General features: G+C 68.5%; 56 protein-coding genes, 1 tRNA gene and 1 pseudogene (2 of these 58 cut by a window edge). 29 read left to right on the top strand and 29 right to left on the bottom strand.

Annotated features, from left to right (window positions below; genetic code table 11):
* The 3 genes from JNB_RS10660 to JNB_RS10670 form a co-directional block, all read left to right on the top strand.
* Window positions 1-1,369 carry the 3' portion of a glycoside hydrolase family 3 protein gene (locus JNB_RS10660; protein ID WP_009776469.1) on the top strand. 200 nt of this gene lie to the left of the window's left edge, so 1,369 of the gene's 1,569 nt are visible here — the last part of the coding sequence; the start codon falls outside the window, past its left edge; it ends in the stop codon at window positions 1,367-1,369.
* A 127-nt stretch (window positions 1,370-1,496) separates the two neighbouring features.
* Window positions 1,497-1,814 (top strand): helix-turn-helix transcriptional regulator, encoded by a 318-nt coding sequence (locus JNB_RS10665; RefSeq protein ID WP_009776470.1) that lies wholly within the window; start codon window positions 1,497-1,499, stop codon window positions 1,812-1,814.
* Window positions 1,811-2,335, top strand: a complete 525-nt coding sequence (locus JNB_RS10670) for an SRPBCC family protein (protein WP_009776471.1) — start codon at window positions 1,811-1,813, stop codon at window positions 2,333-2,335. The genes JNB_RS10665 and JNB_RS10670 overlap by 4 nt, the downstream gene beginning before the upstream one ends.
* Before the next feature lie 341 nt (window positions 2,336-2,676).
* Here JNB_RS10670 and JNB_RS22285 read toward each other — a convergent pair.
* Window positions 2,677-2,790 (bottom strand): annotated as a pseudogene (locus JNB_RS22285) (NUDIX domain-containing protein); the annotation flags it as partial.
* Window positions 2,791-2,940: 150 nt separating this feature from the next.
* Between JNB_RS22285 and JNB_RS10675 the strand changes: the two are divergent.
* The 4 genes from JNB_RS10675 (at window position 2,941) to JNB_RS10690 (ending at window position 5,801) form a co-directional block, all read left to right on the top strand.
* Entirely contained in the window at window positions 2,941-3,735 is a 795-nt protein-coding gene (locus JNB_RS10675; protein WP_009776473.1) for a PIG-L deacetylase family protein, read from the top strand.
* Between the two features lie 93 nt (window positions 3,736-3,828).
* Entirely contained in the window at window positions 3,829-5,058 is a 1,230-nt protein-coding gene (locus JNB_RS10680; RefSeq protein ID WP_009776474.1) for a pyridoxal phosphate-dependent aminotransferase, read from the top strand.
* Window positions 5,059-5,061: 3 nt separating this feature from the next.
* Window positions 5,062-5,454: a CrcB family protein gene (locus JNB_RS10685; protein WP_009776475.1), complete on the top strand. Its 393-nt coding sequence runs from the start codon at window positions 5,062-5,064 to the stop codon at window positions 5,452-5,454.
* The gene (locus JNB_RS10690) at window positions 5,451-5,801 is read left to right on the top strand and encodes a CrcB family protein (protein WP_009776476.1); all 351 of its coding nucleotides are present in this window, start codon (window positions 5,451-5,453) and stop codon (window positions 5,799-5,801) included. Before JNB_RS10685 ends, JNB_RS10690 begins: the two co-directional genes overlap by 4 nt.
* A 73-nt stretch (window positions 5,802-5,874) precedes the next feature.
* On the opposite strand, the gene JNB_RS10695 is transcribed toward JNB_RS10690, so the two are convergent.
* The 4 genes from JNB_RS10695 to JNB_RS10710 form a co-directional block, all read right to left on the bottom strand.
* On the bottom strand, window positions 5,875-6,411 hold the full coding sequence (locus JNB_RS10695; protein WP_009776477.1) for a hypothetical protein: 537 nt from the start codon (window positions 6,409-6,411) through the stop codon (window positions 5,875-5,877).
* A 42-nt stretch (window positions 6,412-6,453) separates the two neighbouring features.
* Window positions 6,454-6,828, bottom strand: coding sequence for an MmcQ/YjbR family DNA-binding protein (locus JNB_RS10700; RefSeq protein WP_009776478.1), 375 nt, complete (start codon window positions 6,826-6,828; stop codon window positions 6,454-6,456).
* A 52-nt stretch (window positions 6,829-6,880) separates the two neighbouring features.
* Window positions 6,881-8,569 (bottom strand): HNH endonuclease signature motif containing protein, encoded by a 1,689-nt coding sequence (locus JNB_RS20470; RefSeq protein WP_009776479.1) that lies wholly within the window; start codon window positions 8,567-8,569, stop codon window positions 6,881-6,883.
* Window positions 8,570-8,821: 252 nt separating this feature from the next.
* Window positions 8,822-10,555: a S8 family serine peptidase gene (locus tag JNB_RS10710; protein WP_148232381.1), complete on the bottom strand. Its 1,734-nt coding sequence runs from the start codon at window positions 10,553-10,555 to the stop codon at window positions 8,822-8,824.
* A gap of 113 nt (window positions 10,556-10,668) precedes the next feature.
* On the opposite strand from JNB_RS10710, the gene JNB_RS10715 reads away from it, so the two are divergent.
* Window positions 10,669-11,025, top strand: a complete 357-nt coding sequence (locus tag JNB_RS10715; RefSeq protein ID WP_148232382.1) for a hypothetical protein — start codon at window positions 10,669-10,671, stop codon at window positions 11,023-11,025.
* 8 nt (window positions 11,026-11,033) lie between these two features.
* Here JNB_RS10715 and JNB_RS10720 read toward each other — a convergent pair whose 3' ends face one another.
* The 3 genes from JNB_RS10720 to JNB_RS10730 form a co-directional block, all read right to left on the bottom strand.
* The gene (locus JNB_RS10720; RefSeq protein WP_009776482.1) at window positions 11,034-12,293 is read right to left on the bottom strand and encodes an acyl-CoA dehydrogenase family protein; all 1,260 of its coding nucleotides are present in this window, start codon (window positions 12,291-12,293) and stop codon (window positions 11,034-11,036) included.
* Between the two features lie 30 nt (window positions 12,294-12,323).
* Window positions 12,324-13,649: an acyl-CoA dehydrogenase family protein gene (locus JNB_RS10725; RefSeq protein WP_009776483.1), complete on the bottom strand. Its 1,326-nt coding sequence runs from the start codon at window positions 13,647-13,649 to the stop codon at window positions 12,324-12,326.
* A gap of 121 nt (window positions 13,650-13,770) precedes the next feature.
* Window positions 13,771-14,451 (bottom strand): hypothetical protein, encoded by a 681-nt coding sequence (locus JNB_RS10730; protein WP_009776484.1) that lies wholly within the window; start codon window positions 14,449-14,451, stop codon window positions 13,771-13,773.
* Window positions 14,452-14,490: 39 nt separating this feature from the next.
* Here JNB_RS10730 and JNB_RS21675 point away from each other — a divergent pair, with 39 nt between their 5' ends.
* A complete protein-coding gene (locus JNB_RS21675) occupies window positions 14,491-14,658 on the top strand; it encodes a hypothetical protein (protein WP_009776485.1) in 168 nt (55 codons plus the stop codon).
* Window positions 14,659-14,734: 76 nt separating this feature from the next.
* Here JNB_RS21675 and JNB_RS10735 read toward each other — a convergent pair whose 3' ends face one another.
* From JNB_RS10735 to JNB_RS10750, 4 genes are all read right to left on the bottom strand, one after another.
* Window positions 14,735-15,604 carry a dimethylarginine dimethylaminohydrolase family protein gene (locus JNB_RS10735; protein ID WP_050766605.1) on the bottom strand — a complete coding sequence of 290 codons (870 nt, stop codon included), beginning with the start codon at window positions 15,602-15,604 and terminating at the stop codon, window positions 14,735-14,737.
* A 105-nt stretch (window positions 15,605-15,709) separates the two neighbouring features.
* Window positions 15,710-16,507, bottom strand: a complete 798-nt coding sequence (locus JNB_RS20475; RefSeq protein ID WP_009776487.1) for a 2-oxo acid dehydrogenase subunit E2 — start codon at window positions 16,505-16,507, stop codon at window positions 15,710-15,712.
* On the bottom strand, window positions 16,504-17,328 hold the full coding sequence (locus JNB_RS20480; protein WP_148232383.1) for an SDR family oxidoreductase: 825 nt from the start codon (window positions 17,326-17,328) through the stop codon (window positions 16,504-16,506). Before JNB_RS20480 ends, JNB_RS20475 begins: the two co-directional genes overlap by 4 nt.
* A gap of 69 nt (window positions 17,329-17,397) precedes the next feature.
* Entirely contained in the window at window positions 17,398-18,408 is a 1,011-nt protein-coding gene (locus tag JNB_RS10750) for an aldo/keto reductase family protein (RefSeq protein ID WP_009776489.1), read from the bottom strand.
* 151 nt (window positions 18,409-18,559) lie between these two features.
* Between JNB_RS10750 and JNB_RS10755 the strand changes: the two genes are divergently transcribed.
* Window positions 18,560-19,003 (top strand): PA2169 family four-helix-bundle protein, encoded by a 444-nt coding sequence (locus JNB_RS10755; RefSeq protein WP_009776490.1) that lies wholly within the window; start codon window positions 18,560-18,562, stop codon window positions 19,001-19,003.
* Between the two features lie 81 nt (window positions 19,004-19,084).
* On the opposite strand, the gene JNB_RS10760 is transcribed toward JNB_RS10755, so the two are convergent.
* Together JNB_RS10760 and JNB_RS10765 are read right to left on the bottom strand one after the other, a co-directional pair.
* On the bottom strand, window positions 19,085-19,255 hold the full coding sequence (locus tag JNB_RS10760; RefSeq protein ID WP_009776491.1) for a CsbD family protein: 171 nt from the start codon (window positions 19,253-19,255) through the stop codon (window positions 19,085-19,087).
* A 44-nt stretch (window positions 19,256-19,299) separates the two neighbouring features.
* Window positions 19,300-19,911: a hypothetical protein gene (locus tag JNB_RS10765; protein WP_009776492.1), complete on the bottom strand. Its 612-nt coding sequence runs from the start codon at window positions 19,909-19,911 to the stop codon at window positions 19,300-19,302.
* A 26-nt stretch (window positions 19,912-19,937) separates the two neighbouring features.
* On the opposite strand from JNB_RS10765, the gene JNB_RS22290 reads away from it, so the two are divergent.
* Complete coding sequence (locus JNB_RS22290) at window positions 19,938-20,465, top strand: sigma-70 family RNA polymerase sigma factor (protein ID WP_083784467.1); 528 nt, start codon at window positions 19,938-19,940, stop codon at window positions 20,463-20,465.
* A 181-nt stretch (window positions 20,466-20,646) separates the two neighbouring features.
* Window positions 20,647-20,958 (top strand): hypothetical protein, encoded by a 312-nt coding sequence (locus JNB_RS10775; protein WP_009776495.1) that lies wholly within the window; start codon window positions 20,647-20,649, stop codon window positions 20,956-20,958.
* Window positions 20,959-21,006: 48 nt separating this feature from the next.
* Here JNB_RS10775 and JNB_RS10780 read toward each other — a convergent pair whose 3' ends face one another.
* From JNB_RS10780 to JNB_RS10825, 10 genes are read right to left on the bottom strand one after another with little or no spacing between them, the layout of a single operon-like run.
* Entirely contained in the window at window positions 21,007-22,071 is a 1,065-nt protein-coding gene (locus JNB_RS10780; RefSeq protein ID WP_009776496.1) for an SIS domain-containing protein, read from the bottom strand.
* Entirely contained in the window at window positions 22,068-23,231 is a 1,164-nt protein-coding gene (locus JNB_RS10785) for a glycerate kinase (RefSeq protein ID WP_009776497.1), read from the bottom strand. The genes JNB_RS10780 and JNB_RS10785 overlap by 4 nt, the downstream gene beginning before the upstream one ends.
* Window positions 23,232-23,234: 3 nt before the next feature.
* Window positions 23,235-24,065: a sugar phosphate isomerase/epimerase gene (locus JNB_RS10790; protein WP_009776498.1), complete on the bottom strand. Its 831-nt coding sequence runs from the start codon at window positions 24,063-24,065 to the stop codon at window positions 23,235-23,237.
* Entirely contained in the window at window positions 24,062-25,222 is a 1,161-nt protein-coding gene (locus JNB_RS10795; protein ID WP_009776499.1) for a dihydrodipicolinate synthase family protein, read from the bottom strand. Before JNB_RS10795 ends, JNB_RS10790 begins: the two co-directional genes overlap by 4 nt.
* Window positions 25,219-26,391: a Gfo/Idh/MocA family protein gene (locus tag JNB_RS10800; protein WP_009776500.1), complete on the bottom strand. Its 1,173-nt coding sequence runs from the start codon at window positions 26,389-26,391 to the stop codon at window positions 25,219-25,221. The genes JNB_RS10795 and JNB_RS10800 overlap by 4 nt, the downstream gene beginning before the upstream one ends.
* A gap of 26 nt (window positions 26,392-26,417) precedes the next feature.
* Window positions 26,418-28,448 carry a PQQ-binding-like beta-propeller repeat protein gene (locus JNB_RS10805; RefSeq protein WP_009776501.1) on the bottom strand — a complete coding sequence of 677 codons (2,031 nt, stop codon included), beginning with the start codon at window positions 28,446-28,448 and terminating at the stop codon, window positions 26,418-26,420.
* 56 nt (window positions 28,449-28,504) lie between these two features.
* Window positions 28,505-29,503, bottom strand: a complete 999-nt coding sequence (locus tag JNB_RS10810) for a hydroxyacid dehydrogenase (protein ID WP_009776502.1) — start codon at window positions 29,501-29,503, stop codon at window positions 28,505-28,507.
* A gap of 11 nt (window positions 29,504-29,514) precedes the next feature.
* The gene (locus JNB_RS10815) at window positions 29,515-30,468 is read right to left on the bottom strand and encodes a carbohydrate ABC transporter permease (RefSeq protein WP_009776503.1); all 954 of its coding nucleotides are present in this window, start codon (window positions 30,466-30,468) and stop codon (window positions 29,515-29,517) included.
* Entirely contained in the window at window positions 30,465-31,355 is an 891-nt protein-coding gene (locus JNB_RS10820) for a carbohydrate ABC transporter permease (protein WP_009776504.1), read from the bottom strand. The genes JNB_RS10815 and JNB_RS10820 overlap by 4 nt, the downstream gene beginning before the upstream one ends.
* A 9-nt stretch (window positions 31,356-31,364) precedes the next feature.
* A complete protein-coding gene (locus JNB_RS10825) occupies window positions 31,365-32,690 on the bottom strand; it encodes an ABC transporter substrate-binding protein (RefSeq protein ID WP_040884644.1) in 1,326 nt (441 codons plus the stop codon).
* Window positions 32,691-32,820: 130 nt separating this feature from the next.
* Here JNB_RS10825 and JNB_RS10830 point away from each other — a divergent pair, with 130 nt between their 5' ends.
* Window positions 32,821-33,999, top strand: a complete 1,179-nt coding sequence (locus JNB_RS10830; RefSeq protein WP_009776506.1) for a substrate-binding domain-containing protein — start codon at window positions 32,821-32,823, stop codon at window positions 33,997-33,999.
* 53 nt (window positions 34,000-34,052) lie between these two features.
* Window positions 34,053-34,778, top strand: a complete 726-nt coding sequence (locus tag JNB_RS10835) for a sugar phosphate isomerase/epimerase (RefSeq protein WP_237700647.1) — start codon at window positions 34,053-34,055, stop codon at window positions 34,776-34,778.
* Between the two features lie 139 nt (window positions 34,779-34,917).
* On the opposite strand, the gene JNB_RS10840 is transcribed toward JNB_RS10835, so the two are convergent.
* Entirely contained in the window at window positions 34,918-36,924 is a 2,007-nt protein-coding gene (locus tag JNB_RS10840; protein WP_040883714.1) for a hypothetical protein, read from the bottom strand.
* 296 nt (window positions 36,925-37,220) lie between these two features.
* Window positions 37,221-37,820, bottom strand: a complete 600-nt coding sequence (locus JNB_RS10845; protein ID WP_009776509.1) for a hypothetical protein — start codon at window positions 37,818-37,820, stop codon at window positions 37,221-37,223.
* A gap of 28 nt (window positions 37,821-37,848) precedes the next feature.
* Here JNB_RS10845 and JNB_RS10850 point away from each other — a divergent pair, with 28 nt between their 5' ends.
* The 4 genes from JNB_RS10850 (at window position 37,849) to JNB_RS10865 (ending at window position 43,790) form a co-directional block, all read left to right on the top strand.
* A complete protein-coding gene (locus JNB_RS10850; protein ID WP_202795226.1) occupies window positions 37,849-38,256 on the top strand; it encodes a helix-turn-helix domain-containing protein in 408 nt (135 codons plus the stop codon).
* Window positions 38,257-38,525: 269 nt separating this feature from the next.
* On the top strand, window positions 38,526-40,943 hold the full coding sequence (locus tag JNB_RS10855; protein ID WP_009776511.1) for a tetratricopeptide repeat protein: 2,418 nt from the start codon (window positions 38,526-38,528) through the stop codon (window positions 40,941-40,943).
* Window positions 40,944-41,059: 116 nt separating this feature from the next.
* On the top strand, window positions 41,060-42,298 hold the full coding sequence (locus JNB_RS10860) for a ThiF family adenylyltransferase (RefSeq protein WP_009776512.1): 1,239 nt from the start codon (window positions 41,060-41,062) through the stop codon (window positions 42,296-42,298).
* Between the two features lie 226 nt (window positions 42,299-42,524).
* On the top strand, window positions 42,525-43,790 hold the full coding sequence (locus JNB_RS10865; RefSeq protein ID WP_009776514.1) for a hypothetical protein: 1,266 nt from the start codon (window positions 42,525-42,527) through the stop codon (window positions 43,788-43,790).
* Between the two features lie 88 nt (window positions 43,791-43,878).
* On the opposite strand, the gene JNB_RS10870 is transcribed toward JNB_RS10865, so the two are convergent.
* A tRNA-Arg gene (locus tag JNB_RS10870) sits at window positions 43,879-43,951 on the bottom strand.
* 130 nt (window positions 43,952-44,081) lie between these two features.
* Between JNB_RS10870 and JNB_RS10875 the strand changes: the two genes are divergently transcribed.
* Complete coding sequence (locus JNB_RS10875; RefSeq protein WP_009776515.1) at window positions 44,082-44,624, top strand: sugar O-acetyltransferase; 543 nt, start codon at window positions 44,082-44,084, stop codon at window positions 44,622-44,624.
* Between the two features lie 43 nt (window positions 44,625-44,667).
* Here JNB_RS10875 and JNB_RS10880 read toward each other — a convergent pair whose 3' ends face one another.
* Window positions 44,668-45,213, bottom strand: a complete 546-nt coding sequence (locus JNB_RS10880) for a cupin domain-containing protein (protein WP_009776516.1) — start codon at window positions 45,211-45,213, stop codon at window positions 44,668-44,670.
* Window positions 45,213-46,109, bottom strand: coding sequence for a LysR family transcriptional regulator (locus JNB_RS10885; RefSeq protein ID WP_009776517.1), 897 nt, complete (start codon window positions 46,107-46,109; stop codon window positions 45,213-45,215). Before JNB_RS10885 ends, JNB_RS10880 begins: the two co-directional genes overlap by 1 nt.
* Before the next feature lie 325 nt (window positions 46,110-46,434).
* Between JNB_RS10885 and JNB_RS10890 the strand changes: the two genes are divergently transcribed.
* The 10 genes from JNB_RS10890 to JNB_RS10935 form a co-directional block, all read left to right on the top strand.
* Complete coding sequence (locus JNB_RS10890; protein ID WP_009776518.1) at window positions 46,435-47,979, top strand: ABC transporter substrate-binding protein; 1,545 nt, start codon at window positions 46,435-46,437, stop codon at window positions 47,977-47,979.
* Window positions 47,979-48,956: an ABC transporter permease gene (locus JNB_RS10895; protein WP_009776519.1), complete on the top strand. Its 978-nt coding sequence runs from the start codon at window positions 47,979-47,981 to the stop codon at window positions 48,954-48,956. Before JNB_RS10890 ends, JNB_RS10895 begins: the two co-directional genes overlap by 1 nt.
* Before the next feature lies 1 nt (window position 48,957).
* Window positions 48,958-49,890 (top strand): ABC transporter permease, encoded by a 933-nt coding sequence (locus JNB_RS10900; protein ID WP_009776520.1) that lies wholly within the window; start codon window positions 48,958-48,960, stop codon window positions 49,888-49,890.
* On the top strand, window positions 49,887-50,759 hold the full coding sequence (locus tag JNB_RS10905) for an ABC transporter ATP-binding protein (RefSeq protein WP_009776521.1): 873 nt from the start codon (window positions 49,887-49,889) through the stop codon (window positions 50,757-50,759). Before JNB_RS10900 ends, JNB_RS10905 begins: the two co-directional genes overlap by 4 nt.
* Window positions 50,756-51,637, top strand: a complete 882-nt coding sequence (locus JNB_RS10910; protein WP_009776522.1) for an ABC transporter ATP-binding protein — start codon at window positions 50,756-50,758, stop codon at window positions 51,635-51,637. The genes JNB_RS10905 and JNB_RS10910 overlap by 4 nt, the downstream gene beginning before the upstream one ends.
* 70 nt (window positions 51,638-51,707) lie before the next feature.
* On the top strand, window positions 51,708-53,084 hold the full coding sequence (locus JNB_RS10915) for an LLM class flavin-dependent oxidoreductase (protein WP_009776523.1): 1,377 nt from the start codon (window positions 51,708-51,710) through the stop codon (window positions 53,082-53,084).
* A complete protein-coding gene (locus JNB_RS10920) occupies window positions 53,081-53,845 on the top strand; it encodes an alpha/beta hydrolase (RefSeq protein WP_009776524.1) in 765 nt (254 codons plus the stop codon). The genes JNB_RS10915 and JNB_RS10920 overlap by 4 nt, the downstream gene beginning before the upstream one ends.
* Entirely contained in the window at window positions 53,839-54,336 is a 498-nt protein-coding gene (locus JNB_RS10925; RefSeq protein ID WP_009776525.1) for an NADPH-dependent FMN reductase, read from the top strand. Before JNB_RS10920 ends, JNB_RS10925 begins: the two co-directional genes overlap by 7 nt.
* Window positions 54,333-54,839, top strand: a complete 507-nt coding sequence (locus JNB_RS10930; RefSeq protein ID WP_009776526.1) for a flavin reductase family protein — start codon at window positions 54,333-54,335, stop codon at window positions 54,837-54,839. Before JNB_RS10925 ends, JNB_RS10930 begins: the two co-directional genes overlap by 4 nt.
* Before the next feature lie 432 nt (window positions 54,840-55,271).
* Window positions 55,272-55,755, top strand: the beginning of a protein-coding gene (locus tag JNB_RS10935) for a phosphoenolpyruvate carboxykinase (GTP) (RefSeq protein WP_009776527.1). It continues 1,337 nt past the right edge of the window; 484 of the gene's 1,821 nt are visible here — the first part of the coding sequence; the start codon lies at window positions 55,272-55,274; the stop codon falls past the right edge of the window.

The following is a 55,755-nucleotide window of genomic DNA, read 5'->3' on the forward strand; positions in this document are numbered from 1 at the left end:
GCAGATCCACACGGCCAACCCGCGCGCGCTCATCGCTGTCGATGAGGAGGCCGGTGACGTCACCCGGCTGGAGCACGCGACCGGATCATCCTGGCCGGGCAACCTCGCTCTGGGTGTCGTGGACGACGTCGCGCTCACCGAAGCAGTGGCACGCGAGATCGGCACGCTCCTCGCCCGCGTCGGCATCGACCTCGACTACGCACCTGACGCCGACGTCAACAACAACCCGGCCAACCCAGTCATCGGTGTCCGGAGCTTCGGGGCGGACCCTGCGCTGGTGGCCAGGCACACCGCAGCCTGGATCACGGGACTCCAGTCGGCCGGCGTCCTGGCCTGCGCCAAGCACTTCCCGGGACATGGCGACACAGCCACCGACAGTCACCTGGCTCTGCCCGTCGTCACTCTCGAGGGGCTGGAACACGTTGCCCTGCAACCATTTCGTGCTGCCATCGAGGCAGGGACGGCGTCGATCATGAGCGCCCACATCGTCGTCCAGGGCCTCGACGACCAGCCGGCCACGCTCTCGCGCAAGGTCCTCGTCGACCTGCTGCGTACCCAGCTCGGGTTCACCGGGTTGGTCCTGTCCGACGGGATGGAGATGGGCGGCATCACCGGCTCCATGAGCCTCGCCGAGGGGTGCGTCCGAGCCATCGGCGCTGGCGTCGACCTGCTCTGCATCGGTGGCGGACTCGCTGACGAACAGACCGTCCTCGAGGTGGCTGAAGCACTCGTCGCGGCAGTGCACGACGGCCGCCTCGAGGAGTCGCGCCTCGTGGACGCTGCGCAGCAGGTGGGCCGGGCCGCCGACGAACGGACCCGACTCCGCGAGGCAGCAGCAGCGGCTTCTGCCAAGACCGCCGCTGCGACTTGGGCGTCCGCGACTGGTGTCCACAACGTGTCCGGGGTCGAGGCCGCAGGGCGGGCGATCGTCGTGCACGGTCCAGCACCGACAGCCGCGACCGACAAGGCACCCACCGTCATCGAACTCGCCGCGCCGAGCAACATCGCCGTCGGCGACGAGACTCTCAGTGGCATCGCGACAGCCGTGGCCGGGCGCTGGCCCGGGGCCCGCACCACAGTGGTGAGCAACGAGCGCGAGCTCCTCGATGCCCTGCCCGGCGCGGACGGTCACAACGTGTGGGTCGGTGTCCGCGACCCACATCGTCACGCCTGGATGGCTCCCGCGCTGGCCACACTGCTCGCGGCGCGACCCGACGCCGTCGTCATCGACACCGGGTGGCCCGGGTGGACGGCCCCCACCGGTACGACCCACGTCGTCACCCACGGAGCCGCGAGAGTCACCGCCGACCAGGTGGTTCAACTCCTCGCCCCCGAGACGCCCTCACCCCGGCCCGGCTTCCACACCTGACAGGTCGCCGAGCGGGCCCCACGGTTTCTGACGTGGTGGTCACGAATGGCGCGGGGTCCGGACCGTCGACGATCAAACCTTCTTTTGTACCCTTGCGGTTACGTACCAGAATGGGTACATTTGATCTATGGACGCAGTGTTGCAGGCCCTCGCCGACCCGAGTCGACGCACGGTTCTGGAGATACTGCGGGAACACCCGGCAACGGCCGGCGAGTTGGCCCAGGCCCTGCCGATCGCGCGACCAGGGGTTTCACGACACCTCCGCGTCCTGAGAGAGGCCGGATTGGTCGACGTCCGCCAGGAGTCCCAGCGCAGGATCTACACCTTGCGACCGGAGGCCCTGGTCGAGGTGGACGACTGGCTGGAGGACTACCGAGCGCTGTGGCAGAACCGTCTCGACGCGCTTCACACCGAGATCGCACGAGGAAAGAAGGCACAGAAATGACCGTCAACGGCACGATGAGAGCGCTAGGCGAAACCCATGGCGCGGTCCGCGTCGAGGATCTCTACGACACCGACATCGCAGACCTGTGGCAGGCGTGCACCACGCCGGAGCGGCTCTCCCGTTGGATCGCCGACGTCTCGGGTGACCTCAAGGTGGGCGCGACCGTCCAGGCCGTCTTCACCAGCACGTGGTCCGGTCCAGCCAGGATCGACGTGTGCGACGCACCGCACCATGTGCTGCTCACGACCGAACCCGGGGCCGAGGGCGAAGGCCAACTCGAGGCATGGCTCACCCAAGAGGGGTCACAGACCCGTCTCGTGGTGGAGGAGCGTGGACTGCCCGTGGACAAGCTGCATTTCTACGGGGCCGGATGGCATGCGCACCTGGAGGACCTTCGACGTTCGCTTGCGCAGGCCGGTCCCATCCATCCCCAAGGTTGGGCGGAGGACCGGCCGGCCCCGGGCTGGAACCAGCGCTGGACCGAACTGACCTCGGAGTACGAGAAGGCTCCCACCGGCTGACACCAGCGCCGCGACTCGCCGATCAGTGAGTCACAGAGTTCGTCAGTCCCAAGGTGAAGCGACAGCCGGCGGTCGACCTCCTCAACTCGCCGGTCCACATCCGTCGCTCGTCGCGAGAGACAAGTCGCCGCGGCCGAAGCCGTCGAGCACGGCACGTTCGTAGTCCGGCATCGGGTCGGGCAGCCGAGCGAGCGGAAACCATTCCAGCCCGGTGCACTTGTGCGGCTCGACGATCCTCGGCTCACCAGACCAGACCCGGTCAACCAGAACCAGTCGACCCGCTGCTCAACAGGATCGTCCGTACCGTCAGTGCGCTGCAAGACGGTCATGAGAGTCAGGTCCTGCGGCCGAATGATGACGCCGATCTCCTCCGCCGCCTCACGCACCCCAGCGCTCACGGCCGTCTCACCCGGATCAACGTGACCCGCGGCTCCGGCCACCCAGAGCCCGTCCATGTAGCCGGTCTGCGCCCGCTGCTGGAGCAACACTTCCTCGCTGGCCCCGTGCGAACCCGGCCTCACGCGCTAGACATAGGCGGCGGGCACGAGGGCGTACGGGGCCGTCATTCCACCCACCCTAGGGAGCCGGGCGCGCGAGAATCGGGCATGGTCACGTTCGCGGGCGTGTTCGCCCATCCCGACGATGACGCCTATGGGATCGCCGGCACCGTGGGGCTGCACGCCGACGACCCCGACTTCAGGTTCGTGCTCATCCACGCGACGGACGGCGGGGCCGGTGACATCCGTCCCGACTTCGACGCGACACCCGAGACGCTGGGCTCCGTCCGACAGGCCGAGGACGAGGCCGGTTGGCGGGCCGTCGGTCGCGAACCCGACCTTCACGAGTGGCTCGGCCATCCCGACGGCGGCGTTGCCGACGTGCCGGCCGAGGACCTTGTTGATGACATCTGGAGAATCTTCCAGCAGGAGCGCCCGGACGTCGTGTGCACCTTCGGGCCGGACGGGATCTTCGGGCATCCCGATCACATCGCGGTCGGTGCCGCCACGGATGCGGCCTTCGCCCGCGGGGTGGCAGACGGCGGCCCGGGCTTTCGGCGCCTCATCCACGGTGTGATCCCCCAGACGGTCTTCGAGCGGTGGAACTCGCAGCGGGCCCTGCGCGGCCTGCCCGTCTTCGACCCCACGGCGATGTATCACATGCGCGGGGTGCCGGACGAGACCATCGACATCACTGTCGACACCACGTCAGTGGCCCACCGGACGGTCGCCGGGCTGCTCCAACACCGCAGCCAGCACCACGTCATCTTCGACCCGCCCATCGACGTCGACCGGTGGCAGCGGGTCGTGACCCGCGAGTGGCACACCATCGCCTGGCCGCCTCGGGACCGTACGTCGGGCCCACTCACCGACGTCCTCGACGGTCTCACCGGCACTCCCTGACGAGGGCCTCGCTCGCCAACCCGACCACAGCGAGAGGCGCGCCCCGACGAAACAGGTGAGCGAACGGCATACGCCGTCTGCGAGCATGCGTGCATGCGCCCGATCGTCCAGAGCAAGAAACTGCAGCACGTCCGCTACGACGTGAGAGGACCGATCCTCGTCGAGGCCCAGCGGCTCGAGGCCGAGGGCCACAAGATCCTCAAGCTCAACATCGGCAACACGGCACCCTTCGGCTTCGAGGCGCCCGAGGCCATCGTGGCCGACATGATCCACAATCTGCCTGACGCGCAGGGCTACTCGGACTCCCGCGGCATCTACAGCGCTCGCACCGCTGTTGCGCAGTACTACCAGGCGCGCGGCCTCACCGACACGGTCGTCGACGACGTCTACATCGGCAACGGTGTCTCCGAGCTGATCTCGATGGTGCTGCAGGCGTTCGTCGATGACGGCAACGAGATCCTCATCCCGGCGCCCGACTACCCGCTGTGGACCGGTGCCGTGTCCCTGTCCGGTGGGACGCCCGTGCACTACCGCTGCGACGAGGAGAACGGGTGGAACCCCGACCTCGACGACATCGAATCCAAGATCACGCCCAACACGCACGCCCTCGTCGTCATCAACCCCAACAACCCGACGGGTGCGGTCTACAGCGAGGACATCGTCAAGGGGCTCGTCGACATCGCGCGCCGCCACAACCTCGTCCTCATGGCCGACGAGATCTACGAGAAGATCCTCTACGCCGACGAGGCCGTCACGCCGATCCACCACCACGTCGCGACGTATGCCGCCGACGACGTCCTCTGCCTCACCTTCAGCGGGCTGTCGAAGGCCTACCGCGTCTGTGGCTACCGCGCCGGCTGGGTCATGGTGTCGGGGCCGAAGCACATGGCCGAGGACTTCCTCGAGGGCCTGACCCTGCTCGCCAACATGCGCATGTGCGCGAATGTGCCTGCGCAGCACGCGATCCAGACCGCACTCGGTGGCTACCAGTCGATCAACGAGCTCATCGTCCCGGGCGGTCGCTTCTTCGAGCAGATCAAGCTCGCGAACCGGCTGCTCAACGAGATCCCGGGTGTCTCGTGCGTGGAGCCGCAGGGAGCGCTCTACTGCTTCCCCAGGCTCGACCCGGAGGCGTACGCGATCGAGGACGACCAGCAGTTCGTCATCGACCTGTTGCGCGCCAAGAAGATCCTCGTGACTCACGGGACGGGCTTCAACTGGTTCGAGCCGGATCACTTCCGGCTGGTGACCCTGCCCGACACCGAGGTGTTGACGGAGGCGATCGGCCGCATCGCGGAGTACCTCGAGACGATCCGCCGCTGATCGATGGCGCTTCGGTCGCGTGACCTCGCGCTGGTCGCCGTGGGTGGTGCCCTCGGTGCGATCAGCCGGTATGCCGTGGGCACTGCCGTTCCGCACTCAGCTGCCGGTTGGCCGTGGGCGACGTTCTCCGTCAACGTGATTGCGTCCTTGGCGATCGGGGTGTTGGCCGGGTGGGCGTACTGGCGTCACGCGGCCCACTGGGTCCGACCGCTGCTCATGTCGGGCTTCCTCGGCGGATTCAGCACCTTCTCGGCGTTCGCAGTCGACACGGTGGCACTGACCGAAAGTGGGCACGGCGGTCTCGCCGCGGCATACGTCGTGGTCACGCTCGTGGCGTGCGTAGGTGCCGTTGGAATGGGAACCGTTGTGGCGCAGACACTTTGGCGGCACCCATGACGACGTGGCTGCTCGTCGCCCTGGGTGCGTCGGTCGGGGCACCCCTTCGGTATGCCGTGACGCAGGGCCTGCGTGATCGCGGCGCCACGACCCACGCCGGAACCCTCGTGGTCAACGTCGTCGGCTCGCTCATCCTCGGGCTGCTCGTCGGTGGAGGTGTCGAAGGCAACGCGCTGGCCCTGATCGGGACGGGCTTCTGCGGTGCGCTCACGACGATGTCGACGCTGGCGCTCGAGGTGTGGGACGCGATCATCGAGCGACGCACGCCGCATGCGGCGGCGACGCTGGTGCTCCACCTCGTCCTCGGCCTCGGCGCCGCTTGGCTCGGTTGGGCCCTGACCTCCTGACAACCCGGCCTCCTGCCGAGCGACCACTGACCACGCCACGACCACTTTCCGCTGATGCGGCAGGAATGGTGGATCAGCTGAACCATTGGTTGAACGCCAGCCAGGCCGCGACGGCGACCGTGAGCGTCATGAGCGCGACGGACAACCCACGAGGCTGGCGTCGCATGCCTGCAACGGTGGAGTACTGCGGAGCCGAACGTCGCGCCGACTCGATCGCGTCGACCAGGGCTGCTGCTGCGTGGGACGCGTCCGAGTTGCCCCAGCGCGACACCGGAGGGTCAAGGTCGATGTCCTTTCCATCGACGAGGGCGAGACGGACACCGTCGCCACGACGTTTCACCTCGGCGACTCCCCCGAGCGGAATGGTGCGGACCGCGTGACCGCCGACTGCGTGGACGGCTTCGCTGGTGACCTCGATTGCCGCGGTCGCACGGCTGAGGACCTCGAGCACCACCAAGAGGTTCACGAGGATTCCGATCATCTCCAAGACACCCGGGTTCGGCTGTCGAACCCGATCCGCCGCGATCGCGAGCCCGACGACGGCGAACCCGACGCCCAGCAGGCGCTCGTTGCGGGTCCAGCTCATCCGGAAGAGGGGCACGGCGTTCACGTCCCGAATGTAGGCGATGGAGCGACCCCGGCTGAGTAGTCGTCAGCCGGGGCGGGGGACCTGATCCGCGAGGGCGCTCGGCGCCTGGATGCAGTACGAGTCGGTCAGCAGCTCGGCCACTTCCTCCCAGTCGGTGTGGTCATCGACGAGGAGGCCCACGACGTTGCCTCCCCAACTCGCCCTGAAGTAGGGAGCGCCCATGTGTTCGAAGGCCACCACCTCATCGGGCTCGGCCCGGAAGGTGATGCGGAACAGCTGGTCCTCGCCGCCGAAGATGTGCGCGATGGTGGCAGCCCGAACCTTCCACGCCATCCCGATCCAGGCGTCGTGCTCCTGGACCTCGGGGAAGGCGCTGAGGATCTCGGAGATCCGCTCGATCCACTCGACCGGGACCAGGGGTCGCTCGACTGACGCCATGCGCCGACTCTAGATCGAGCCCCCGACAGGCCTTGACGTCCGGCTCAACGGCTCAGGACGTGTGGGTGCGTTCTTCGTCGAGCATGGTGGCGAGGGCGTCGTCGAACTGCGCCTCTCGTTGGGCTTCGAGGCGTTCGCGGTCCTGCTCTTCGGCGGTCCACTCCTCGATCCAGGCTTCGATGACGTGGTCGGGTGGTTCGTTGGCCCAGGGGTCGGGGGGTCCGGTGTCGAGGCGGGTGCGTTCCGCCGCGCCCTGATCAGCCGTCGCCTGCTTCTTCGCGCGCTCCCGCCGGATCTTGTTCAGGCGGGCGGGGAGTTCCCGGTCGTACGAGCCCGGGCTGAGGTCCCACGTCACGGATCGGCCGTGTTCATCGGGTGCGTGCACGGTCGCGATGAACCGCTTGTCGTGGACGTGGGTGTGGTGGCGTTGACAGAGCAGGGCCGCGTTGGCCAGGTCCGAATCGCCACCATCGACCCAATGAACCAGGTGGTGCGCCTTGGCCCACCCGGCCGGAACATCACAGCCGGGATAGGTGCAGTGCTTGTCCCTGTGCCACAGGGCGCGGCGCTGAGCCTTGGTGAACAACCTGACCGCGCGCCCCACGTCCAAGATTTCCCCGTTCGAGCCGAACACGACCGGGATGATGTCGGCGTCGCACGCGAGCTGGCGCACGATCGCCGGGGACAGCATCGTGGCCTGAGCCCGCGACACCATCACCCGCCCACACCCCGAACCCTCCGTTTCACGGTCGAGGTCAGGCGCAGTGTCAGTGTCTTCGTGGTCGGGGAAGTGGGCCAGGAGGTCATCGAAGTCAATGTTGACGTGCACCGTCGTCGACGCACCACCCGGTGAATCCTGCGCCGCGGCGTCTTCCCCCGCGACCCGACCACACACCGCAGCCAACGCCTCCGCCCGACGTTGTCCTGCCGGGCGGTGGTCCCGCTCCCCCGTGACCTCGTTGGGGGCGGGCTGGGACAACGGGCCGATCGCGGCCTCCAACATCGCCGCCTGCTCCGGAGTCAAAGCCAACTCGTACGCCGTGACATCCCCATCCTGGATACGAGGACTGGACAGGTACGCCCCGGACCGCAACCGGTCCTGCACGTCATCGAACTCCCCTTCACGCCCGAACCGGGCAATCAGCTCATGACGCAGCTTCGGCACTTCGCCCGCACCCCAGGCCACCCCGAAATCGCACATCGCCTTCGCGACCGTGGGCACCGCCTCCGGCTCCAACATGTCTTCCAACCGGGCAGCCTCCCGCAACACCTTGAGCGCCAGCTTCGCCCCCACCTCACCGGTGAGCACCCGCGCCCACACAATCCCTTCAGGCTTCTCCGGGTCCGCGTACGCCCCCACCCCAGGACCCGCCGTCGACCACAACCCACCCGGCACCGAACACGCCACATCCTGCGCCAACTGCGCAACCTGACCCGCACCATCCTGCTGCAACGACGGTGCATGCTCACGCACCCACGCATGCACCGACCCCACCCCGCGACGAGCGGACGTGAACTCACCCCGATGCGCCGCCTCCGCCGTCACCCTGATCTGACCCGCAGCCGCACGTGCTTTCACGTCATCCATCAACGCCATGAACTCCGCCAGCTCCGGGCCGCTCAGCCGGGTCAACACATCCCCCAACGGACCCGCCCCCGAGCCGTCGGAATCCAACGCGTCACGGGCACCCTCCAACGCTGCGCGCAGTCGCGCAATGTCGGTTGCGGGTGCCTCGTCCATGCCCCCAATTGTCCTAGAACTCACGTTCGACTGTCAAGCATTTTCGACTACGCTCTGGGCTGAATTCCGAACTGGCACAACCGAATTCGCGACTTGGGCAGCACGAACGGACCGGCCGTCAACCCCGAGGCTTCGACGCTACAACTGGGCACCGACAGACCTGTCGAAGAGCGGTGACCCCCAACGCAGGTATGCCGCCCGCTCACGTGAGCGGACGGCATACCTGCTGCGTTTGTCAGGTGACAAACGGTGTTACTGGACCACTCCCAAAGCGTTGACGATGCCGTCGCCGTAGAAGGAGTTAAAGTCCGTGGTGCCGGTGCACGTCGCCGTGAAGGACGCGTCGCGACCCTCCGGGACGTAGGACCGGACGCCACCAGCCGGGCAGGCGTGGTCGGTGGCAGTGCCCATGAGCAGGTCACGCACCGAGTCCGACGCGAGACCGAACCCGGCCTTGCCCTGGACCTTGCCGTGAGCGCTCACCGCGAGAGCGGCGACACCCGCAGCGTGCGGTGACGCCATCGAGGTGCCCTGGAGGTACTGGTAGTACCCGCAGACCGTCGCACCACGAACGACACCACAGTCCTTGATGGTGCCGAGAGCGGCGCCGTCCGGAGTGATGTTGCCGGCCTCGTCGACCTGGCCTTCGGCCTGCATGACGTGGAGCGGAGCCGCCGAGAGGATGAGGTTCTCGTTGGTGCGGTAGGTGTCGGTGCCGATGCCGTCGCGGAACCAACCACCGGGTGCAGCCACCTCGAGCTCACCGGACGTGAGGTCGCTCGCCCAGTTGGAGAAGTCGGCCTTCTCGCCCGACGGGCCGAGTGCCGAGACACCGATGACGTGCGGGCCCTCGGTGGGGAGGTCCCAGCAGTTCGCGTTGTCGATGGTCCGCGAGTGCTCCGTGCCGCCCGGGTAGTCCGGGCTGCTGACGTCGTTGCGCGGGGCGCTGATGTTGTCGTGGTCGTTGCCGAGAGCGGCGACGAGCGTGACGTTCTTGGAGTGGGCGTACTCGAGCGCACGGTTCATCGTGTCGATGATGACGTCCTGCTCGGCGGCCTCTTCCGGGCTGTCCTCGGGAGCGCCACCCGCGCAGTTGTAGAGCCACGGGTCGACGTAGAAGGACATGTTGACGACGTCGATGCCGACGTCACCGGCGTAGGTCAGCGCGTTGGCGACCGGGCCGAGGAAGAAGTAGCCGCTGTCCTGGCCACCGCGGATGTTGACGATGCCCACGTCCGGTGCGACACCACTGACACCGATGCCGTTCATGGCACCGGCGATGGTGCCCGCGACGTGCGTGCCGTGACCGTTGTCGTCGACGTCAGCCGGGTCGACGCAGGACGCGACCTCGCACTCGCCGTCGATGTCGGTCATGTCGGTGGTGAAGTTGCGGGAGAGCTTCGCGTCGAAGTTCGGCGCGATGTCCGGGTGGTCACCCTGGACGCCGGTGTCGAGGATGCCGACGCGGACGCGCTTGTCGCCCATCTCGGTCTGGTGCGCTTCGGGGGCGTTGATCATGTCCATGCCCCACAGGAGACTGTCGAGTGGGTCGGACGTGGACGGAGCGCCCTTGGTGCCGGTGCCGCCCTTGGCACTGCCCTTGGCCTTGGTCGCCGCTGCGAGGGCCGCGTGCTCCTTGAGGACGGCGTCCTTCTTGGTGGTCTGTGGGCTGCGGCCGATCGTGCGGTCGTGGGCCGCACCATCGACGCCCTTCATTCCTCGCGCCTTGGTCAGCAGGGAGCTCGAACCCTTGACGGTGATGAGGCCGATGTCGGTGTTCACCGACGTGACCGTTCCTCCTGCCGCGCGCAGCGCATCGGCCACTGCCCTGGCATTCGTCCCGGCGTCAGCCAGGACGACATAGCTTCCGTTGCCCGTGGACGCTGCTGCTGGCGCGCTGGGAACGGCGGTGGCGGTGGCCGAGCCGGCAATGGCAGCAACGAGTGCAGCCGTCCCGGTCAGAGCCAGCATGCGAGATCGTCGCATGTGTTCCTCCTCTGTGTGTGGCACGCCCCATTGCGCACCAAAACTCAACGTAGTGCGGCGACGCCGCGATGAACACCGTTGGGAATGACCAGATCCGGCCTATGCTTCGCGTCATGCCCAAGCGCCGCCGCTCTGAGCCGATGCCCGACGTCTTCGAGACGTTTGCCCATCGGGTCGACGAGGGCGACGAGTCCGCCGCACCGATCGACGCTGCGCAGATGGCCAAGGGCGCAGGCCTCTCGCTCGGCCTGATGATCCTCGCGGCTCTCGGTTTTGTCCTCGGCTTCTGGACGGGCACGCAGAACGAACCCGACCTTGCCTATGACCACCTCGTGTGGGAGGGCATCATCAAGGTCGGGTTCGCTGCATTGTGCGGAGTGCTCGCGGCGGCCCTGGTGCTCGCCCTCGCGACGCTGGCGATTGGTGTGCCGTGGGTCCAGCGCCAGCGGCAAAGCGACCGCCGCCGCTGACCCGCTGACTACTTGAGCTGGCTCGAGCTCATCCCGAGCAGGCGGCGGGCGATGACGAGCAGCTGGATCTGCTGGGTGCCCTCGAAGATGTCAAGGATCTTGGAGTCGCGCGCCCACTTCTCGAGGAGCTCGCGCTCGCTGTAGCCGGTCGCGCCGGCGAGCTCGACACAGGCCAGGGCGACGTTGACGCAGGTGCGTCCCGCCTTCGCCTTGGCCATCGAGGCCTCCATGGAGTTCGGCTTGCCGTTGTCGGCCATCCACGCGGCCCGCAGGGTGAGTGCGTGGGCAGCCTCGTAGTCGGCTTCCATCTGCAGCAGCTTGGCTGCCGCGGCGGACTGCGTGTATGCCGGCTTGTCCCAGTCGACCGTGACGCCCGCCTTCTCGAGCAGCTCGGTCGTGGTGTCGAGGCAGCCGCGGGTCAGGCCGAGGGCCATGGCCGCCACGAGCGGGCGGGTGTTGTCGAAGGTCTGCATGGCGCCACCGAAGCCGCCCTCAATCTTGATCTCCGGGTCCCCGAGGAGGTCGTCGGCGGGGACGCGGCAGTTGTCGAGGTGGAACGCGGCCGTGTCGGACGCGCGGATGCCGAGCTTGTGCTCGAGCCGCACGAGCTTCATGCCCGGGTTGTCGCGGCGCACGACGAACGACTTGATGGCCTGCTTGCCGAGGCTCTTGTCGAGGGTCGCCCACACGACGACGAGCTCGGCGCGCTCACCGGAGGTGACATAGATCTTCTCGCCGTTGAGGACGTACTCGTCGCCGTCCTTGACCGCGGTCGTGCGGATGGCACCGGAGTCCGAACCGGTCTCGGGCTCGGTGATGGCCATGGCAGCCCACTTGCCGGCATACCTCGCCTTCTGCTCGTCGTTGGCGACGGCCGCGATGGCCGCGTTGCCCAGGCCCTGGCGCGGGAGGGACAGGGTGAGGCCGACGTCGCCGCGGCAGGTCTCGAGGATCGAGAGCACCGAGGACAGGTTGGAGCCGTTCTTGACCTTCTTGTCCTCACGGGTGTTGCGGCCGGAGCCGACGGCCGCGACGACACCTTCCTGGTCGTCGTCCTTGGCGCGGGTGGAGCTGGATGCGCCAGCCCCCTGCCCGGCGCCCGACGAACCCATGCCGTCGATGAGGGCGGAGATGAGGTCGAGCTCCTGCGGGTAGGCGTGCTCGGCCAGGTCGTACTTGCGAGAGATGGGGCGGAAGACCTCTTCGGCCATACCGCGCGCCTGCTCGATGAGCGGGCGGAACTTCTTCGGAACCTCAAGATCGATCATGTCTGTGTCCTTGGATTTTCGGTATGCCGGTCAGACGAGCAGGGTGCCCTCGAGGACACCCGCTCCACGGAGGTCGCGGTACCAACGCTCGTTGTCGAACTCCTTGACGAAGCCGTGACCACCGAGCAGCTGCACTGCGTGCGAGCCGATCTGGGCGGCATACGTCGAGGTGAGCGCGCGGGCCTCGCCGATGACCTGGGCTGCATCGGTGTCGGAGTCGAGGCGAGCGGCCGCCTTGAGAGTGACGAGACGGAGACCGTCGAGCTCGACGGCGATGTCGGAGATCATGAAGGCGACGGCCTGGCGCTGGCCGATGGGTTCGCCGAAGGCCTTGCGCTCCTGCGCGTAGGTGATGACCTGGTCCAGGACGGCCTTGGCCGTGCCACAGGCGGCAGCGGCCCAGGCGACACGGGCGCGGCGCACGGCGTCGCGGTGGTCGTCGGCGGAGCCGAGCAGGTTCGTCGCGGGCACGGTGACGTCGGTGAAGATCGCGCGACCGGTGTGGGCAGCGCGCACGCCCATCGCCGGGTCGTCCTCGATCGTGATGCCGTCGGTCGCTGCCTCGACGACGACGAGGCGGGCTTCGCCGTCAACCATCGCCGAGATGATGAAGATCTCGGCCTTGTCGGCGTTGGCCACGATGGCCTTCGTCCCGTTGATGACGAGCGAATCACCCTGTGCGACAGCGGTGGTCGTCAAGGCGAACGGGTCGAAGAGCGGCTGCGGCTCCTGGAACGCCAGGGCTGCGGCGGCCACGGGCTCGTCACCGGTGAAGTGCGGCAGGTAGGTCGCCTGCTGGTCAGCGTCGCCATAGAGGGCGAGGGCAGTGGCGACGGCGGCGGTGGCCATCTGCGAGACGGCGATGCCCATGTCGCCGCGGGCGAGCTGCTCGAGCACGAGGACGCCGGCGACGGCCGAACGCTCCTCGGCGATGCCACCGAGCTCCTCGGGCACACCGACGAGCGCGAGGCCCATCTCCTGCATGGCCTCACGGACCTCGTCGGGCACGGCGCGCTCGGCGTCGGCGCGGGACCCGGCCGGCCGGATCACCTCGTCGGCGAGATCGCTCGCGGCCTGCTGGAGCATCTGCTGGTCCTCGGTCGGCGTGAGGTCGAAGAGACCGCCGCGCCTGGCCGTTGCCGGGCGGGTCGCACTGCCGGACCCCTTGGACTTCTTGAAGGCACGGCCGACGGCGACCTGTGCCTTGAACCCCGAGTGGGCGCTGCGGTTGAGGAGCTTCTCAACGCGGCCGCGAACCTTGGGGTCGGCCATGACGGGGAGACCGCCGGCCTTGGAGATGAGACGCAGGCCGAGGCGCTGGCCCCGGTCGGCGAGGGTGGGTGGCGTCATCGCCATGGTGGGCTTCCCTTCGAGGAAACGTCGTCGGTCACGCACTGAAGCGGCCGAAACTATCCGATACCGCTAGTGCCTGATACCGAGAGTACCGCAAACTTGTCATCCGGTAACCACCTGTGACTCAGGTTGCATCGCCCGCTCCTTCCGCTCCGCGAGCGACCGCGATCTCGGTCCCCAGCTCCCACCCATGGACGAGCGGCAGCGAGTCCCCGCTCCAGAACCGGCCGGGGTCGTACCAGTTCATCGGCGCATCCGGCGTGAGCAGGCCCATCTCCTCATAGGTCAACGCGACGACTTCGGCGCAGTAGGCCATCTCCGGCCGCATCGCCTTGAGCTCGAGGTCGCGTCGTGAGAGGTGGGCGTCACGACCCTTGAGCCACCGCCAGGCGAGCCGCCCCGTCGACGGGAAGGAGACCCCGTCGAGTCGAGCGACGCAGCGCAACGCCGCATCCTCGTGCTCCTCCCCCACCTCGGGGCTGAGCTGGCGCAGCCAGGCCTGCTGCTCGTAGGTCTCCTGCCACCGCGTCACTGCGGAGCGCAGGTCGTGCAGCTGGACGCCGCGGTGGAAGTCGCCGGTCCACATGTCCTGCAACGACCTCCCGAGCTCGGCGTGCCACATGAGCGGTGGCAGGTCCTCGAGCACGACGGCCATCCCGACATGGTTGACCGGCGAGTTCGTCGCGGTCTGGATGGCCCGGTCGGCCACGGACCGTCCCCGGAAGATCCACACGTCGCCGGTGCGAGTCAGGTCGACGGCCTCATCGAGCGAGAGGCCGGCGGACGTCTCGTGCGCGGAAGGCATGACGGCAGCGTATGCCGCCCAGCGGCATACGCTTCCTGCATGCAGTCGAACTGGTGGAAGGTTCTCGGACTGGCCGGCGTCGCGTCAGTCGTCGCGACCGGTGCGGTCATCGCGCGCAACGAGCGGCAGCGCCGGGCCTACTCCCCCGACGAGATCCGCGAGCGCCTCCACGAGAGGCACGCCCGCGCCGAACAGTCCCGTCCCTGATCTCGACCTATTGCGCAATCCGTCGGGAGGAGCGCAGCGGGGGACGGCGGATTGCGCAACAAGTCGAGGTTGGGCGTCAGATCCAGAGGCTGGTGCAGCGGATGTAGCCGCCGCCCTTGGCGAGCTCGTCGACGTGCGGGGTGATGACCGACAGGCCAGCACTCTCGACGTCGGCCCGCAGCTGCGGTGCGCTGTCGCTCATGACGACGGTCGTCCCGGTCGAGACGAGGTTGCACGCGAACGATGCCCGCGCCTCGGCCTCGGAGATCTCGATCTTGTCGACGATGTCGAGGTTGGCGAGCAGTTCGCGGCTCTCGGGCGTGAAGGCCTCGGGGCAGTAGGCGATGAGGCCCTTGCTCGTCGAATCCGGTTCGCGCAGAACCGAAAGCGTGAGGTCGATGTCGTACCAGTAGCTGTCGGGCCACCCGCTCACCACATTGATGACGGGCTGGCCGGCGTCGTCGAGCTGCGGAAGGGTCTGCAACTGGATGCGCTGGAGACCGAAGTGCTGGGCGGCATACTCCAGGGCTTCTTCGTCCGAGCGGTAGCCGGCGCCGCAGAACACGAGGTCACCACAGATCAGGGCATCGCCCTGCCCGCTGAAGCGCCACGGCTGCGGCAGGTCGTCGATCTGGTAGCCGAGCTCGGTGAGCTGGGTGCGGGCCCACGCCTCCTCGGTCTGGCGGGAGGGGGGCAGCGTCGCCATGAGCGCGCGACCGCCACGAACGAGCGCCCAGTTCGCGGTGTAGACGCCGTCCTGGCTCGTCGGGGGCGCGTCGACGGTGACGATCTCGGCGCCGGCGCGGTGCAACGCGTCCTTGATGCCGTTGTGCTCGATCTCGGCCTTCGCCGTGTCGACGGTTGCGCCGTCCTCGTAATAGGGGTTGAGCTTGTGATCGTTGCCGAAGTAGTGCGCCGATGACATGAGCAGCGTCGAGTTGAGCAACGAATCCTCCTGGTTCAAGCGGCCCCAGCCGTTTGGGGCGCAGCCAGTGTGACACTCGGGCCGGGGCGTTGCCGAATGCTTGTCGAGGGGATGGGTGCACGTGGGTCAGGCGGAGGAGTCGAGACGGTCGGGATGCAGCACGAGGTCGCGCAGGATGGCGGCGAGCTGCCCGGCGTGCGAACCGTCGACGATGCGGTGGTCGGCGGTGGCCACGAGCACGACAACCGGGCGCACGACGACCTCGCCGTCCACGACCACCGCCTTGTCCTGGACCGCCCCGATTGCAAGGTAGACCGGCGTGCGGGCGAAGGGCAGCGGGGCGAGGAACGCCTCGTCGAGGCCCAGCGAACCCACGTTGGAGACGAAGGCTGTGCCGAGCGGGAATCCGGGCTGGCCCAGGACCGGCCGCCCCAGACCGCCGGCGACGATGCTGGCGACAGCCAGCGCGGGGCGCACGGCCCAGCTCGGTGCCCACCGCACGATCCCGGAGGTGCGGCGGTAGGCGACGTCCTCGCCGGCGCGAAGCTGGCTGGCACCCGCGCCCAGCGCTCGGGCGACCTCCAGCGGACTCAGCTGGTCGATGTCGCGCACCTTGACCGGAGCCAGGTCCGACCCGCCCTCGATGTCGACCGCAAAGCCGACGTCGCAGGTGTCGAGGTCGAGGCGCCGACCCAGGAGAATCCGGGCTCTGACCTCGGGCACCTGATGGAGCGCTCGCCCGAGTGCCGCCCCGACGACGTGGGTGATCGTCACCCGCTCCCCCGACTCGGATCGCACCCGATCGACGTAGGCGAGAACCGCGCTCGCATCGAGCTCCATGCGGGTGTAGATCCGCCCGTCGCTCGACGGCCGCCAGCTGGCCACCGCGATCTTGTTGCGGGTCGAGGTGCGTCGCCTGCTCATGGTGCCGACCGCGTCTCGGGTCGTTGCGTGACTGCACGAGCCGGTATGCCGGAGAGTGCGATCCGTGCGAGCGCCCGGGGCGCTCCGGTCATCGCCGCGATCGGCGCGGCTCGCCTGGGCAGGCGCAGGTGGGGGCGACCCTGCTCGATGGCGGTCACGATCCCTCGAGCGACGTCGTCGGGGTCGAGGTGGGTGAGCAGCCGCGCCCCCAACACTCTGGCGAAGGCAGCATCGCTGGGTCCATGACGACCGATGCGGTTCATCATCTCGGAGACGACCGGGCCGATCTCGACCGTCAGGGTCCCGACGGGCGTCCCCCGCAGGTCCGCGCGCAGTCCCGAGGTGGCGTGGGTCAGGCCGGCCTTGCTCCCGCCGTAGACGGCCAGCCCGGGGAAGGTCGCCACCCCCGCCAGCGACGAGATGTTGACGAGGTGTCCGCTGCGCCGGGCGAGCATTCCGGGGAGCACCTGTCGACAGAGCTCGAGTGGCGCGGTGAGGTTGAGGTCGATGGCGCGACGCAGATCCTGGGCCGTGAGGTCTGTCAGGAACCCCGTGGCGTCGACACCGGCGTTGTTGACGAGGACGTCGACGGGGCCGTGCCGTGCCTCCACCCGCCCAACGAGGCCGTGCAGCGTCTCCGGGTCGCAGAGATCCGCGGGGAAGGCCTTGCCACCGGTGGCCTGGCCCAGTGCCTGCAGCGGTTCGAGGGTTCGTGCGACCAGGGTGACCCGGGCTCCCTGGCGAACGAACCGGTGGGCCAGGGCCACGCCGATCGTCCCGGTCGCGCCGGTGAGGAGGACGTGCGCGCCCGTGATCCGCATCTGCACAGTGTCACTCACGGCCGACGGGGGCCCCACCGCCACCGAGGTGGGGCCCGACACCGCCAAGGGTCAGGCGACCCGCTTCTGGGGTGCGGTCTCCGCTGTCTTGCCCGGGTCACGCTCGACGACGTCACCGAGGACATCGTCGATCTGCTTCATGACTGCCGGCTCGAGGCGCACACCCGCAGCCTTGACGTTCTCGTGGACCTGCTCCGGACGCGAGGCCCCGACGAGTGCGGCGGCGACGTTGTCGTTCTGGAGCACCCAGGCGACGGCGAGCTGGGCCATGGTCAGGCCCGCCTCGTCAGCGATCGGCTTGAGTCCTTGGACGCGGGTCAGGACGTCGTCGTTCATGAACCGCTTGATCATGTCGGCGCCACCCTTCTCGTCCGTCGCGCGCGAGCCTTCCGGCGGCGCCTGCCCCGGCTGGTACTTGCCGGTGAGCACGCCCTGAGCGATCGGGCTCCACACGATCTGGCTCACGCCGAGCTCCTGGGACGTGGGCACGACCTCGTCCTCGATGACACGCCACAGCATGGAGTACTGCGGCTGGCTCGAGATGAGCTGGAAGCCGAGCTCCTTGCTCAGGGCGACACCCGCGCGAATCTGGTCCGCGGTCCACTCGCTGACGCCGATGTAGAGCGCCTTGCCCTGACGGACGATGTCGGCAAACGCCTGCATCGTCTCCTCGAGCGGCGTCTCGGTGTCGTAGCGGTGCGCCTGGTACAGGTCGACGTAGTCCGTCTGCAGTCGCTGGAGCGACCCGTTGATGGACTCCATGACGTGCTTGCGGGACAGGCCGGTGTCGTTCTTCCCTCCGGGTCCGGTGGGCCAGTAGACCTTGGTGAAGATCTCGAGGCTCTCGCGGCGTTCGCCCTTGAGCGCCTCGCCGAGGACGGTCTCCGCCTTGGTGTTGGCGTAGACGTCGGCGGTGTCGAACGTGCTGATGCCAGCCTCGAGTGCGGCGCGCACGCATTGCGTTGCCATGTCGTTCTCGACCTGGGAGCCGTGGGTGAGCCAGTTGCCGTAGGTGATCTCTGAGATCTTGAGTCCGCTGTTGCCGAGGTATCGGTAGTCCATGCACCCAACCGTATGCCGGGTGACCACCGACACTGTGCGTCAGGTGACATTTTCGCAGGTCAGGTGCCCTCTTTGACCCTTTGGACGGTCCCGCACGCGTAGCGTCGAGGACGGACCCCACCGGGTCCACCCCCTATGCGAAGGAGCACCCATGTCGGACGACGAGAAGGCCGCCAAGGAACTGGTCGAAACCCTGCGTGACGGCGAGAAAGGCTTCACCGCGGCCGCCGACAAGCTGCGCGACGGCGACCACCCCGAGTGGGCGACCCTGATGCAGCGCCTGTCCGAGGAACGCGCCGGGTTCCGCCAGGAGATCGTTGCGCTCGGTCACGACTACGGCGACGACGTCGACGAGAGCGGAACCGCGGCGGCAGCAGTCCACCGCGGTTGGATCGCCCTCAAGGACGCCCTGACCGGCGATGACGCCGGTGGCGTCCTCGGTGCCGCCGCAACCGGTGAGGACCACGCGGTCTCCGAGTACGAGAAGGCTCTGGAGCAGGACCTCAGCGCTGGCTTCCGTGAGGTCGTCTCGCGCCAGCACCAGGCCGTGGTCGCGGCCCGTGACGAGGTCAAGGCGCTCCAGGCCGCCGACTGACCGCACCCGCCGGCACAACGACCGTGGCCGGTGCCACCCCCCTGTGGGCGGCACCGGCCACGTTCGTTCAACGTGAGGCGGTCAGGACAGCTTGTCCTTGATGTTCTCACCGGTCTTCTTCACGGTGGCCTCGGCCTGGTCGGCCTTGCCCTCCGCAACGAGACGCTCGTTGTTGGTGGCGTCGCCCACGGCCTCCTTGGCCTTGCCGGCGAGGTCCTGAGCGGCGTTCTTCGCCTTGTCTGCGATACCCATGAGGGATCTCCGCCAGTCCGTCCGCGCCAGTCAGCGCGACCCGATCAGCATCCAGTGCCGGGACCAGGTCGAGCGACCAGACGATGGACAGTGCGCCGATCGCGAGCAGGGCGAGGCCCACGAGGGCCGTCACGAAGCGGTCGAAGCGGGTGGTTGCACGAGTCATGACGCACGCCCCAGGGTTGAGACGCGCACGGAGACACGCGGCGTCGGTTCGAGGTTGACGACGGCGTCACGAACCCGGTCACGCACCTCGGCGCGGACGGTCGCAGTGACGGCCGGGGAGCGATCCAGGCGTGGCTGTCGCCTCCCAGGCCAAGGTCACGGCGGGGCCTGCGACCGAACGCTCGCAGCAGGAACCACAGGCCGAGCAGGGCCAGGAGCGCGCCCACGACGATGAGCGGAGTCGACGGCTCGACACCAGTCGACAAGGCCTCAAGGACGTTGGTCGCCCACGGTTCGCCGGCGGCCCACCCGAGAGTGACGACTGCCTCACGGATGGCTGCGACACCCACGGCGATGAGCACGATGCTGATGGCCAGGGCAGGACCTGTCGCGGGGAGGGAGCCGGTGGGACGAGGCACCTCCGGTGTGGCGAGAGTGGTCCCGGCCACGGAGCGCGTGTCCTCGTGCTCCGAGATGGCGACGGTGCTCATGTCATCCTCCTGTCGGTGGGTTCGAGATGGGTCACGGTGACGTCGACGGCCTCGACCGTCATCCCGCTGACACGAGCCACGATCGTCGCCACGTCGTCGCGAACTGCGCGAGCGGTCTCGGCCACTGGCTCGGGCCAGGCGAGCCCGACCGAGACCACCACGCGCAGGCGGTCACCCGAGCGGCGCAGCTCGACGCCGGGCTTGGAGCGACCGGTCAGCCGCTCGACCGAGCCACCCCGACGCACAAGATCGCCAGCGCCCGCCGCCGCCGCACCGCCGTGCCGGTGGAGGACGCGCGCCTGGACCGCGCCGAGACCGGGTGGCGTTCTGACCCCGAACACGTCGCCTCCAACAGCGAGCTGCGCGCCGCACTCGACGCCGCCCTGCGAGGACTGCCCGAACAGCAGCGTCGCGTGTGGGTCCTCATCGAGGTCGAAGGTCTGAGCCAGGCAGAAGTTGCTCAGGTCCTGCACCTGACACCCGATGCCGTTCGCGGACAGCTGTTCCGCGCACGACGTGGACTTGTGGAGAGGATGCGACAGTGGAGGGCATGACCACTCCCCCCGGCCCTGCAGAGCAGGTGCCGGAGCCCGACGTGACGATCGAGGAGGAGACCCTCCTCGCCCGCTCCGCTCGGGCCCTCGCGGCCGAGGACCCGAGGGTTTCATCGACCTCAACGCGCGCATTCGTTCCACGGTCCGTGCGACGACGCGCCGGTCGCGACCGGTCCACGCGGTGTTCCCCAGCGCCGGGAGTGACAGTGCAGACACGCTCGTCGTGCGCGAATGGGTGCTCGTGGGGCAGCTGCGCGAGGTGGTCGTGGGCATTGCGGGCGTCACCCCCACCCAGATCGTCGTGGGGCTGGATGCCAACCAGTGCGTCTCGGCGCGGGTGCACATCACCGCCACGTATGGCGCGGTGCTCGCCGATGCCGCCGGCACGGTGCGCGATGCCGTTGGCGCCACCCTGGTCGACCTCCTCGGGTCGGATGCTCTGCCCGAGGACGGAGTGCCCGTTGACGTCGTGATCGACGACATCACTCCCTGACGGCCCGGCGATCCTCAGGTCGACTCGGCTGCATCGCAGCACGCATCGTCAGAGGGTGGACGTGACTTTGGACAGTCCTCGCGGCCGGTCGGGGTCGAGGCCGCGTGAAAGGGCCAGGCCCAGGGCGAGGCGTTGCAGTGGAACGATCTGGACGATGGGGGTGAGCTCCTCGACAACCGGGGGCACCGGGATGCGCAGGGCCGACTGCGCACCCAACAGGGCGTCTCCCACCACGCAGGCCTCCGCGCCGTGACGGTCGAGGACGTCCAGCACCGGCCGGAGCAGCCGACCGCCGACGCCACCCGGCGACACGACGATGACCGGGGTCATGCCGTCGACATGGGCAACCGGGCCATGGAGCAGGTCGGCGCCCGAGAAGGCCGTGGCCGCAACATGGCACGTCTCCATGAGCTTGAGCGCGGCCTCGCGAGCGGTGGGGTACGAGAAGCCGCGACCCGTCGTGACGATTCGGGCGGCGTAGCGGTAGCGGTTGACGATGTGGCTGACGTCCACGACCGCGGCGCTGGCAACGGCTTCCGGCAGCCCCGCGGCGAGCCGCCCGTCGCGCCCCACCCAGGAGTCGACGAGGAGCCACAGGGCCAGGAGTTCGGCCGTGTAGGTCTTCGTCGCCGCGACCGACCGCTCCACACCGGCGGCGATGTCGAGGTGCAGCTGGGCAACGCCCGCCAGGTCCGAGGCCGGGGCATTGGTCACAGCGAGCGTCAGCGCGCCCGCCTCTCCGGCAGCTGCTGTTGCCGCGACGAGGTCCGGCGAACCACCCGACTGGCTGATCGCCACCCACAGCACGCCGCGCAGGTCAGACCGCGCGCCATACCCGGTCACGGTCGACATCGATGCCAGACCGCAGGACAGTCCGAGGACCGTCTCGACGAGGTACTTCGCATACAGGGCCGCGTGGTCGCTGCTCCCGCGGGCGGCGAGGAGCACATAGCGGATGTCGTGCTGCCTCACCTCGGCCGTGATCGCGTCAACAGCGCGCCGGGCGCCGAGCAGGGACTCGACGATGCTGGCCTGCTCGCTGATCTCGGTGCGCATGAGGGACCCCGGCGCGGTCGGTTCGAGGGCGGGCGTGGAGTGCGTCGTGATGGTCATGCTGCTCCTGAGGTTGATGCTGCATCGGTCGCGTCTCGGTGGGTCCGGGCTCGGGCCAGGCCCTCGCCGGCGAGTTCGAGCCATCGGGCCGGGTCATCGAGGGCGGCGTCCAGTCCGCCGGCGAGGGCGACGAGCTGTTCGCACCGTTCGAGCTGGTCCGCGGTGGCGCGGTCGGCTGTGCCGACACAGGCCTGGACGGGTATGCCGTGTGCTCGCCCTTGGCGCACCACGTTGCCGACGACCTTGCCCCGCAGTGACTGCTCGTCGAGCCGACCCTCGCCAGTGATGACGAGCCCAGCCCCTTCGAGGACCTCGTCAAGGCCGGCGAGGCGAGCCAGCTCGGGCGCGCCCGCGACCAACGTCCCTCCCCAGAGAGCGGCGAGTCCGTAGGCCGTGCCACCGGCAGCGCCCACACCCGGGGTCAAGGCGCTCACAGCGGGAGTCCGCCGGTCTGCGGAAGGTGCGACACGGCATACGCGATCGATGGCCGCCATTGCGGCCTCGAGGTGCGCGATGTCAGCCGGCCCGGCACCCTTCTGCGGACCGAACTGTTGCGCCGCGCCGAGCGGTCCGAGCAGGGGTGCCTCGACGTCGACGAGCAGCCGCACACCGCCGACCGGCGCCCCCACGAGTTCGGACGGGTCGACGCGAACGCATCGACTCAGGTCGCCGCCGCCCGTGAGTTCGCAGCCGTCGGAGTCGAGCCAGCGCGCTCCGAGGGCGGCCAGTGCTCCGGCGCCGCCGTCGGTCGAGGCGGAGCCGCCCAGGGCCACGACGATCCGGTGGGTCGACGGATGTGCGACAACCGCTCGAAGGACCTCACCGAGCCCATACGTGTGCGCCGACAACGGGTCGAGGCGCCGCATGAGTGGGAGCCCACTGGCGCGGGCGAGCTCGACGACGGCAGTTCCGTCGGCCAGGGTCAGCCAGCCGGACTCCACGGGCCGGTCGTCGGGACCTCTCACGGTGAGGTGGTGCTCGACCGCGTCGGGGTGGAGGAGGCGCAGCACGTCCGTCGTGCCCTCACCGCCGTCGGCCAACGGAATGGTGATGACCTCGTCATGAGGCCGAGCGCGCCTCCAACCGGATGCGATCGCATCCGCTGCCCGCACGGCGTCCAGCGAACCCTTGAAGGAGTCGGGTGCGATGACGACGCGCATCGGCTAGCCCGTCACCACGTGCTGCAGGTATCGCTCAGACATCGTTGTGACGACTTCGCTGGGGTCGGCGGCCCACACGTCGGCGTTGAAGATCTCGACCTCGATGTCGCCGTCGTAGCCGGCCGCCTCGACGAGACCGGTGAGCCGCCGGAAGTCGATGTGCCTGTCGCCCATCATCCCGCGGGAGAGCAGGGTGTCGGCAGGCAGCGGGGTGATCCAGTCGCAGACCTGGTAGCTCGCGATGCGCCCGGCCGCACGTTCGATCTGCGCATCGACCTGCGGGTCCCACCACACGTGGAAGGTGTCGACGACGACGCCAACATCCTGTGGGTCAAAGGCTTCTGCGAGGTCGAGGGCCTCACCCAACGTTGCCAGGACTCCACGGTCGGCAGTGAAGATCGGGTGCATCGGCTCGAGGGCCAGCCGGACGCCGTGGTCATGCGCGATCGGGACGAGCTCGGCCAGCCGATCGCGCACTCGGCCCCGGGCGCCAGGCAGGTCGCGCGACCCCTCGGGCAACCCTCCGACGACGAGGACCAGGCACTGGGCCCCGATGCCCGCGGCCTCGAGGATGGCTTCGGTGTTGTCGGCAATCGCGTGGCGCCCGGCCCCGTCACCCTCGGCCGTGAGGAACCCGCCGCGACAGAGGGAGGACACGCGCAGCCCGGCGTCGGCCAGCGCCTTGGCGGCGGCGTCAACACCCATGTCCTGCAGCGGTTCTCGCCACACCCCGATGGAGGACAGCCCGGCCGCGACGCACCCTTCGATGGCCTCACGCAGGGTCCAGGAGTTCGTCGTCTTCTGGTTGAGCGACAGGCGCTCGAGTCCGCTCATGAGGTGACGCCTGCGGTCTCGAGCAGGAGGCGCATGCGGTGTGCGGCCAGGTCGGGGTCGGGCAGCAGGTTCGCCGCATCCACGAGCCGGAACACCTCGGCCAGGTGGGTGATGCTGCGCGCGCTCTGCAGCCCGCCGACCATCGTGAAGCCGGGCTGGAAGCCGGACAGCCACGCGATGAAGGCCACCCCGGTCTTGTAGTAGTACGTCGGTGCCGCGAAGACCTGTCGCGCCAGCGGGAGCGTGGGAGCAAACGCCGTCTCGTATGCCGTGTGGTCACCTCGGTCGAGCGCGTGCAGTGCCTCGCTGGCCGCGGGTGCGATGGCGGCGAAGATGCCGAGGAGGGCATCGCTGTGGTGCTGTCCGTCGCCGCGGATGAGCTCGGGGTAGTTGAAGTCGTCGCCGGTGTAGAGGCGCACGCCTTCGGGCAGCCGGGCGCGCAAGGCCTTCTCGTGGTCGGCGTCGAGCAAGGACACCTTGACCCCGTCGACCCGGTCCGCGTGGGCCGTGACGAGGTCGACGAAGGCGTCGGTGGCAGAGGCGACGTCATCACTGCCCCAGTAGCCGGCGAGTGCCGGGTCGAACGCCGTGCCGAGCCAGTGCAGGATCACCGGACTCGACACCTGGCTGAGCACCGAGTCGTAGACGAACCAGTAGTCGTCGGTCCCGCGGGCGGCTGCCGCGAGGTGGCGCGATGCCATGACGATGGGCTGCGCACCGGCGTCCTCGACGAAAGCCACCTGCTCGACATAGGCCCGACGGACCGTCTCGAGGTCGGTCGGCCCAACGGGCAGCTGGTCGGTGCCGGCGCCGGCAGCGATGCGGGCACCCGCAGCTTCCGCTTCCTTGGCCGATCGCCGGATGAGCTCCTCGGCGGTGGGCCAGTCCAGCCCCATGCCTCGCTGGGCCGTGTCCATGGCCTCGGCCAGACCGAACCCATAGGAGTAGAGGTGCCGCCGGAAACCCAGCGTCGACTCCCAGTCGATGGTCGGTGGCTGACCGGGGGTGTTGTCGCCCAACGGATCCACGACGACGTGGGCGGCAGCGAAGGCCACCCGGTTGGTCGCGGCACCGCGGGGCGCAGGCAGCCCCCCGGTCGACGTGACCACGTGGTCGGCCTGCCCACCATCCTCGGTGGGCAGTCGGAGCGAGGTCACGACCGGTCCAGAACGGGCACATCGACCTGGAGGGGAGCGAGCTCGACACGTCGCCCGGTGGCCGACGACTCCAGCCCGGCCTCAGCGAGCCGCACGCCACGTGCTCCCGCCAGGAAGTCGTAGGGGTGTGAGCCGTCGCCGACCACGTGGCGCAGGAACTGCTCCCACTGGGCCTTGAACCCGTTGTCGAACTCGGCGTTGTCCGGCACCTCCTGCCACTGGTCGCGGTAGGACTGGGTCTCGGCGAGGTCCGGGTTCCACACGGGCTTCGGTGTGGCAGTGCGGTGTTGGGCGACGCACTTGTGGAGCCCGGCCACTGCGCTGCCCTCGGTCCCGTCGACGTGGAACTCGACGAGCTCGTCACGGTGCACGCGCGTCGCCCAGGACGAGTTGATCTGCGCGATGACTCCGCCGGTGAGCTCGAAGATCCCGTATGCCGCGTCGTCCGCCGTTGCCTCGTAGGGCTTGCCCTGCTCGTCCCACCTGGTCGGGATGTGCGTGGTGGTCTTGGCGATGACCGACTCGACCTCGCCGAAGAGGTTCTCCAGCACGTAGTTCCAGTGGCAGAACATGTCGGTCGTCATGCCGCCACCGTCCTCGGAGCGGTAGTTCCAGCTCGGCCGTTGCGCTGCCTGCTGGTCACCCTCGAAGACCCAGTAGCCGAACTCGCCCCGCACCGAGAGGATGCGACCGAAGAAGCCGCTGTCGATGAGTCGCTTGAGCTTGAGCAGCCCGGGGAGATAGAGCTTGTCGTGCACGACGCCGTCCTTGATACCCGCTTCGCGTGCCGCCCTGGCCAGGCGCAGCGATCCCTCGAGCGACTCCGAGATCGGCTTCTCCGTGTAGACGGCCTTGCCCGCGGCGATGGCCTGCAGGATCGACTCCTCGCGCACCGTCGTCAGCTGCGCGTCGAAGTAGATCTCGTCGTCACCGGACAGGGCTTCGGTGAGGTCGGTCGTCCAGCGCGGGACGTTGTGGCGGTCGGCGATCTCCTTGACCCGCTCGGCGCTGCGACCCACGAGGATCGGATCGACCTGCAGGCGGGTGCCGTCCGACAGCTCGACGCCGCCCTGGTCCCGGATGGCGAGGATCGACCGGACGAGGTGCTGGCGATAGCCCATGCGCCCGGTGATGCCGTTCATGACGATGCCGATGGTGCGAGTGCTCATGGTGTCGTTCTCCTACGGGCGAAGGGTCAGTGATCGTCGACAGCGACGAGGTTGTTGCCGCGCATCGTGTAGAGGACGCCGTCCTCGTCGCGGTTCACGTGGCAGCCGCTGTACCAAGCGCCATTGAGCGCGGGGACGACGACGGACATCGCAAAGGTCTTGTGGTCAAAGCGCAGGAGCGCAGTGTCCGTGGCCGCGTAGATCCGCCCGCGGTTGAGCACCATGGCCGACCACTGCGGGCACACAGCTCGCAGGTTGGCCGTGTGGATGACCTTGCGGGTCTCGAGATCGACGACGAAGAAGCCGCCCTTGAGCGCCATCCCGTAGAGGTGGTGACCACGAACCGCGAGCGAGCCGATGCCGTAGACCTGCCCCGTGTCGAGGCGCCACAGTTCTTCGCCCGTGAGCGGGTTGAGCGCGACGACGGTGCCGCGCGCGCCCGTCTTCTGGGCGTTGTCACCACCGACGTAGGCGATCCCGTCGCGCGTCGCGACGGCCCGCAACAGCTGCACGTCGTCGATCGGGTTGGCGAACTGGCCCTTCGCCCCGGTCACCGGGTCGTACGTCCACAGCGCGCCACCACCCTCGGTGTCGCGCTGGACCGCGACGAGCAGGAGCCCGTTGACTGCGTCCCAGCAGGTGTCGAGCGGCCGATTCTGGTCGCTGGGGTAGTCCGCCACCTGGTGCGGCGCCTGACCATCGGTCGGGTCGTAGCTCCAGATTCCCTGGGAGTTGTACTGCCCGGTGTAGAGGACACCATCGAGCACTTCGGCGTCCTTGGCCTCGCCCGGGGCTCGGAGCAGAGTCGTCTCGCGAGATGCACCCAGCGCGTGACGGGCGATCGTGCCGTTGCCGCCGACGTAGGCGAAGCCGCCGCCTGCAGCGATGCCCATGACGGCCTGAGGATCTGCCGGGGCTCCGGCCTCGCCGAGATCGGTGACGACGCAGGCTCCCGACTGGGGATCGATTTCGGCGACGAAGCCGTAGCCGGAGACGGCGATGACCGCACCATCCCGGACGGCAACACCCCAGACCTCGCCGAGGGGAGGCCCGTCGATGGGGATGGTTGACACGGCCAGCGTCGACAGCGAGAACACCTCGAGCGAGGTCTCGGTGGCGTAGTAGAGGGAGTCGCCGTCGACGGCATACATCTTCGTCACCTTCCCGCTGAGTTGCGTGATGCGGTACGAGGACGTGTCGTCGAGGTCGAGGATCGCCATCTTGGCGGGCTCGGTCCCGCCGGCTGATCCAGCCACGAGCACGTCGCCGACGACGCTCAGCTCGCGCATGCTGGGGTCGACGAGCATCTCGGTCGGAGTGATGTTCGTGAAGCCACCTGCACCACGGTCGAAGGCGAACAGGGACGCGCGGCTGGCCGTCCCTCCGCCACCGAGCGTGCTCCCGGCACCGAAGAACACCGTCGACTCGGTGGCCGCCACGGCCCGGGCAAGCGTCGAGGAAGCGTCAGGAGTTCCGAGGTTGGTGACGGCGCCCGTCGCGGGGTCGAACTGCCAGAGGGCGGGCGCCGGGGAACCGACAGGTCCACCGCCGACGGCGAACACGACACCATCGGGTGCCACCGCCATGTCACGGACGTCCCGGTCCCCCATGCGACCGATGCCGACGGCAGGAGCGTCAAGGTCAGAGAGGTCCCAGCGATACAGGTTGTCCTGCGGTCCACCGGAGTTCTGCAGGACGCCGGCATACAGGTAGCGCCCCGTCGGGTCCGCTGCCATGGCCTGGATCGAGTATCCCGTGGCCAGATCGGTGCGGGCGATGACCTTGCGGGTCGGCAGGTGGAACGCGATGATCCTCGCCGGCAGGATGTTGCGTGAGCCGATGTAGACGATGTCCCCGACGAGCACGGAGCTCATGAGGGAGAACTGCACGAGCGCGGGTCCGAGATCGGTCACCGTCGCTTCGCGCGTCCCGTTGGTCGCGTTGCTGACGGGCGCGGCGTATGCCGGTGAGCCCAGTGCCGCGTGCAGGGCAAGGGTGAGTCCGGTTGCGCCTCCTGCGTGGAGCAGGGTGCGCCGGGTGGGGTGTGCGTTCGTCATTGAACTACTCCTTGGTCGTGGACATCGGTGGGTGGCAGGGGTTTCGGGTAGGGGTGTCAGGCAGAGGTTCCGAGCTGGTCCCGGTCGACGGGGGTGGCGAAGGGTTCTCCTGCAGTCCACCGCTGGAGCTCGTCGACCGTGTGGTCGACGAGACGAGTCAGCTCGTCACCCATTGACCCGGCGACGTGCGGTGTGAGCAGGACGTTCGGGAGGTCGTAGAGCGGCGAGTCCGGGTCGAGGACGTCGTCGTCGGTGACGTCGAGGACGGCGTGCAGCCGACCCGAGACGAGCTCTTCGGTCAGGGCGGCTTCGTCGACGAGGGCCCCGCGTGCGGTGTTGATGAGCACGGCGCCCTTGCGCATCGATGCGAGCCGTTGCCGGTCGATGAGCCGCGCCGTCTCGGGGAGGCTCGGGGCGTGCAGCGAGACCGTGTCGGAGCTGCTCATGAGCTCGTCGAGCTCGACGAGTCTGACTCCGAGGCGTGTCGCCTCGGCGTCGTCGACGTACGGGTCGGCCAACAGCACCTCCACGTCGAAGGGACGCAGCAGCTCGACGACGCGGCGCCCGATGCGCGAAGCGCCCACGATGCCGACGACGCGCCGATAGTTGCCCATGGACGGGTAGGCCGCGGCCCAGGACTGCCGGCTTCGGCTGACGCGATAGTGGTGACTGACCTCGATGATCCGCTTCTGCGAGAACAGGATTGCGGCCAGCGTGAACTCCGCGACGGGGATGGCGTTCTCCTCGACGGCCGACGACACGGTGATGCCCCGGTCCCAGCACTCCTGGGTGACGTGGTGCTTGACCGATCCGCCGGTGTGGATGATGGCGCGCAGTCGAGGCGCGCGACTCAGGACCTCTTCGTCGATGGGCGGGCAGCCCCAGCCGGTGATGAGGACCTCGACGTCGGCGAGGTCCGCCACCGATCCGAAGTCCTGGACCGCGGTGGACGGGTCGACGTCCGCCGTGGCCGTGAGTCGTTCGGCGAGCTCGGGGGTGAGGAACTCGCGCCAGACCGTCGGTGACATGGCGATGAGGGCACGGGGACGATTCACGCTGGGGCGGCTCAATCGACTGCCCCCGCAGTCATCCCGGAGCGCCAGAACCGCTGCAGCGAGAGGAAGAGGAGGACGAGGGGCACGATCGAGACGAGCGAGCCGGTGATTGCGAGCAGGTAGTCCTCGGGGTGGCCCTGGCTCAGCGCCGTGGTGTTCCAGACGTAGAGCCCGAGGTTGACCGGGTAGAGCTTGGGGTCGGAGAGCATCACGAGCGGGAGGAAGAAGCTGTTCCAGATCGCGGTGAACTGGAAGAGCACGATCGTGACGAACCCCGGGCGCAGCATCGGGAACGACACCGACCAGAAGGTCCGCAGCTCCCCGGCCCCGTCCACCCGACTCGCGTCGAGGACGGCGTCCGGCACCGACGAGGCACTGAAGATGCGTGCCAGGTAGACGCCGAAGGGGAAGACGAGGCCCGGGAGGAAGACACCGAGGAAGGTGTTGGTGAGCCCGACCTTCGACGCGAGGAGGAACGTCGGCAGGGCCAGGGCGGTGCTCGGGATCATCACCCCGAGGAGGACGAGCCCGAACAGCTTCTCCTTGCCGCGGAAGTGGTACTTGTCGAAGGCGTAGCCGGCCATCATGCAGACGAGAGCGGCAACGACAGCCCCGACACCGGCATACACGATGGTGTTGAGCATCCAGCGGAGGTAGATCCCGTCCTCCGCCTGCACGAGGTAGCTGAGGTTGGCACCGAGGTTGAACTCGCGGCCGGGCGCAAAACCGTTGGTGCCGAACAGATCCGCGAGGTTCTTGGTCGAGGCCATGACGAGCCACACGGCTGGCAGCAGGGCATACGCGACAGCCACAAAGAGCACCGTGTTGGCGACCGTGCCGGACAGCCAGGCCGGGCGAGGCCGACCGGCCTTGCGCCGATCAGGACTCCTGTATGCCGGCTGCACCCGTTCCGCGTGAACGGCCGGTCGGTCCTCGGTGACGACCGCAGCTGGGCTGGGGCTCATGCCTGCCCCCTGTTGCCGATGCGCATGAGGGCGAACGACAGGCCGCCCGCGACGAGCGCGATGAGGATGGAGGAGGCGGCGGCGAGGCCGTAGTCGTTGCGGTCGAAGGCGACGCTCTGGAGGAACATGTTGGGAGTCCAGGTGCTGGTGATGGAGGCGGAGGCCTGGTCGAGGATCTTGGGCTCGGTGAAGAGCTGGATTCCTCCGATGGCGGTGAACAGTGCCGCCATGACGACTGCTGGACGGATGAGCGGCACCTTGATGCGCAGGGCCACCTGCCACGGCTTGGCGCCGTCGACGACTGCTGCGTCGAGGACCTCGCTCGGCACCGACTTGAGGGCCGCGTAGAAGATGACGATGTTGTAGCCGAGCCACTGCCAGATCGCGACGTTCACGACCGAGCCGAGCGGGTGGTTGGTGGCCGGTCCGCCACCCTCGGCGCCACCGAGCCAGCCGATGACGGGGCTGAGGCCGGGGGTGTAGAGGTAGAGCCAGATGAGGGCGGCGATGAGACCCGGGACCGCGTGGGGAAGGAAGAGGGCCAGTTGGGCCACCTGCCTCCCCCACGCCAGTCCGGAGTCGAGGATGAGTGCGAGAACCAGTGAGGCGCTGATGAGGAGCGGCACGTAGATCGCGATGTAGGCCGCGATCGTGGCGAAACCGCTGCGGAATGCCGGGTCGCCGAGGGCGGAGGCGTAGTTGCCCAGGCCGACGAAGACCCTTTCGACGCCACCGAACCCCAGGCCCGACGTCCGCTCGCTGAAGAGGCTGAGCCAGATCGAGTAGGCCAGCGGCGCCAGGATGACGAGGACGAACAGGACGAGGAAGGGCGCCAGGAAGGCTCCGGCAGCTCGTCGCTGTCGCTGGGCCAGGGGGACGGTGGTCATGTCAGCGCCTCAGTTGGCGACGGTCAGACCGCGGGCCTGCATGGCCTTGGTCGTGTCGGCGTGGACCTCCGTGAGGGCCGTGGCAAGGCTTCCGGTGCTGACCTGGCCGAGGCGGTCGATGACGGCCTTGTCGGTGGCCGACATCGTCGGACCCCAGGTCCAGCTGGAGCTCACGGCTTCGTAGGACTTGGTGCCGACCGCGAAGATGTCCTGGCCACCGAAGAAGGCCGTGTCGAAGGACTTCTTGGCCACGGGGACCAGCTCGGGCGAGGCGGGGTACATGCTGCTGGCGCCGGTGGCGTACCACGCAGCGACGCCGGTGGGGTCCGTGGTGATCCACTTGATGAACTCGGCTGCCGCGGCGGGGTTCTTGGCGCCCTTGGGCACGATGAAGGACGAGCCGCCCCACATCGCCGAGGCGGGCTTGCCGTCCCAGCTCGGGAGCTCGGCCACCGCCCACTTGCCGGTCTGGTCGGGGACGGTGGCCTTGAGGCCGCCGGCGCACCAGCTCGCGCAGACGTAGCCGATCGTCTGGTTCTTCTGGACGCTCTGCCAGAACTCGTCGGCGTAGGTCGGGAAGGTGCGGACCTGGTCCTTGGCCACGAGGCCCTGCCAGTAGTTGGCGACCTTGGTGGACGGTTCGCTGTCGATGCCCACAGTCCAGGCGTCACCCTTGGTGCCGAACCAGCGGGCGCCGGCCTGCCAGGAAAGATCGGTGAGGATGTTGGCGTCGCCCGTGAGGAAGGCTCCGGCGCGGGCGTTGGGGTCGAGCGACTTCACCTTGGCCGTGAGGGTCGCGAACTCGTCCCAGGTCGTCGCCGGCTTGAGCTGGTGCTTGTCGAAGACGTCCTTGCGATAGAAGTAGAGCATCGGGGCGGCGTCACGCGGGATGCCCCACGTCTTCCCGCCGAGGGTGACGAGCTGCTTGATCGAGTCGGGGAAGGTCGTGTTGACGAGCCCTCCCGCAGTCGGGGTGAGGTCCTGGACCGCGCCGAGGCTGACGAGCTCAGGGAGGCGGGTGTACTCCGCGACCGCGGCGTCGGGCGTCGCGCCGGACTTCACCGCGTTGGAGAGCTTGGCGTAGTAGTCGGGGCCACCCGCCTGGGTCTCGAACTTCACGGTGATGCCGGGGTGCGAGTCGTTGAAGGCCTTGGCGACCGCATCCGATCCCTTGACGAAGGACCAGAAGGTGACGGCGCCGCTGGCCTTCGCGGTGGACCCGGCAGGTGCTGCCGCGTCGGTGCCGGTCGTGCTCGTGCCAGAACCGCAGGCGGTGAGCGCCAGGCCGATGACGGCTGCCGTGGCGACTGCCGCGCCGTTGCGCCAGTTCCTCATGTCGATCTCCATTCGTGGGGTGGGATTGGCAACATCATTCGATATCAGATGATGCCATGTCAAGAGATTGGTGAGAATTGGGTCGCCGACGTGCTCAGATTTGCTGTGTTCAAGTGATATCGTTTGGCCCATGAGCACCATGCAGGGAGACAAGCCACCGATGCAGGCCGAGGATCGCCACCGCGCGATCATCGAACTCGTCGCCGAGCGGGGAACCGTCACCGTTCGCGACCTCGCCGACGCCCTCGGGGTGGCCGCGGTGACCATCCGGGTGGACGTGCGCGAGCTGGCCAGGCGGGGACTCGTGGGCCGAGTGCACGGCGGTGCCACGCGGGTCCTCTCGCCCGGAACGCAGCGCGAGGGTGCTGGTGCCTCAACCGCAGGACGGGGCGCGGTGAACGGATCGGGACTCCCCGCGGTCGTGGCGGGAACCATGGGAGCCGAGCACCCGGCATACACGCTGGGGGTTGTCGTTCCGCACGCGTCGTACTACTACCCGACGGTGGTGAGTGGTGCCCGCGCCGCCGCCGAGGCACTCGGCGCGCGGCTCGTGCTCGGCGTCTCGCAGAACAACCTGGGCGAGGAACGCGCCCAGGTCGCGCGGCTGCTCGAATCCGGCGTCGACGGACTCATCCTCGCCACCCAGCAGGACCCCCAGCACTCCCCCGAGACGCAGGAGTGGCTGCGCTCGATTCCGGTGCCGGTGGTGCTGGCCGAACGTCGCGCTGGCCGCGAAGCGGGGCGCGTCGAACACGTGGCGAGCGACCACGAGCAGGGCGCGTTCGAGGCCGTGCAGCACCTTGCCGGCCTCGGGCATCGCAGCATCGGGCTGCTGGCTTTCGCCACGATCACCGCACCGCGGCTGCGCACCGGCTACGAGGCGGCGCTGTCTGCCCTGGGTCTGTCACAGCCCCCTGAGGGGATCCCCACGGAACTGCGCGACGACAGCCATCAGGAGATCGAACGGGTCGCCGATGTCGTCACTGAGGCCGTGCGCTCCGGCGATCTGGATGCGCTCATCGTGCACCACGACGTCGCCGCACTGCCGCTCGTGAGTCGATTGCGGCAGAACGGAATTCGCGTTCCGGAGGATCTGGCGGTGATGGCCTACGACGACGAGCTCGCAGCGCTCTGCGACCCGCCCCTCACGGCCGTCGCACCGCCTCGCGCCGAGGTCGGGACGAACGCCGTCATCCTGCTCGTGGAGCGACTCAAGGATCCGGACCGCCCGGTGCACCAGGTGTTGCTGCGGCCCAGGCTGCGGGTGAGGGGCAGCGCCGGCGAGACGTTGGCGAGCGCGGCGCCGTGACGGGTGGCAGTTGGACCGATCGTCTCGGAATCTGCTCGGTCACCCTGCGTCACTTGTCGCCCGCAGAGGTCATCGACGTCACACGCGACGCCGGGCTGCGCCGGATCGAGTGGGGTGCCGATGTGCACGCCCCTCCGACTGACCTGGGCCGGGTGGCCGAGGTGCGCGAGCTGACCCTGGCCGCGGGGCTGACGGTGGCGTCGTACGGGAGCTATTGGCGAGCCGGGGTTTCGCCCCTGGCTGAGCTGACCTCAGTTGTTACGGCTGCTTCGACCCTGTGCGCTCCGCGAATTCGGGTGTGGGCGGGTGAAATTGGCACGGACGTGGCGGACGGCTCGACCTGGGACACGGTCGTGGACTCTCTGCGCGAGGGCTGCGCTGTCGCTCGGGATCACGGCATCGAGCTCGCCCTGGAGTTCCACCCCGACACCCTCACCGACTCCGTCGACACCACGCTGGACCTGCTCGAGCGCGTGGGGGACGATGCCCTGCGCACCTACTGGCAGCCCCGCCTCGACGAGGAGACCGGACCCAGCGTCGAAGGCTTGCGCCGGCTGGTCACGGTGCTCGCCGGCATACACGTCTTCTCCTGGTGGCCGGGCGCGAACCGGCTACGTCTCCACGAACGCTCGGAGCTCTGGTCCGCGGTCGCCGACTGCCTGGTTCGCGACGCGGAGCCGTGTGACCTCCTGCTCGAGTTCGTCCCGGATGACGACCCGACGCTGGTTGCCGCAGAGACCGCCACGCTTCATGACCTCATCCTCGCCACGGTGGCGTAGGCCGGGCGTCCACACGTGACGTACCCCCGACCACGAGGGCCGGGGGTACGTCACTCTGTCTCAACCAGGTGCGCTCCGAAGGGTGTCGTGCCTCAGGACATCCGCCACGCCAGCCGGTTCCACCGGCTGGTCTCCCAGGTCATCGTCGGGAGGGACTGACAGTGATCCGCACCAGGTTGCGACCCTTGATCGCATAGAACTGGCCACGCTCGTCGACAGCTGCGCGTGGGATCCCGTACCACTCACCGTTGAGGTCGGGCACGAGGTCCGTGCGGGCGAAGGTCTGGGTGTCGAAGCGGAAGAACGCCTTGCTCGAGGCCCCGTACACCTGGCCGCGACTGACCAGGAGCGTGCCGTAGTCCGGCACCACCGATCCATGGTTGCCGCGATGGACGATCTGGCGGGCGATCAGGTCAACCACGAAGAAATCCCCGCCGAAGCACATGACGTACAGATGATCGCCGCGCACCGCCAGCCCGGTGATGCCCGTCGGCGCGCTCTGCGGGGTGAGTCGCCACAACTCTCGCTGGGAGATGGGGTCCCAAGCCACCAACGTTCCGCCACGGTTGTCCGTGGTCTGCCCGCCGAGGTAGGCGACGCCCTCATGGCAGACCACAGCACGCACCATCTGCCTGGCGTCGATCGGGTTGACCGCGTTGGTGGTCACGTTTGTGGCCGGGTCAAAGGTCATCACGGATCCGCCTTCCAGCGTGTCCGAGCGGAATCCGACCACTGCGACCCGGTTCACGTCGTCCCACACGATCTGGTGCGGCCGGTTCTGGTTGGGGTAGGAACTGGCAACCTTGCGCGCCCATCGATCATCGACGGTGGGATCGAAGGCCAGGATGCCGGCTCCGCTGTACTGCGCGAAGTACGCCACCCCGTCGCGGATCAGGGTGTCCTTGGCCTCGCCGGGGGCCAGGATGCGAGACTGCTTGCCGCTGGTGAGGTCGTGACGGGCCACCGCGTTGTTGCCCCCCACATAGACCGCTTTCGCGCCGGCGGCGACCGACATCGCCAACTGCGGACCGACCGGTGCTCCGCCAGCCACCAGGTCGTAGATCTTGCCCTGCGTGGTCACCGGGTCGATCTCGATGATCAGCCCGTACGCCGAGACCACCATCACCTTCCCGTCACGGATCCACAGGCCCCAGAGCTCACCGACATCCAGCCCAGCTGGCGTGATCAGCCGACTCGAGCCGTCGGTCAGCGAGTACTCCCGCACACCACCTGAGCCGGACCAGTAGAGCTTGTCACCGAGCTTCTTCGGCATCCGGCCGCCCGTTCCCTCAATGACCCGCTGTTGGGTCGGATCGGCCAGCTTGATGAACGCAAGCGCGGCGTAGGCCCCACCCCGGCAATGGACCAACAGCTCGTCACCCATGATCTCCAGCTCACGGATCTCGACCTTGCCCGCGAACTGCGGCGGCAAGATGGAACGCACTTCTCCGGTGGCCCGGTTCAGGGCGAACAGACCGGCCTTGGTGCTGGTCGGTGTGACTCCCTGGACCGCGCCGGTGCCGATGTAGACGGTGTCCTCGGTGGCCGCCAGGCTGCGGATCATGGGCACGTTGGGGTCCGGGGTGGCCACGACCGTGAGCTGGCCGGTCTCGGGGTCGTACTGCCGCAACTTGGGTCCGCGCTCCTGCCCACCGAAGTAGACCACCCCGTCGGGCGAGACCGTGATCGCGTAGGGGTCGAGCCCCGGGATGGCAGCGAGGTCCTCCTTGGGCGCCCCTGGCTTGGACAGGTCCAGTCGGATGAACCCGGGCCCGGGGGCGGTGGCGTACTCGCGGATCGCCGAGTAGACGTAGTGGCCCGCCGGATCTGCGGCCAACATCTGCGTGCTGATTCCGGGGCACGGCGTGATGCTGGTGACCTTCTCGGTCGTGAGGTCGTAGCCGACGATCCGCATCGGCTCGATGTTGCGGGAGGCGACGAAGACCTTGTCATTGCCGACCGGGATGCCGGCAGCCAGCGAGAAGTTCAGCACCGCGGGCCCCAGATCGTCGACGGTCACCCCCTCGGCGGTCGAGCTGGGGGCGGCCAGGGCAGAGCCGCTGGGGACGCCGGTAGCAACTGCCAGCCCTCCCAGAGCTCCCAGACCGAGTAGTCGGCGACGGTTCAAAGCGGGTGATGGGGACATCCGGAACACCTCTTCGTGTTGGCTTACCTGCACAGCGGGGTTGGTGGCCACTCGACAGATGCACCGTGGGGTGGTCGGGGTGTCGAGAGGCCGTGTCGACTGATCCGCCTCCGCGTTTCTGACGCGGCGACGGTGTCAGATATCACTCAATATCACTATGTCTCTCTGGTCAATAGTGATTTCACTTGATATCGGACACCGGGATGGGGCGAGCCGGCGAGCCCTACTGCAGCCCGGCGAGTGCTGCAGGGTGCGCGCCATTTCGCGCGCCCTGCAGCACTCGCCGGTGGTTGTGTTCACTTGCGGCGGTCGACCGCGATCCAGTTCGTCTCCCATGTGACGCCACCGTCGGCGGAGAACGCCTGGGTGAACTTGGCCCGATCCGGCCCCTGTCGTTCGACGATGAAGCGGACCTTGATCGGGCGGCCATCCAGCTGGTCATCGCCGAGGAAGGTGCCAACCCCGCCGTCGAACGTCCCGTAGACGGAGGGTGTGAGCATCCCGTCCCGCAGGTTCGCGAAGGTCGAGCTCCAACGCTGGGTCCCCGGTTCGAAGAGCCGGAAGTTGAGGGCCTTGACGGTCCCGGCCGCCCCGGTGAGCCGCAGTTCCACCACATTCGCGTTCCCGTCCATGAGTGGCTTCACGACGCTCGTGCCGTCGAACTTCAGCCACACGTCCTCGGTGTCCGACAGGGGTTCGGCCAGGACCTGGACGCTCGTGCGCCACGTCCCGATCTCCCAGTCGAAGGCCTGCTGCTGACCCCCGGCCGCCTGTTTCGTTTCTGCCGCTGACGTGGCTCCGGCGCTGTAGGTCGCCATGCTTGCCACGACGAACAGAGACAGGATCGTGGCCAGGATTCGCTTGCCATGCGTGGGGATCTTCGAGTGAATTGTCATGACCCGACTATCCGAACGGAGCAGGTCAATGGACAAGAAGGCACTTTCAGGTAACCCCTCGGCGGCACGCGCCAACCCCCTGCCCGGGTGTCCCATGGCCGCGGCCTTTGCCGCCGTCGGAGGCAAGTGGAAGCTGACGATCCTCTACTGGCTGGCCCACGGCGAGACCCATTTCGCGGGCCTGCGACGCCGCGTCGACCCGATCACGGCGAAGGTGCTGGCCGAGCAGCTGCGCGAACTCGAGGCCGACGGGCTCGTCCACCGCGACGAGACCGGTCCGGTGCCAGCGCCCGTCTTCTACGGCCTCACCGACTATGGGCTGACCGCGCTACCGCTCGTCGAGAGCGTCCGCGTTTGGGGCGAGGCCCACCTGGAACACACCGGCGCAGAGCAGGCCTGCGAAGCACCCAGGGGCTGCGCCCACGCCGTTGCGTGACACCACGCACGGCGCAGTGGACGTGTCCGTCGTCGCGACGCCTTCGTGGATCTGGTTTCCTGCCGCCAAGCCGTGGGCCCGGCACGTGGATTGCATGGAACACTGCCCACGAGGCCTTCACAGCGCCCTGCCACCACGCGTGCTGACCGGCTGACAGACCGTCCACGCGTGTTCATTGTTCAGCGGTGCGAACTGTGCCGCTGGGCGCACGAAAGTGAGCCATGACCGGGATCTCCCCTGAACGAGCGCGACCGCCCCATCCAGATGGGGTGCGGTCCCTCGATGAGCTCGCAGAGCGGCTGCAGGAGCTCCGGATCTGGTCAGGCCTGTCCTATCGCGCCCTGCATCGCGAGGTGGTCCGGGGGCGACGCGACCGTCGGATCGCCGAGACTCCCGCATTCGACACGGTTCACCGATGCCTCCAGCCCGGACGCAAGCGCGTCGACACGGAGCTGGTGGTCGACGTGGCGGCCGCCCTGCTCGGCAACAGAGACCTCGCCGCCCCATGGCGACAGGCCTGCCAAACCGTCGCGCAGGCAACGATGGGATCAACCCTCGTGGCGGTGACCGACACCATCCCGGTCGAGGAGATCGATTTCGTCGGTCGCGAAACCGAACTTGCCACGATCCTTGCCGCAGCCGGTGACCCCGGGTGTGTGGTGGCGATCGTGGGCATGGGCGGCATGGGCAAGACGCGGCTGGCCGTGCACTCCGCCCACCGCCTGGCCGGGCCGGACCAACGGGTCGGCGTCACCCTGTTCGTGGACCTCAGGGGCTACGACTCCGAGCGCCCACCGGCTGACCCGGGCGCCGTACTGAACGGGTTCCTGCGCCTGTTGGGTGTGCCAGCAGACCGACTCGCGCTGCTGGATGTCGATGCACGCCAAGCCCTTTTCCGAGAGCGCCTGGCCGGGCGGACTGCCGTTCTCGTCCTGGACAACGCGTCTTCGGGTGAGCAGGTGCTGCCCCTGCTCGCAGCGCGGGACTCCTGCCGCGTCATCGTCACCTCGCGGCACACGCTGAAGGGAGTCCACGCGACCGAGATCCAGCTCGACGCGTTCGACCCTGGGGATGCCGCGGAAGCCCTGCGTCGCGCTGCGAGCCCGGTGGCGGTGGACGGCAACAGCGCAGAGGTCCGGACGATCGTCGAGCTGGTCGGGGGGCACCCGTTGGCCATCTCACTCGTCGGGGCCCGAGTGCGTGCGACACCGGGGTGGACGCTCGCGGACCACGCGGTGCGGCTGGCGGAGGCGCGGCGGGCGGGGCGCCTGGACGCTGGTGTCGATGTTGCACTTGGCCTCTCCTACGACCGACTGGGGTCCACGACCAAACGCATGCTCAGGCTCATGGCCCTCCACCCGGGTCAGGACCTGGACCGCTACGCAGCGGCAGCCCTTCTTGGGTCCTCCCTCGCCGTCACCGAGGTGGCACTGCGTGAGCTCGTGGACGCAAGTCTCATCCGGCGATCGGAACTGGCGCGCTTCAGCCTTCACGACCTGGTTCGGATCTTTGCGACGCACCGCTCGCATGACGAGGAAGCGGCCTCGGCCCGTCGAGCCGCGATGACTCGACTCCTCAACTTCCACGACGCGGTGACGACGCAGGCTGCACCGCTCGTCAGTCCGCAGGTGACGTTTGTCGTCCCCGACCCTCCTGGGGTGTCGGACTCGCCAGCACCTGAGATCAGGGACCGGTCCGCGGCCCAGGGGTGGCTGGACTCGGAGTGGCGCAACCTCGTGACGGCGGCACTCGTCCTGGGTGTGACCGCGCAACCGCAGCACGTCGTGCGACTGTCCGCCCACCTGCAGCGTCACCTCGAGGTCGGCGGACACCTGCCTGAGGCCGAGGCCCTCCACACAGCTGCTGCCGCGATCGCGCAGGGAGCACCCCGGGCGCAGGCGCTGACTGCCATGGCCACCGTCTGCTTCCCCCTCGGCAGGCACCGCGCCGCAGAGAAACACCTGCGCGAGGCGCTGGCGATCTATCGGCGGTGGGACAACACGCAGGGGGAATGCAAGACGCTGAACAACCTGGGCCTGGTGCACCAGCAAACGGGTGATCACAAGGAGGCCCGTCGGCATTTCGAGGCGGCCCTGAGACTGGCTCCCAACGCCTTGCTGAAGAGCTTTCCGCTGGCGAACCTCGCGAAGCTGTCCGCGCGACTCGGTCAGCACGATCAGGCACTCGCTTTTGCGCGCCGGGCCCTCGCCGAGGCCAAAACCATCGATGACCCCACCCGGGTGGCACAGGGCCTGTTCACCGTGGGTGACCAACTGCGGCTGATGGGTCGCCTCGAGGAGGCCAGCGCCGCGCTGGGGCAGTCACTCGCACTCGCACGAGAGTCCCACTTCCCCTACTGCGAGGCCTTTGCCCTCAATGCCCTGGGCCTGATCCGGCTGGAGCTGGGCGAACCACGAGCGGCCGAGACACTGCAGATCGAGGCTTTGGACGTCGCGCGAGAGTTCGGAATCAGTGCCGTCGAGACCGTGATCCTCACCGCGCTGGGTAGCACACTGGAACATTTGGGGCGACCCGAAGAGGCGCTTGTCCACTACGAGGCGGCCCTGAAGCTCGCATCGGCCAACGGTGACCACCACCAACAAGGGCTGGCCGAAGACGGCATACGCAAGACAGGAGCCGCCCACCGGTCAGGCGTTGGCCACACCCGGCCGAGCCCCTCGACGTGAGCCGGCCGACGGCACCTTTCTGGCGCTCGCGACTTTGACCGACATTGACCGGAAACGCGAGCTGACGCGAGCCCGGCTCCCAGAGTAGGTCCTCCGACATCCGCACTGGAGGGCACGTGAAACCGCAGCTGAACGGCCTCGCCGACCACGGTGGAGATCCACTCCGACCACGGTTGAAGGACGTCGTATGGGGGCGATCCACGGATGCGGAACTCATCGTGGTCTACGACCAACGTGAACCCCTGGTGGTCAGCGACCCGGATGGAACGATCGAGCGATTCCTCGAGCTCCTCCAAGAGGGTTCGAGGAGTGTGCCCGAGCTGAGCCACGCCATGTCCAGCACGGGCGAGCCAGTCACCGTCGCGGACGTGTGGTCCGTGCTCGAGGTGCTTGATGCACACGGCCTGGTGGTGGACGGCTCACGGTTGGGCAGGTACGACGGCGAGCTCGCTGATCGACACTTCTCCAACCTGGCGTTCTTCGAGACGTTTGCCTCGCTGGCTGCGTCCCAGGAGGACCTGGTGGACCGCGTCCGCAGTTCCCATGTGCTGGTGCTGGGAACCGGAGGCCTGAACTCGACCACGATTCCGCACCTTGCCGGCGCGGGCGTGGGTCGCCTCACGGTGGCGGACAGGGATGTCGTGGAGGCCAAGAACTTCGCCCGCCAGTACCTCTACGCGTGGGAGCAGATCGGCCGCCCCAAGGTGGAGGAAGCGGCCCGGTGGATCCGCCGGTTCGACCCCACCATCGAGGTCGAAGCCCGCCACCTCGATGTGACGGGCACGGCCAGCGTCGCGGCCTTGTTGGACGAGCTCTCCCCAGACCTGGTGATGTCGGGCATCGACACTCCTCGGGAGGTCGACCTGTGGGTCAACGACGCCTGCATGGCCAGGGGAGTGCCGCTGGTGCGAGGCGGCATGGGCATCTCCACGGCGGGAGTCTGGTCCGTGTGGCCCGATCACAGCCCGTGTCGCCGCTGCCTTGCCATGCAGGCCGACGCCGTGAACGCCTCGGCGGCCGAGGGGGCCGCCGAGGTGACAACGCGCGATGACGTGCATGCGCTCGCTGCCCAGCGAATCAGTGAGGGACGAACGCGGGTCAACCGCGGGATCGGTCCGATTGCGGGGTTGATCGGCAGCTTCGCCGCGTTCGAGGTCCTGCGCTACCTCACGGGCTACGAGGAGCCGCAGTATGCCGGTCGGCTCCTCAACATCGACCTCAAGAACGGGTGCGCCACCACGGTTCGACCGTGGGAGAAGGTGCCGACGTGCGCTGCCTGCCTTGGCCGGCAGTCCTCCCCTGAGGAACCAGTGGGCCGTGAACGAGTGCTGGCCCACTCCACTGCTTCCGGGTGACACACCCGTGAGGACGTTCGTATCCAACACGAAGGGAGGTGCCCTCATGAAGCTCGAGATCCGCAAGGTTGAGAACACGCGTCTGACCTACTTCATCCCCGACTACGACAGCTGACCACGTCGTGCGGCCCCCGAGGACCACTCAGGGGTCCACAGATCAGCTGAAGTCCTGTCTTGGGAGGTGGATTCCATTCCGCCTCCCAAGACAGACTCAGGAAGGCACACGATGGCGATCGACAGCGCCAGCACACAACCCGACACCACGGTCCCGTCCCTGGACCAGCTCCGCCCAGGACTGTCCCGGGTCGTGGTGGCTGAGGACGGCGACTCGTCCATCGTCGGACGTCCTGACCTCAATCTCTTCCTCGCCGTGCCCCTGGCCGGTGGCGCGTTCGTCACTGCGCTCCAGGAGACGGGCTCCATTGAGCTCGCCACGACGCGCGCGGAGGAGGTGGCCGACGCGCCCGTTGACGGAATCGACTTCCTCAGGGGCCTCGTCGAGACCGGCCTCTTCGACGACGCCGCGTCAGAACTCGCTGTCGCTGGGGGCGGCGAGGCACGACGTGAAACCAAGTGGCTCGAGGGCGTTTCGCAACCTGTCGCCAAACGCTTCTTCGGACGAGCCGCCTGGTCGCTGTACGCCGCGGCGGCACTCGGCGCCACCGTCCTCATGGTCCTCGTCCCTGACCTTCGGCCGCACTCCAGCAATGTGTGGTTCCTGGAGGACAAGGCCCTCTCCAGCCTGGTCCTGGTGGCACTGGCACTCGGCCTGACTGCCGTGCACGAGGCCTGGCACTGGCTGGCCGGCCGAGCCGCGGGAGTGCCAGCGGTGTTTCGCGTGAGTCGCCGTGGCGCCTTCCTGGTGTTCGAGACCGACGTGAGCCAGCTGGTGACCATCCCCCGAAGCCAGCGTTCCGGCGTCTACCTCGCTGGCATGGCCGTGGACAGCCTGAACCTGTTCCTGACCCTGGCTCTTCAATGGGCTGCGCTGAGCCACGGGGGACCCTTTGCGACGGGCCTGGCCGGCCTCCTGGGCGCCATCGCCTTCGCCCTGGTCGTGGGCATCGGGCAGCAGTGGGCGCTCGTCTTCCTTCGTTCCGACGTCTACGCCCTCTTGGCCAACGTTCTGGGATGCCACAATCTCTATCGAGCGACGTGGCTCGCCGCCAAGGCACGGCTGTGGCGCCTGACCGCAGAGGACCGCGAGGAACTGGCGAGCATCAGTGAGCATGACCGTCGCGTGGGTCGATGGTTCGGCCTGGTCTACGTCGTCGGGTGTCTCATGGTGGGTGCGTTCCTGATCTGGTGGGTCTTCCCCTTCCTTGAGGGCATGGCCCGCTGGCTCGTACCGGTGGTGAGCGCCGGTGATGTCGGCAGCACCGAGTTCTGGACGGCACTTGCGCTTCTCGCGTACTCCGCGACGGTGTGGATCGCGCCGCCGCTGCTGGCGCTTCGGGAGCGACGCCTGCGCAGGCAGGGCCTGCTTCTCTGAGCCCGGCAGAACGCCAAACCCCCAGCACACGAGTAAGGCCCCGGTTCGCTTTCGCGTTCCGGGGCCCCATACGTCTGTCTCAACAGAGTGCGCCCGAAGGGATTCGAACCCCTAACCTTCTGATCCGTAGTCAGATGCTCTATCCGTTGAGCTACGGGCGCATGTTGCACGCTTGGCGCAACGATCGGCAAGCATACGCGAGCACCTGCCCACCTGAGAAATCCGTTGTATGCCGCCCGCTCCCCTGCCGTTTCCGGCCCGCCTGTCACACCGGGCTGAGAGGGTCGCGGCATGCCGAGTGAGAACGTCATGCGCATCCGCAGCCCCGAGTTCCAAGCCATGTCCGAGCGGGTCCTGCGCGTCACCGAGCTCACGTCGCGCCTCAACGTCCTGCCCTTCGATGACGACGCCGGCAAGGCTGAGCTGTTCGAGCAGATTCTGGGGCGGCCCGTCCCCGCCGGAGTCACGATCCATCCGCCGTTCTTCACCGACCACGGCCTGAACCTCGACCTCGGCGAACGCGTCTTCATCAACCAGAACTGCACGTTCCTCGACCACGCCGGGATCCGGATCGGCACGCGCACGATGATCGCCCCCAGGGTCACCTTCATCACGATGGGCCACCCGGTCGACGTCGAGGAGCGCCGCGAGTGGCTCACGGGCGGCCCCATCGACGTCGGTGAGAACGTCTGGATCGGCGCCGGAGCCACGATCCTGCCGGGTGTGAGCATCGGGCGAGATGCCGTGGTCGCCGCAGGAGCCATCGTCGCGGACGATGTGCCGGCCGGAACACTGGTCGCCGGACCCAAGGCGACCGTCACCCGGAACGGGTGACACGGCATACCCACTGTGTATGCCGTTCAGTTGCCTTCCGCGCTCAGCAGCCTTCCGCTGCGGCGGCTTTCGCGGCGAGGTCGACCTCGGACCAGTTGAGCCCCTCGAGGTTGACGACGATCGCCTCCTGGGTGGTGCGGGCGATGACGACGACGGCCTCGTTGTCGGGGTCGGGATTTTCCTCGCGGTGCGGGACCCACGGCGGAACGAACACGTAGTCGCCGGGCGCCGTCTCGATCCGACGCTCGACGGGTTCGTCACCGTCGACCTCGAGGAAGACGAAGACCGGCGCGCCCGACACGACATAGATCGCCGTCTCGGAGGCGCCGTGGTGGTGGTTGCCGGAGTTGGTGGAGGCGGGGACGTGCGTCTGACCCATCCAGAGGCTCTGCGCCCCCACGGTTTTGCCGCTGATCGCCTCGCGCCGCGACATGCCCGTGGTCTGGCTCGTCTCGGTGATGAGTGCACTGGGCGCGATGTGGTGCAGGGCCCGGTGGAAGGGGTCGATCACGGTCGGGACGAGGACACCGCTCGGGGTGCGGATGAACTCCTCACTCGTGGAGTCAGCGGGGACGTGCAGGGCTGGCATCAGGCTCCTTCAGCGAGGGACAGTCGAGCGGCGAGCCCGACGGGTGTTGCCGAGGTGGCGGGAAGCAAGGGACGGAGGGCATCGCACGCCGTGCGCGCGACCCGCGCAGGGACGTCGGCGGCGGCCCAGACCGACAGGGGCAAGGGCCTCGGCTTCGGCAGGTCATCGAGTGGCACGAGCCCAGCCGGGATGTCACCGAGTGTCGCGAGGAGCGCGACCCCCTGACCAGCAGCGGCGGCAGCATGCACCCCAGCCAAGTTACTCGCCTCGGCGCCGACGACGGAGGCGATGCCGTGACCGTCGAGGGTCTCGATGGCCCGCGAGCGCAAGGCACAGGGGGCATCGAAGGCGACGACGGGCACCGGCCCTCTCGGCCGGCGCCACCCGGGCGCCGCGAACCACGTGAGCTCGAGGTCGCCGACCCCGGTGGCCCGCGGATCCCCGGTCGGTCCGAGCAGGAGAGCCAGGGACACGCGCCCGGCGGCCAGTCCTTCGCGCAGCGCGGCGCCGCGGTCGATCCGGAACTGCACGCCGTGATGGGGCAACGCCTCACCCAGCGCGCTGGCGAAGCGCGGCAGCAGCTGGGCGGCCCCGTGCTCGGTCGAGCCGACCACCAGGGTGTCGTCGGCCCCCACTCCGAAGCAGCGCAGGGCCTCGTCGTGTGCCGCCAGGACGCGGCGGGCGTGACCGAGGAGCTGTTCGCCGTCGACGGTGAAGCGCGACCCGCGCCCGGCGCGGGTGACGAGCGGGCGGCCGACCGTGGCCTCGAGCCGACGCACGTGCTGGCTCACCGCGGCCTGGCTGAGGTGCAGGGTCGTGGCGGCGCGGCCGAAGCCACCGCGGTCAGCGATGGCCACGAAGCTGCGCAGCGGGGCGATGTCGAAGGTCCTACTCATTCCACTCACCTTATTATGGGTCCCATAACGTCTCGTAATAAGAGATATCACAATTCCTAGTTGGACACCCTGAGTTCTCGGCCCCATGCTGGGGACATGTCCAGCCACGCTCCCACCCTGACCAGCCGACGTCGGTTCGACGACGTCCGCTGCGGAGCGACGCGCTGTCTGTGCTGCTGTCGATAGCACCAGCGCACACGACCGCCTGATCCACGCCTGCCTGAGGCCCTGCCTGAAACCCCTGCAAACAGGGGGCTTTGGCGTACCCCCTCAGCCGACCACACGGCATACCCCTCTGCTTCTCACCATCCCTGAAGGAACTCCCATGTCTGCTTTCGCCACCTCCCTCCCGCCCCGACGCTCGCTTGCCACCCTCGCCCTGACCGCGACCTTGGCCGTCACGAGCCTGACCGCCTGCGGCTCGGGCGACGCCGACGCTGCGGGCGGCAGTGGCAACGCGACGCTCAAGTGGGCGACCGGCTACTTCCCCAAGCACTGGGACCCGGTGGTCTCGGGCAGCGGCGCGCAGTTCCGCCAGCTCGCCCTGAGCTACGCCTCGCTCACCCGCGTCGACGAGCAGGGCAAGGCCGTCCCCGACCTCGCCGAGAAGTGGACCTACAACGCCAAGGGCGACCAGGTGACCTTCCACCTGCGCAAGGGTCTGACGTTCAGCGACGGCACGCCCGTCGACGGCGCCGCGGTCAAGGACGCCATCGAGCGCGCGCAGAGGCAGAAGAACTCGGCGCTCTTCGGTGACCTCACCTCCATCAGGACGGTGACCGCGAACGGCCTCGACGTCGTCCTCGACCTCACCCAGGTCGACTACCAGATCCCGCAGCTGCTCGGCGAGCGCGTGCTCCAGGTGGCCAGCCCGACCGCCGCCAAGGACCCCGCCAAGCTCGACCAGAACCCCGTCGGCGCAGGCCCGTTCATCGCCACGCAGGTCATCCCCGGCACGAAGGCAACGTTCAGGAAGAACCCCAACTACTGGGACGCCGCCAACATCCACATCGACAACATCGAGCTGGTGTCGGCGCCCGACGAGGCGACCGTGGTGTCCGGCCTCCAGACCGGTGTCTACAACTTCGCCGACGTCGCGCCCAGCCAGGCAGACGCCGCCAAGAAGGCCGGCCTCGACGTCTTCGTCCAGCCCGGCTTCAATGCCTCCAACATCAGCCTCAACGTCAACAAGGCGCCGTTCGACAACCCCAAGGTCGTCGACGCCGTGCGGCACGCGGTCAACCGCAAGGAGTTCGTCGACAAGCTGACCTTCGGCTACGGCGAGGCGACCGACCAGCCGTTCCCGTCGTCGTACGTCGCCTATGACCCCAAGTCCAAGGACGCCTACCCCTACGACCCGGCCGCATCCAAGGCGCTGCTGGCCGAGGCGGGCTTCAAGCCGGGCGCCATCAAGCTGGATCTCGTCGTGCCAGAGGCCACCCCGGCCGCTGAGATCGTGCAGTCACAGCTGGCCGCCGTCGGCATCACGACGACGATCAAGATCGACAAGAACTGGGCGACACCGTTCTTCGCCAAGGACCTGACCCTCTCGATCTACAGCACGACCGGTCGTGACTCGGCGCTCCAGACGCTGACGGCGCACTTCGGGCCGAACGGTCCGCTCAACCTCAGCACGCCGTACGAGCCCGCCGGGTTCGAGGCCGCCGTCGCCAAGGTGCGCGCCACCCCGCTCGACTCTCCGGCCTACGCCGAGACCCTGCAGGCCGCCACACGTGCCGGACTCGAGAGCCAGGCGCTCGTCTTCACCTACGCGTCGCCGAACCTCCTCGCGAAGGACAAGTCGATCTCGAACCTGCCCAAGAACCCCGGTCACATCAACTGGACCGGCGTCACGATCAAGGGCAAGTGATGACTCGCCTCCACCAATCCTTGTGGCGGTCCGCGCGCACTCTCGGGCGGTCGGTCGCGGTCTTCGTTCCGGTCTTCCTCGTGGCGACGTTCGTGACGTTCGCCCTGCGTGCCCTGAGCGGCCTCAGCCCCGCCCGGCTCCAGCTCGGCGAACAGGCCACACCCCAGGCCATTGCCGCGATCGAGAGCCAGTGGGGGCTCGACCGCCCCTTTCTTTCGCAGTATGCCGCGTGGCTGGGTGGCGTTCTTCACGGCGACTTCGGGACCAGCTGGGTCAACGGCGCGGACGTGGCGACCTTGATCGGTCTCGGTCTCGGCGTGAGCCTCTCGGTCGCGGCTTTGGCACTCGTCATCGGCGTCGTCGGTGGCCTGGTGCTCGGCACGGTGGCGGGACTGAAGCCGACGAGTCGCGTCGACCGGGCGGTCACGGGACTCACCACCGTCCTGTCCGTCCTGCCCGGCTTCGTCGTCGGGATCATCCTCGTCGCCGTGCTGGCGGTCGGTTTGGGCTGGTTCCCGTCCGCGGGCTACGCGCCCATCACGAGCGGGGTCGGACCATGGCTCGCCCACATCACCCTGCCCGCCCTGGCTCTCAGCCTTGACGTCGTGGCGGACGTGGCGCGACAGCTGCGCACAGGTCTGGTCACGGCATACCGGGAGAACTACGTGACGGGCGCGGTCGTGCGCGGCCTCGGATCGCGGCGGATCCTCACCCGACACGTCTACCGCAACGCGGTCGGACCGGCGCTCGCCGTGCTCGGGCTGAAGTTCCCCTCGCTCGTCGGCGCTGCCGTCGTCACCGAGTGGATCTTCGGACTGCAGGGCTTCGGTCGGTTCGCCAACGACTCGGCCCAGGCCGGTGACGTGCCCGCGGTCCAGGGCGTCCTCGTCGTCTCCATCGTCCTCGTCGTGACGTTCAACCTCATCGTCAACGTGCTGCTCGGCCGGATCACCCCGGCCTCGGCGAGAGGGGTCTGACATGGTCCGCCGCGTTCTCTCCCTCCCTGCCGGTCGCATCGCCGCAGGAGTGCTGTTCTTCATCGTCCTGCTCGCGGTGTTGGGACCACTGCTCGCTCCGCAGAACCCGTTGGCCACGAGCGACACCACGCTCGTCGGCCCCTCGTGGGCGCACTGGCTCGGCACCGACAACCTCGGGCGCGACGTGTTCAGCAGGTTGCTCGACGGATCGCGCGTCAGCGTCGTCGGTTCCCTGGAGGTCGTCGTCATCGCGCTGGTGGTGGGCGTCGTGCCCGGGATCCTGTCGGTGCAGCTCGGCCGCGTCTTCGAATGGATCAGCCTTCGGGCGATCGACACGTTGATCGCGCTTCCGTTCCTCTTGTTCGCCGTCGCCGTGACTGCCCTCTTGGGCAACGGCATCACCCAGGCCATGGTCGTCACCGGGGTTCTCGTGTCGCCGCTGTTCTTCCGGGTGTCTCGGGCGGCGACCTTGGCCGTGGCCCGGTCCGCCTATGTCGAGGCGGCCGTCATCTCCGGCGCCTCGGTCGGCTGGATCGCCCGGCGCCACCTCTGGGCCAAGGTTCTGCCCCCCATCGCGGTGGCGTTCGCCCAGACGCTCGGGGTCGGCTTCGTCATCGTCTCGAGCCTCACCTTCCTCGGGATCGGCATCCAGCCGCCGGCTCCCACCTGGGGCGGGCTGCTCGCCACGTCGCTCGGGTTCCTCGACCAGCAGCCGTGGGCTCCCGTCGCACCCGCCCTCCTCATCGTCGCCACGGTCTCGGCGAGCAACCTGCTCGCCGATGCCATCCGCGACGTCACCGGCGAAGGAGCAGTCGGCCTCGACCTCGTCCCCAACTCACCCAATTGGACGGCTGGGGACACGGCCGGCTCCTCGGGTCGACCGACCTCCGTTCGCTCTACTCCGTCCCACTCCCAACCAGGAGGCACTCCATGACGACCACCCTGACTCGCCCCATCGCCCCAGCGCTGCCGGCAGCTCAGCCAAACGCGACCCCCGCTCTGTCGGTGCGCGACCTCCACGTCGGTCACCCGACGACGGGCCACGACATCGTCCGCGGCGTCTCGTTCGACCTGGCTCGCGGTGGAGTCGTCGGCATCGTCGGAGAGTCCGGCAGCGGCAAGACCCTCACCTGCCGGGCCATCCTCGGCATCCTGCCGACGCCGTTCGAGGTGACCGGCGGCTCGGTCTCCATCGAGGGCCGCGACACGTCGACGCTGTCGCCGCGGGAGTGGACCGGTCTGCGTGGATCAACGATCAGCGCGGTCTTCCAGGACCCCGCCTCCTATCTCAACCCGTCGATCCCCGTGGGCCGGCAGGTCGCCGAGGTGCTGCGCGTCAAGCTCGGTCTGGGCCGTCGCGAGTCGCGAGTGCGGACGTTGGAGCTGTTCAGCGACGTGCAGCTGCGTGACCCGGCCAAGGTCCATGGGCAGTACCCGTTCGAGCTCTCCGGCGGAATGCTCCAGCGCGTCCTCATCGCGGCCGCCATCGCCGCTGAACCCCAGGTGCTCATCGCCGACGAGGCGACGACAGCCCTCGACGTCACCGTGCAGGCCGAGATCCTCGACCTCCTCGCCGAGCTCCGCGAATCCACGGGGCTGGCGCTGGTCGTCGTCTCGCACGACCTCGCCGTCGTGGCCCAGCTCGTCGACGAGGTGCTCGTCATGCGCAACGGAGTGGTCGTCGAACAGGGGCCCGTCTCCCAGGTCCTGCACGACCCGCAGCACGACTACACCCAGCTGCTGGTGCGCGAGCACGAGCAATACGGTCTCGAGCGCTTCCTCACCCCGGAGCTCGCGTCATGACCACCGCAACGTCCGCGCCAACGGTCGAGAACGCGACCATCCACGCGGACGCAAGCAGCGGGACGGTGCTCGAGGTCGTCGACCTCGAGGTGAAGCTGGGTCGCGGGCTCCACCGAACCCGGATCCTCAACAACGTCAGCCTCACGGTTGAGCGCGGCGAGACCGTCGGCATCATCGGTGAGACCGGCTCGGGCAAGACCACCTTGGCCCGCACCATCCTCGGGCTCACCCCTGCCGCGAGTGGGCGCGTCCTCGTCGACGGTGAGGACGTGACCCGGTTCGGGCGTCGTCAGTGGCGGCGCCTGCGTCGTCGCGGCGTGGTCCAGTACGTCTTCCAGGACCCGCTCAAGAGCCTCGACCCTGACCTGACGATCGGCGACTCGCTCACCGAGCCCCTTCTCCTCCAGGGTGTTTCGCGCGGAGAGGCCCGGGATCAGGCCGAACGCCTGCTCGCCAAGGTCAGCCTCGACGCCGACGTCCTCGACCGGCTCCCGGGCCGACTCTCCGGCGGACAGCGGCAACGCGTCGCCGTCGCGAGAGCACTCATCACCAACCCCGACGTCGTCATCCTCGACGAACCCGTCAGTGCCCTCGACGCCGCCAACCGCGTCCAGGTCCTGACGATCCTGCAGGAGCTCAAGGCCGCCGGCATCGCCTTGGTCTTCGTCTCGCACGACCTCGGCTCCGTCGCCGGCATCGCCGACCGCATCGCCGTGCTCTATCGCGGTGAGGTCGTCGAGGTCGGCGCCACCCGCGACGTCATCACCAACCCGCAGCACGCCTACACGCGGCTGCTCCTGCGCTCTGCTCCCACCCTGCGCACGGCCTCGGCCGACCGCACCGAACGCGCGGCCCTGCGCGCCCAGCTGACCGCCTGACCGGACCTGCCCCGGAAAGCCAGGCACACGGCATACCCATCGAATTCGCTTCTCCCGAAAGGCAACTCACATGTCGCGCAAGATCCACCTCGCCCTCCACCCCGCCGGCGTCGGCGGCCCCGGCCAGCACGGACTGTGGAAGGACGAGCGCATCGCGAAGAACGCCAGCATCGACATCAACTACTACATCCAGCAGGCGCAGGCGGCCGAGCACGCCCTGTTTGACGCCCTGTTCATCGTCGACAGCCAGTTCATCAACGCGACCTACCCGGCGCACTACCTCAACCGGCTCGAGCCGCTGACCCTTCTGTCGGCCGTCGCCACCCACACCAAGCACATCGGTCTCGTGGGCACGGCCAGCTCGACCTACAACTCGCCGTTCAACCTGGCCCGTCGCTTCGGCTCGCTCGACCACATCAGCGGCGGGCGTGCGGGGTGGAACGTCGTCACGAGCTTCGACACCGGCGTGAGTCGCAACTTCGGGCTCGAGGACCACCTCGACTACGACACGCGCTATGCCCGCGCCGAGGAGTTCGTCAAGGTGGCCCGCGGCCTGTGGGACTCCTACGAGGACGACGCGTTCCCCGCCGACGCCGAGAGCGGGCGCTTCCTCGACCCCGACAAGCTGCACGCCCTCGAGCACAAGGGCGAGCACTTCAGCGTCGCCGGACCACTCAACCTCTCGCGCTCCCCGCAGGGACAGCCGGTGATCTTCCAGGCCGGCGTGTCCGAGGAGGGCCGCAACCTCGCCGCCCAGGTCGCCGAGGGCATCTACGCGCCGGGCGGGACGATCGAGTCTGCACAGGAGTACTACCGCGACATCAAGCGGCGCACGGCCGAGGCCGGGCGCAACCCCGACCACATCAAGATCTTCATCCACGGCGGGCCGGTCGTTGCCGCGACCGACGAGGCGGCCCAGCGCCGCGACCAGGAGATCCACGCCGAGGACGACGACTTCGACCGCAACCTCGCCCTGCTCGGCCGGTCGTTCGGGGCGCACGACTTCAGCGTCCATGACCTCGATGCGCCGTTCCCGGACGTCGCGCACCTCGCCGAGCGCGGTGGCCGCACGGGCGCCGCCCGGATCATCGACCGCGCGAAGTCCGAGAACCTCACCCTGCGCCAGGTCGCCCAAGGGCTCAACGGCTACCGCAAGTCGCCGTTCGTGGGCGCCCCCAAGACCGTCGCCGACACCATCGAGAAGTGGTTCAGGGCAGGCACGTTCGACGGCATCAACCTCGCCTTCCGCACCAACGACGAGCTCAACGCGTTCGTCGACGGCGTCGTCCCGATCCTTCAGGAGCGTGGCCTGTTCCGCACCGAGTACGAAGCCGACACCTTCCGCGGCAACCTCGGCCTCCCCATCCCGGAGAACGGCAACACCGTGCGTCGCCGCGACGAGGCCGCCGGGACCAACACCAACGAGTCGCTCGAGGCCGCGTCATGACCACCCTCGACCACCAGGTCCCCGAAGGACTCCGCACCCGGGGCACGGTCATCGTCGTGCCCGGGCGCGGGGAGTCGCCGACGACCTATGAGCGGTTCGCCGCTCGCCTCGCCGCCGACGCCTACCGGGTGCGCGTCGTCGAGGCCCCCTTGCTCGACGGCGAGGACCCCGCACCGGCCCTGGCCGCCTTCGCCGACCAGCTCGAGGGCGACGTCGACGGCGTCGCGACAACCACGGACGTGGTCCACCCACTCGTTCTCGTGGGCGCCGACACGGGTGCGCTGGCCATCTCGGCCCTCATCGGTCAGGAACGCATCGGCGCCTCGTGGTGGCCCGACGCAGTGGTTCTCGCGGGTGTCCCCGGGCTGCGGGCAAGCACGGCGACCACGTGGGAGGAGCAGCTCGACGAGCGCACGCACTGCCCGGTGCACCGGACGCGACTGACTGCCGATCAGGCCACTCTCGAGCATGCCCTCGCCCGCCCCCTCTCACCCGAACTCGTCGGGAGCGCGCTCACCGGCGATATCGACCTCCCCCGCCTCGTCCTCATCGGCGACGTGGACCCGTTGGCCGACCGCGACGCCCTCATCGCCGCCGTCGGTCGACTCTCACGGGCCCGGCTCACCGTCGTCCGCGGCGCGCACCACGACGTCCTCAACGACCTCCAGCACCGGTCGGTCGCGGCCGAGGTCGTGACCTTCCTCGAGGTGCTGCGCAACGAGCTCGAACCCGTCCTCGCGGTGGAGTCGAGCGCATGGTGACCGCTGTCGTCGTCGGCAACCCCAAGCCGGCCAGCCGCACCTTGACCGCTGCGACCCATGTCGCCCGCAAGCTCACGGGCAACGAACCCGACCTCGTCGTCGACATCGCCACCCTCGGCCCGCGCGTCCTCGACTGGTCCGACGCCGAGGTCACGCAGCTCGTCGAAGCGGTCGGCGCCGCCGATCTCGTCATCGTCGCGAGCCCGACCTACAAGGGCACCTACACCGGTCTGCTCAAGGTCTTCCTCGACCGTTTCGCCGGTGGGACGGGGCTGCGCGGGCTGGCGGTGCCTCTCCTCCTCGGGGCGTCGCCGGCTCACAGCCTCGCCCCCGAACTCACCCTGCGACCCGTCCTCACCGAGCTCGGCGCGACCGTGCCCGGCCGCGGGCTCTACGTCATCGACCGAGACCACGAAGACCCCGAGGCGTATGCCGCATGGCTGGCTGCCACTCGACCTCTCGTCGAGCGCGTGGCAGGAGTCAACGCATGACCATCGGCGTCTTCCCCACCAACCAGGACCTCGACCCGGTCCGACTGCGGCAGGCGTTCGGGATCTTCCCGAGCGGCGTCGTCGCCGTCGCGGCCGAGGTCGACGGTGAGCTCATCGGCCTCGCGGCGAGCTCGTTCACCTCGGTGAGCCTCGACCCGCCGCTCGTGTCGTTCTCGATCGCCAACACGAGCAAGACCTGGCCGGACCTGCGTCGGTCCAGCCACCTCGGTGTCACCGTCCTCGCCCACCACCACGATGCCGTCGCTCGTCAGCTGGCGGGCCCGGTCGCGCAGCGCTTCGACGGTATCGACATCGCCCGCAGTGACGAGGGCGCGGTGACCCTCACCGACGGTCTGGCCCTGTTCGACACGACCATCCACGACGAGGTCGAGGCCGGCGACCACACGATCATCCTGCTCCGACTGCACTCGGTCCAGAACGCCGACCACTCGCTGCCGCTGGTCTTCCACCGCAGCCAGTTCGGCCTCAGGCACACCGCCTGACAGCTCCCCGAACACAAATCGTCCAATAGGGCACGAATGGTTTTCCGCCATTCGTGCCCTACTGGACGAAGGTGGTCGGGCTCGGTGGGGCCCTTCGAGGCGAACCCCGGGCGGTGTTGGGGCTGGGAGGTGGGGTTGACAACAGAGGCGGGCGGACGGCATACCCGCAGGTAGTTCCACGTGTGAGGGACCTCATAGGTGCGGAAAGGTTTCCACCGTGATCCCTGTCCGCTTTCCCTCCTACGGTGGACAGACGGTTCCTTCAGGAACCCGATTCACGGTCTCGCTCACGAGACAAGACGCGTCTCACGATGCGAGTACCGTGGACACATCCAGCAGGTCAGTCGTCGGATCCACTTCCGAAGGTGGCTCCGGCATTGGCCGGGCCCAAAGCCGAGCACTCGCTCGGAACCGGAAGGACAACGGACGCAGATGACCGCACCCGCCGCACCCGTTCAGGGCACCACGCACGCAGGCCTCCAGGCCTGGGTCGACGAGGTCGCCGCGATGACCACCCCCGACGAGGTCGTGTGGGTGACCGGGTCCGACGAGGAATGGACCCGCATCACCGGCAAGCTCGTCGCCGCCGGCACCTTCATCAAGCTCAACGAGGACAAGAAGCCCAACAGCTTCTACGCCGCCTCGGACCCGAGCGACGTCGCCCGTGTCGAGGACCGCACCTACATCTGTTCCCTCGACGAGAAGGACTCGGGGCCCACCAACAACTGGATGGAGCCCGAGGAGATGAAGGACATCATGCGCGGGCTCTACGCCGGCTGCATGAAGGGCCGCACCCTCTACGTCATCCCGTTCGTCATGGGTCACATCGAGTCCGAGCACCCGATGTTCGGTGTCGAGATCACCGACTCCGAGTACGTCGTCGCGTCGATGCGCGTCATGGCCCGCTGTGGCACCG

Source organism: Janibacter sp. HTCC2649 (assembly GCF_000152705.1).
Classification (GTDB): Bacteria; Actinomycetota; Actinomycetes; order Actinomycetales; family Dermatophilaceae; genus Knoellia.

Coding starts and splice junctions, on each gene's coding strand:
- JNB_RS10665 (WP_009776470.1), top strand. CDS start 1,497: ATGGACGCAGTGTTGCAGGCCCTCGCCGACCCGAGTCGACGCACGGTT.
- JNB_RS10670 (WP_009776471.1), top strand. CDS start 1,811: ATGACCGTCAACGGCACGATGAGAGCGCTAGGCGAAACCCATGGCGCG.
- JNB_RS10675 (WP_009776473.1), top strand. CDS start 2,941: ATGGTCACGTTCGCGGGCGTGTTCGCCCATCCCGACGATGACGCCTAT.
- JNB_RS10680 (WP_009776474.1), top strand. CDS start 3,829: ATGCGCCCGATCGTCCAGAGCAAGAAACTGCAGCACGTCCGCTACGAC.
- JNB_RS10685 (WP_009776475.1), top strand. CDS start 5,062: ATGGCGCTTCGGTCGCGTGACCTCGCGCTGGTCGCCGTGGGTGGTGCC.
- JNB_RS10690 (WP_009776476.1), top strand. CDS start 5,451: ATGACGACGTGGCTGCTCGTCGCCCTGGGTGCGTCGGTCGGGGCACCC.
- JNB_RS10700 (WP_009776478.1), bottom strand. CDS start 6,828: ATGGCGTCAGTCGAGCGACCCCTGGTCCCGGTCGAGTGGATCGAGCGG.
- JNB_RS20470 (WP_009776479.1), bottom strand. CDS start 8,569: ATGGACGAGGCACCCGCAACCGACATTGCGCGACTGCGCGCAGCGTTG.
- JNB_RS10710 (WP_148232381.1), bottom strand. CDS start 10,555: ATGCGACGATCTCGCATGCTGGCTCTGACCGGGACGGCTGCACTCGTT.
- JNB_RS10715 (WP_148232382.1), top strand. CDS start 10,669: ATGCCCAAGCGCCGCCGCTCTGAGCCGATGCCCGACGTCTTCGAGACG.
- JNB_RS10720 (WP_009776482.1), bottom strand. CDS start 12,293: ATGATCGATCTTGAGGTTCCGAAGAAGTTCCGCCCGCTCATCGAGCAG.
- JNB_RS10725 (WP_009776483.1), bottom strand. CDS start 13,649: ATGGCGATGACGCCACCCACCCTCGCCGACCGGGGCCAGCGCCTCGGC.
- JNB_RS10730 (WP_009776484.1), bottom strand. CDS start 14,451: ATGCCTTCCGCGCACGAGACGTCCGCCGGCCTCTCGCTCGATGAGGCC.
- JNB_RS21675 (WP_009776485.1), top strand. CDS start 14,491: ATGCAGTCGAACTGGTGGAAGGTTCTCGGACTGGCCGGCGTCGCGTCA.
- JNB_RS20475 (WP_009776487.1), bottom strand. CDS start 16,507: ATGAGCAGGCGACGCACCTCGACCCGCAACAAGATCGCGGTGGCCAGC.
- JNB_RS20480 (WP_148232383.1), bottom strand. CDS start 17,328: ATGCGGATCACGGGCGCGCACGTCCTCCTCACCGGCGCGACCGGGACG.
- JNB_RS10750 (WP_009776489.1), bottom strand. CDS start 18,408: ATGGACTACCGATACCTCGGCAACAGCGGACTCAAGATCTCAGAGATC.
- JNB_RS10755 (WP_009776490.1), top strand. CDS start 18,560: ATGTCGGACGACGAGAAGGCCGCCAAGGAACTGGTCGAAACCCTGCGT.
- JNB_RS10760 (WP_009776491.1), bottom strand. CDS start 19,255: ATGGGTATCGCAGACAAGGCGAAGAACGCCGCTCAGGACCTCGCCGGC.
- JNB_RS10765 (WP_009776492.1), bottom strand. CDS start 19,911: ATGAGCACCGTCGCCATCTCGGAGCACGAGGACACGCGCTCCGTGGCC.
- JNB_RS22290 (WP_083784467.1), top strand. CDS start 19,938: ATGGGTCACGGTGACGTCGACGGCCTCGACCGTCATCCCGCTGACACG.
- JNB_RS10780 (WP_009776496.1), bottom strand. CDS start 22,071: ATGACCATCACGACGCACTCCACGCCCGCCCTCGAACCGACCGCGCCG.
- JNB_RS10785 (WP_009776497.1), bottom strand. CDS start 23,231: ATGCGCGTCGTCATCGCACCCGACTCCTTCAAGGGTTCGCTGGACGCC.
- JNB_RS10790 (WP_009776498.1), bottom strand. CDS start 24,065: ATGAGCGGACTCGAGCGCCTGTCGCTCAACCAGAAGACGACGAACTCC.
- JNB_RS10800 (WP_009776500.1), bottom strand. CDS start 26,391: ATGAGCACTCGCACCATCGGCATCGTCATGAACGGCATCACCGGGCGC.
- JNB_RS10805 (WP_009776501.1), bottom strand. CDS start 28,448: ATGACGAACGCACACCCCACCCGGCGCACCCTGCTCCACGCAGGAGGC.
- JNB_RS10815 (WP_009776503.1), bottom strand. CDS start 30,468: ATGAGCCCCAGCCCAGCTGCGGTCGTCACCGAGGACCGACCGGCCGTT.
- JNB_RS10820 (WP_009776504.1), bottom strand. CDS start 31,355: ATGACCACCGTCCCCCTGGCCCAGCGACAGCGACGAGCTGCCGGAGCC.
- JNB_RS10825 (WP_040884644.1), bottom strand. CDS start 32,690: ATGAGGAACTGGCGCAACGGCGCGGCAGTCGCCACGGCAGCCGTCATC.
- JNB_RS10830 (WP_009776506.1), top strand. CDS start 32,821: ATGAGCACCATGCAGGGAGACAAGCCACCGATGCAGGCCGAGGATCGC.
- JNB_RS10840 (WP_040883714.1), bottom strand. CDS start 36,924: ATGTCCCCATCACCCGCTTTGAACCGTCGCCGACTACTCGGTCTGGGA.
- JNB_RS10845 (WP_009776509.1), bottom strand. CDS start 37,820: ATGACAATTCACTCGAAGATCCCCACGCATGGCAAGCGAATCCTGGCC.
- JNB_RS10850 (WP_202795226.1), top strand. CDS start 37,849: ATGGACAAGAAGGCACTTTCAGGTAACCCCTCGGCGGCACGCGCCAAC.
- JNB_RS10865 (WP_009776514.1), top strand. CDS start 42,525: ATGGCGATCGACAGCGCCAGCACACAACCCGACACCACGGTCCCGTCC.
- JNB_RS10875 (WP_009776515.1), top strand. CDS start 44,082: ATGCCGAGTGAGAACGTCATGCGCATCCGCAGCCCCGAGTTCCAAGCC.
- JNB_RS10880 (WP_009776516.1), bottom strand. CDS start 45,213: ATGCCAGCCCTGCACGTCCCCGCTGACTCCACGAGTGAGGAGTTCATC.
- JNB_RS10885 (WP_009776517.1), bottom strand. CDS start 46,109: ATGAGTAGGACCTTCGACATCGCCCCGCTGCGCAGCTTCGTGGCCATC.
- JNB_RS10890 (WP_009776518.1), top strand. CDS start 46,435: ATGTCTGCTTTCGCCACCTCCCTCCCGCCCCGACGCTCGCTTGCCACC.
- JNB_RS10895 (WP_009776519.1), top strand. CDS start 47,979: ATGACTCGCCTCCACCAATCCTTGTGGCGGTCCGCGCGCACTCTCGGG.
- JNB_RS10900 (WP_009776520.1), top strand. CDS start 48,958: ATGGTCCGCCGCGTTCTCTCCCTCCCTGCCGGTCGCATCGCCGCAGGA.
- JNB_RS10905 (WP_009776521.1), top strand. CDS start 49,887: ATGACGACCACCCTGACTCGCCCCATCGCCCCAGCGCTGCCGGCAGCT.
- JNB_RS10910 (WP_009776522.1), top strand. CDS start 50,756: ATGACCACCGCAACGTCCGCGCCAACGGTCGAGAACGCGACCATCCAC.
- JNB_RS10915 (WP_009776523.1), top strand. CDS start 51,708: ATGTCGCGCAAGATCCACCTCGCCCTCCACCCCGCCGGCGTCGGCGGC.
- JNB_RS10920 (WP_009776524.1), top strand. CDS start 53,081: ATGACCACCCTCGACCACCAGGTCCCCGAAGGACTCCGCACCCGGGGC.
- JNB_RS10925 (WP_009776525.1), top strand. CDS start 53,839: ATGGTGACCGCTGTCGTCGTCGGCAACCCCAAGCCGGCCAGCCGCACC.
- JNB_RS10930 (WP_009776526.1), top strand. CDS start 54,333: ATGACCATCGGCGTCTTCCCCACCAACCAGGACCTCGACCCGGTCCGA.